This is a genomic window from Amycolatopsis sp. WAC 04197 (genome assembly GCF_003947475.1).
Classification (GTDB): domain Bacteria; phylum Actinomycetota; class Actinomycetes; order Mycobacteriales; family Pseudonocardiaceae; genus Amycolatopsis; species Amycolatopsis japonica.
The window spans coordinates 229385-285212 of record NZ_QHJK01000014.1; the positions used below are offsets into that span (position 1 = coordinate 229385).

Here is a 55828-nt window from a genome sequence, read left to right on the forward strand (position 1 = left end):
GACGCGGACGACCTGGCCTCGGCCCTCGCCGCCATTCTCCATCGCACTCCCTGAGCCACCGGACCGTATCCGGCGGATCATGTTCGTGATCCGCGAAGAAGCAAGGCAAAGGTGTCGAGGTCGCAACCCGCCTGCCCGGCTCCCGGGCGAGGCGCTCGGACCTCGACACCTCCACCTGCCTCTCACCGGGTTCTGGCGAGCAGAGCACGTAACTCGGGTTCCGGGTCCTGATCGCCGTCGGCGGACCGCCAGCCGACCACTCCGTCCGGCCGCACGAGCGCCGCGCCGCGCTCGGTGATGCCGTACCGGGCGAGAAACCGGCCGTCGGTGTCCGCCAGTCCCGCCCGCTGTCCGATGTGGACGACCCGGAGATCCACGCCGAGCCGCTCCGCCGCGGCACGGGTCGCGTTCGCGACCCGCTCGGCCCGCTCGCCGGCCAGCAAGGTGAACCGGCGGCCGAACAGGTCCATCGTCGACTTGACACCGGGGTCTCCGGCGACCGGGACGTGGGGCGCCCTGGTCCCAGGGCGGCCGCTGGGTTTCTCGTCGTAACCCTGGTCGGCTTCCGGCCTCTCCCGCACGGCGGACGACGCGTACTTGTACCCGAAGACCAGGCTGAAATTGCTCATCAGCGGAACTGACGGGCCTTGTCCGAGCCGGTTCCGGTACCGGGCCACCGCCTGGTTCACCGTGGTGTCCGCGACCGGCCGCCGTTCGGCCTCGTAACTGTCCAGTAAGTCCGGCCCGGCGCTTCCACGCAACACCTGGGCGAGCTTCCAGGACAGATTGAAGGCGTCCTGGATTCCCGTGTTCGCCCCGAACGCGCCCATCGTCGGCATGACATGCGCGGCGTCTCCCGCCAGCAGCACACGGCCTTGCCGGTAACGGTCGGCCACCCTGGCGGCGACCTCCCAGTACAAGGTGCTCAGCAGGCGGACCGGGAGTTCGGGCACCCCGAACGCGGAGCGAACCAGCTCGGTGCACCGGCCGTCGGAAAGCCGCGCCCCGGCCTCATCGTCCGGTTCGAAAACCGTGGCCAGTGCCCATTGATCGTGATAACGCGCGAGAAAGCCCTTGACCCGCGGACCGTCCAAAAAGCACACCGGCGGAATTCGCCTGCCCAGTTCGTCGTCCACGTCGGCCTGGAACAGGATGCTCACCCACGGCGAGATCGTGCCGAAACCGTGCATGCCGATACCCAGCCGATCCCGGACCGGGCTCCGTCCACCGTCCGCGGCGATCAGGTAGTCGGCGTGGATCACTCGTCGCAGGCCGGTGCTCTCGTCGCGCACCACGGCTCGCACCCCGTCCGGTTCTTCACTCCAGGAAACCATTCGGGTGCCGAACCGGACGTCCGCACCGAGTTCCGCCGCCCGGTCGAGAAGGATCGGTTCCAACCGGCTCTGCGCGATCAATACCTTACGTTCCCACAGATTCTCGAACAGGTCCTCGACCTGGTCACCCTCCTCCCGGCCCATGCCGATCTCGGCACCGGTGAGGCTGGTGAACCGCCGGGGCACCCCGCCGTCGACCGGGAGCTCCTCACGCCGGACCGCCGCACCGATCCCGGCGAGGCGGAAGATCTCGGTGGTGCGCGGGTTGTAGGACAGCGCCCTCGGATGGATCGAAGTGCCCGGGTGACGTTCGACCAGGATCGACGAAATTCCCTGCCACGAAAGCAACATCGAAGCGGCGAGACCGGTCAGCCCGCCACCGGCGATCAGCACTTGGGTCTGGTCATCGGATGTCATACCGAAATGCTGCCGGTGGCGGGACGAGCGGTGCTGGAACGCCGCTATGCCGTGGCGGGAGCCGCTTCCTCGACGGGAACCCGGAACGGGCCGGGAAGGCATACGGACGCGATCGCCGCCACCACACTGAAACCGACCACCAGCCAGTAGGTGTCACCGAAGGCGATCACCGAGGTCGTGCTGCCGCCGCGCTGCAGCAGCACGGCGGCGGCCGCGATACCGACCGCACCACCGAGCTGGTTCAGAATGAACAGGCCGCCGGTGGCCCGGGCAGCCGCCTCCGGGGCGACCGCCCGGTACATGAACGCCATGGTCGGCGGGATCGTCGCGCCGACCCCGAACCCGGCGAGCGCGATTCCGATCGCCAGCACCACCTGGTTGCTGTCCGAGCCGAGCTGTGTGTAGAGCAGCGTGCCGAGTGCCGCTATCAGCATGGCGATCGGCGAAGTCACCCTCGGCGTGTAGGTGGCCCCGAGGCGCACCGCGATCATCGTGCCGAGCGCGCTGAACGCCAGCGGGATGAGCAGCAGCCCGGCGTGCACGGCGCCGAATCCGCGAATCTGCTGGTAATAGAGCGGCGTCAGGAACAGCAGAATGTTCGCGACCGCACCGATCGGGAACATCACCGCGACCGCCATGGTGAAGCCGCGCCGGGCGAAGAGCCGGACATCGATCAACGGCGTGATCCTGCCGCGCAGCGCGTGTGCCAGGTAGGCCAACAGGAACACCGCGCCCAGAATCAGGGTCACGACCACCTTCGCCGAGCCGAAACCACCCTCGTGCGCCGCGGTGGACAACGCGTACACCAAGGCCGCGAATCCGGGCGAGAGCAACAGCAGGCCGAGCAGATCCAGCTTGTGGCCTGCCGAATCGCCGTCGGTGTCGGCGGGCACGGCCTTGATCGCGAACAACAGGGCGAAGACGCCGATCGGCAGGTTGATCAGGAACATCCACCGCCAGCTGACCTGATCCACCAGCAAACCACCGAGCAGCGGGCCGAGCACGGGCCCGACGGTGAGCGGGATCGAGATCAGCCCCATGGCCTTGGCGACCCGGTGCGGGCCGGCCGCGCGAGCCAGGACCGCCTGCACCACCGGGACGATCATGCCACCGCCGAGTCCTTGCACCACCCGGAACGCGATGAGGCTTTCCACGGACCAGGCCATCCCGCACAGCGCCGAACCGAGTACGAAGAGGCTGACCGAGACGAGCCACATCCGCTTGCCACCGAACCGGTCGACCGCCCAGCCGGAGAGCGGGATCGCCACCGAGACGGCGAGAAGATAGCCGGCGGTGACCCACTGAATGGTGGACAGCGGTGACGCGAACTCCGCGGTGAGGGTCTTGATACCGACGTTGACGATCGTCTCGTCCAGCAACGCCAGCAACATACCCAGCAGCAGAACGATGGCCATCCTGATGAATGAGGCATCCAGCCCGTCCGGCGGACCGGACTCGGTGGTGCCGATGTCGGTACTGATGTCGCTGTTCGTCATATCCAACCGCCAAGGAACGTCGGGAATCTACGGAACACGTCGGGGTCGAGCCCCCTCACCCGCACTCTACTGCATGCACATGCAGCTAGTTAAGCGCTGTGCAAACTCGGTGTCGAACGTATTTTCACCCATTTGCAAGAACAAGCCCGTCATCCGATCGCTCAGTAGATGCATGCGCATGGAGTTGAATCGAATGTAGCAGCCCTCGCCGTGCTCCACCGGGACTCCAGCGGGCCGGGTCAGGATGACCCTCGACGCTGCCGGACAAGGAGAGACGATGCGCCTGAACGCACATACCGGGGTGGAACCGCTGACACCCGCACCGCTGATGCAGATCGCCGACGGTTTCCGGATCGCCAAGGTGTTGGCCGTCGCGCTCGAATTGGAGATCTTCGCCAATCTGAGGGACGGCGGCACCACCACGGCCGAGGAGTTCTCCGAGCGCTACCGGATCCACCGGCGTCCGGCACGGATGTTGCTCGCCGCGTGCGCCTCGCTCGGCCTGCTCGACCGCGTCGACGGCCGGTATCGCAATTCCGCGATCTCCGAAGAGTTCCTGGTACCCGGTAAGCGCTATTACTTCGGCGACCTGGTGCGGTTCACCGATCGCCGGGAGTACGGCGCGTGGGATCGGCTGGAATGGGCGATCCGCAACAACCGGCCCACGACCTGGGACCCGGACTCGACCGAGGAGACCGATCTGTTCTCCGGAGACGGCGCCATGCTCGACATGTTCTGGAGCATGCTGTCCTCCGGCGCCATGTACACCGCCCGTTCGCTCGCCGCGTCATTCGACTTCCGCCCGTACGACCGGCTGCTCGACGTCGGCGGCGCGGCGGGCGCGTTCTGCATCGAACTGTGCTCTCACTACTCGCGGTTGGAGGCGACCGTCTACGACCTCGAGTTCGTCTGCGAGGGTGCGCGGAAGGCGATCTCCGAAGCCGGGCTCTCCGATCGAATCGACACCCACGCCGGCGACTTCTTCCAGCAGGAACTGCCGAGCGGATACGACCTCATGCTGCTGTCCAACGTGCTGCACGACTGGGGCGAGGGGGACAACCGGAAGCTGCTCGGAAAGTGCCACGCCGCGTTGGCGGACGGCGGCACCCTGCTCATCGCCGAGTCGTTCGTGAACGACGACGAAACCGGTCCGGTGGCGGGCGCGATCAGCAGTCTGAACATGCTGATCGAGACGACGGAGGGCCAGAACTACACTCGCGCCGAATACACCGCCTGGCTGACCGAAGCAGGCTTCATCGACGTCCGTACCGCCGGCTTGATCATCGACGCCCCCGGCGCGAACGGGTTGCTGGTCGCCCAAAAAGGTGGAAAGTGAGGGCACCGCGGCGACCTTGTCCTCGACCAGGCTTCGACGAAGAGATCGAGGTCATGGCGCCTTCTTTCCCCGCGAAGTAGTCCATCCGCGGCCGGGGTGACAGCGGGACTCGGTGTTCTCGCCCTGCTGGTCGCCCCGGTCCTCGGCATCGTCACGCCGACGAAGGCGAAAGCACCGGCACGGTCGATGCCGTACCCGCCGCACGGCTGACCTTCAGCCGCCGAGACCCCGCAGCGCCACGAGCACTTCGTCCGGCACGTCGAGCCGGGCTTCGGCCTCGGAGACCTTCGCGGCCACGCGCCGGTACGTCGCCCGGCCACGGGCGCTGAGGTGGACGAGCACGCGGCGCCTGTCGGCGGCGTCGACCTCGCGGTAGGCCTGCGCGGTGGTCACCAGTTTGTCCACCACCCTGGTCAACGTCGGGGCGGTGGCCAGCGTCCGGTCGGCGAGGTCGGCCATGGCGAGACCGCCCTTGCCGTTCAGCGCGTCCAGCACCAGCCACTGGTCCAAGGTGAGGCCTTCCTTGGCGAGCACCTGCTCGACCCTGGCGGCGACGGCCCGGGCGGCGCGGGTGAGTGAGCCGGTGAGCGACGTTCCGGCGGTCGTGACGCCGTGTGTCCCCATATCCCGTCCCCTTGCCAAAACCGGACACCCTCGCGATACTTCCAGGTGAAAGCACTTCGACCTTACCGGGCCACCGCACGGAGCGCCATGCCCCTACGCCTCGCCACCCGGCCCCGCGACGACACCTGGCGTGTGGCCATGGTGGTCCCGTTGCAGGGGCCCGCCGGGCTGTTCGGCCCCTCGTGCGAGGCGATCACGGAGCTGGCCGTCCACGAACTCAACGATTCCGGCGGCATCCTCGGCAGGCAGGTCGAGGCCGAGGTGGTCGACGGCGGCGGCAGTCCCGCGCGGGTAGCCGAGGACTTGCGGCGTCTCGTCGACAACGGACAGGTCGACGCGGTGAGCGGCTGGCACATCTCGTCGGTCCGGCACGCGCTCGCGCCGGTCGCGGCGGACAGGATCCCGTACGTGTACACCTCGCTCTACGAAGGCGGCGAACGCCGCTCGGGCATCTTCTGCACGGGCGAGACACCGCGGTGCCAGATCGAGCCGGCACTGCGGTGGCTGCGCGATCACCTCGGCACCCGGCGCTGGTTCGTCGTCGGCGACGACTACGTCTGGCCTCACCGGTCGACCCGCGCGATCCGGCAGTACGCCAAGGATCTCGACCTGCGTATCACCGGCGAGGCGTTCGTCGGGCTCGGCGCGGGCGATATGTCCACTGTGGTCCGCCGGATCGAACAGTCCACAAGCGACGGTGTGCTCATGTTGCTGGTCGGGCAGGACGCGGTGCGCTTCAACCGGGCCTTCGCCGCGCACGGGCTCAGCGACCGGCTCGTCCGGTTCAGCCCGTTGATGGAGGAGAACATGCTCCTGGCGAGCGGCGCGAACGCCACCGGCAACCTCTACGTCTCCGCCGCCTACTTCCGGTCCATGGTCACCGCCGACGCGATGGACCTGCTCGGCCGCTACGTCGACCGCAACGGACCTGGGGCCCCCGCACTGAACAACGCCGCCGAATCCTGTTACGAGGGACTGCACACGCTGGCAGAACTCGTCCGCCGGGCGGGGACTTCGGAACTTCCCGCGCTCAACGCGGCGATCGACGGCGTCGCCTACCACGGCCCTCGCGGCACGATCGAATTCCGTGGACAGCAGGCCGACCAGCACGTCCATCTCGCGATCGCCGACGGGTACGACTTCGAAGTCCTCACCAGGCTCTGAAATCCGCCCTCTTGACTCGCTCCGGCACACCACATACTTTCATTTGAAATTATTCCAAGTGACGCCGATTACGCGGAGGTGAGCGTGGGCAACGTGGGCCTGCTCTACGTCGGCGCCGCTCTGATGATCAACGGCCTGATGCTGCTCGGCCGGATACCGCCGCGGTCGGCGGCGGTGCTGAACCTGTTCGTCGGCGCGCTCCAATGCGTCACCCCGACCGTGTTGATCGTGCAGGCGGGCGGCGACCGGGACGCGATCCTGGCCGCGTCCGGCCTGTACCTGTTCGGTTTCACCTACCTGTACGTCGGCATCGCGAACCTCGCGGACCTCGCACCCGAGGGCATCGGCTGGTTCTCGCTCTTCGTGGCGGGTGCCGCCGTGGTGTACGCGGGAATCGCCTTCTGGCACGACGGCGATCCGGTGTTCGGGGTCATCTGGCTTTCCTGGGCGCTGTTGTGGACCTTGTTCTTCCTGGTTCTCGGCCTCGGAAAAGAACATCTGACGCGATTCACCGGCTGGACCGCCCTGCTGCTCAGCCAGCCGACGTGCACGGTGCCCGCCTTCCTCGGCCTCACCGGCGTTTACCCGTCCTGAAAAACCGTTCGGAGAAAAGGAGTCTTCATGCGACACGGTGACATTGCCGCCAGCCCGGACACGGTCGGCGTCGCGGTGGTCAACTACAAGATGCCGCGGCTGCACACCAAGGCCGAAGTCCTCGCCAACGCCCGCAAGATCGCCGAAATGGTGGTGGGCATGAAATCCGGCCTTCCCGGCATGGACCTCGTGGTGTTCCCCGAATACTCGACGCAGGGCATCATGTACGACCCGAAGGAAATGTACGAGACCGCCGCGACGATTCCCGGCGAGGAGACCGAGATCTTCGCCGCCGCGTGCCGTGAGGCCCAGACGTGGGGCGTCTTCTCCATCACCGGCGAGCGGCACGAAGACCACCCCAACAAGCCGCCGTACAACACGCTCGTGCTCATCAACGACCGCGGCGAGATCGTCCAGAAATACCGCAAGATCCTGCCGTGGTGCCCGATCGAAGGCTGGTACCCCGGCGAGGACACCTACGTCAGCGACGGCCCCAAGGGCATGAAGATCTCGCTGATCATCTGCGACGACGGGAACTACCCGGAGATCTGGCGCGACTGCGCGATGAAGGGCGCCGAACTGATCGTGCGCTGCCAGGGCTACATGTACCCGGCGAAGGAGCAGCAGATCCTGATCGCCAAGGCGATGGCGTGGGCCAACAACTGTTACGTGGCCGTGGCGAACGCCGCCGGTTTCGACGGCGTGTACTCGTACTTCGGCCATTCCGCGATCATCGGCTTCGACGGGCGCACGCTCGGCGAGACCGGCGAAGAGGAATACGGGATCCAGTACGCGCAGCTTTCGGTTTCGGCGATCCGTGACGCGCGGACTTACGACCAGTCGCAGAACCACATCTTCAAACTGCTGCACCGCGGGTACACCGGCGTGCAGGACGCGGACGAAGGCGACAAGGGCGTGGCGGACTGCCCGTTCGACTTCTACAAGCTCTGGGTCACCGACGCCAAGAAGGCGCAGGAAAAGGTGGAGTCGATCACCCGCGACACCATCACTCCTCGGTACCCATGATGAGGACGGTGAGCCGCAGGCCCCTTGACGTGTGGGCGAAACTCAGCGCCAGCGGGACGATCACCAGCGCGAAGTAGATCCACAAAGGCCAGTGGTACAGGTGGTTCAGATGCCACGTTTCCTTGAGGGCGATGAAGAAGGCGCCCCCGGTGACGATGAACCAGCCGCGGGCCTTGTTGGCGAAGGTGGCCATGGTGCGCCGCTGCTCGGCCGTGAACGACTTCGCGACCTCGCGGTGCACCTTGCGCCGCCGCCGGCGTTCCTTGGCGATGGCCACCGGGGGCAACAGCCACCACCAGCGCGAAACGGGCTCGCCGAAGTCCGGGCGCGGCATCTCCTTGAGCGCGCGCAGGTCGTGGAACCGCTCGCTCTCCTCGCGGAGTTCGAGCGCGCCCTGATACATCGGCCCGGCGACGAGAAGCCAGCCACCGAGGAAGGCGGACCAGGCGATGAAGTACTCGATGTGGATCACCCCTCCCCGGACTACCGCCGTCCGTGATCCGCGATGATCACCCTATCCGCCCTAGACTCGGCCCATGGACAGGATCGACAGCGGCAGCCGGACGATCGCCGCCCCGCCCGAGACCGTCTACCAGGCACTCCTCGACCGGGAGTCGCTCGAAGCCTGGCTGCCGCCCGAAGGGATGCGCGGCCGGATCGAGCACTGGGATCCGCGGCCCGGCGGCGGTTTCCGGATGACCCTCACCTACCTCGACGCGTCCGCCGCGCCCGGCAAATCGTCGGACGCGACGGACGTCGTCGAGGTCGGGTTCGCCGACCTGGTACCCGCGGAACGCGTGGTGCACAAGGCCGTCTTCGAATCCGAAGACCCGGCCTTCGCGGGCACCATGACGATGACCTGGGAGCTGGCCGCCGCGGGTGACGGCACCGAGGTGACCGTCACCGCGACGGACGTGCCGTCCGGGATCGACCAGGCCGATCACGAGGCCGGGATCGCCTCTTCGCTGGCCAACCTGGCTTCCTTCGCCGAGACGCGCTGACGGCCGGACGCGATGATGATCGCGGCGAGCACGGCCATCACCAGCGGCACGACCAGCGCCGCCCGGTATCCGCCGAGCGCCGCCTCGGGCGAACCACCCGCGCCGAGGGCGGCGACGTTGACGGCGGTCACCGCGGACAGCCCGAGCGCCGCGCCGAACTGGAACGCCGTGTACAGCAGACCACCCGCGAGCCCCTGTTCGTCCTCGGCGATCCCGTCGGTGGCGACGATCGTCAGCGGACCGTAGGCGAGCGCGAAGCCGAGCCCCAGGATGATCATCGACGGGAACATCGCCGCGTACGTCCAGTCCATGCCCAGCGGCAGGAAGAGCGCGTAGGACACGGCCGCGAGCACGAACCCGCCGAAGATCAGCCGCGTGTTGCCGAACCTCGCCACCAGCCGCGGGGTGAGCGTCGGCGCGAGGATCGCGTCGATCCCGACCGCGAGCAGCGCCAGGCTCGTTTCCAGCGTCGACCAGCCCCGGAGTTCCTGCAGGTACAGCGTGACCAGGAACTGGAACCCGAAGAACGAACCCGCGAACAGCAGGGCGCTGACGTTCGCCCGCACCAGCGGCCCCGACCTCAGGATGCCGAGGCGCACCAGCGGCGCGGGCGAGCGGCGTTCGACGGACACGAAGGCCATCAGCGCGGCCACTCCCCCGGCGAACGAGGCCACGGTCCAGCCCCAGCCCTGCCCCGGGTGTTCCAACCGGACCACGGCGTAGGCGATCAGCAGCATCGCCGTCGTGACGGTGACCGCTCCGGCGAAGTCCAGGCGACGCGGGCCGCGTTCGTCGCGAGCGGGTTCCTTGATCAGCCAGAGCGCGGCGAGCAGGATGATCGCGGACAGGATCACCGGCGTGAAGAACACCCAGCGCCAGTCGATCCTGGCCAGCAGGCCGCCGATGACGAGGCCGAGCGAGAAACCGCCCGCCCCGGTGCCGGCGTAGAACAACAGGGCCTTGTTGCGTTTCGGGCCCTCTTCGAAGCTCGTGGTGATGATGGACAGGCCCGCCGGGGTCATGAAGGCCGCGGCGACGCCGGTGACGAACCGGGCGAGCAGCAGCATCCAGCCTTCGGTGGCGAAACCGCCCAGCCCGGAGAAGACCAGGAACACCACCAGCCAGCCGACGAACATGCGGCGGCGGCCGTACAGGTCGGCGGCGCGCCCGCCCAGCAGCATGAATCCGCCGTAGCCGAGCACGTAGGCGCTCACCACGCCGCTCAGCGTGGCGGTCGACAGGCCGAGTTCGGCCCGGATGGACGGTAGCGCCACGTTCAGCATCGCGACGTCGATGCCCTCCAGGAAGATGGCGCCGCACAGCACCAGGAGCACGCCCCAGGCCCGCCCGCCCATCCGGTCGGCGCGCGGAAGCGTTTGCGAGTTGCTCAAGATCGGATCTCCCTCAGTGAACGGGAACCGACGGTTACTCATCGGCCGGTCGGTTCCCTCTTGTAACCAAGGGGATCTTCCGTCACTATCGATGACCATGGAAGAAGGCACTTTGAACTCACCTAGTCGTTGTGAACTCACCGAAGGGGACTACGAGGCCTTCCAGTGGGACACGCGTGAGGACTGCGAGGTCCGCCAGATCCTGGACCGGGTGGCGGACAAGTGGTCGCTACTGGTGATCGCGCTGCTGGACCGCAACACCCTGCGGTTCACCGAGCTCAAGTACAAGATCGACGGCATCAGCCAGCGCATGCTCACCACCACGCTGCGCCACCTGGAACGCGACGGGCTGGTGAACCGGACCGTCTATCCGGTGGTGCCGCCCCGGGTCGAGTACGCGCTGACGCCGCTGGGCATGACGCTGCACCAGACCATCCAGTCGCTGGTCACCTGGACCGAGGACCACCAGAGCGAAATCGCCCTCGCGCGCGCCCAGTACGACAAACGCGTCACCGCCTAGGGAGTCGCATGGCCAGGCTGTCCGGAGGGGATCCGTCACTGCTGCGGCGGCTCAACGCCATCGCCGTCCTGCGCGCGCTGTACGCGGCGGAGGAGCTCACCCTCTCGGAACTGGTCAAGGCGAGCGAGGTCTCCCGGCCGACCGTCGAGGAGATCGCCGCGGACCTCGGCGAACAGGGCCTGGTCGAGGAGGTCCCGCTCTCCCCCGGCGCGCCGCGGCCGCGGGGCAGACCCGCCAAGCGGTACCGGTTCCGCCAGGAGTCCGGGCACGTCGCCGGCCTCGAGATCGGCCCGCATCAGGCGTTGTGCCTGGTCGCCGACCTGCGGGGCGACGTCGTCGGACGGGCGAGGGCCGGGCTCACCCCGGAAACGGCCGCAGCGGACCGGCTCGGCGCCGCGCACCGGGTGCTCGGCACGGCCGTCGAGGGCCACGCCAACGTGCGGATGCTCGGCGTCGGCACCACCGGCGTGGTGTCCGGCGGCAAGGTCGTCCACAACTACCGGCTTCCCGGCTGGACCGGCGTCGACCTGCCCGCGGAGTTCGCCGGCGGCTGCCCGGTGCTGGCCGGGAACGACACCGACCTCGCGACCTTGGCCGAACACTGGCGCGGCGCCGCGCACGGCCTCGACGACGTCGTCTACGTGCGGGCCGGGGCCGCCGTCTCGCTGGGCCTGCTGCTCGGCGGGAAACCGCACGCGGGCCACCACGGCGCGGCGGGCGAGATCGGCGCCCTGCGGCAGGCCGACGGGTTCGTCGAGCTCGTCGCCGCCACGGTCCTCGCCGTCGACCCCGAGCTGGTGGTGATCGGCGGCTCGGACGCGGAGTTGGCGACACGGCTGCGCGCCGAACTCGCCCGGCTGGCGCTGTTCCCGGTGCGCGTCGCGACGTCGGCGCTCGGCGAAGACGCGGTCGCGCTCGGCGCGGTCCGGCTGGCGCTGAGCCGGGTGGAGCGCGAGTTGTTCAGCGTCGCGGACGTCGCCTGAGCAGGCTGATCGCCACGATCAGCACGGCCACCGCGCCACTGGTGAACAGCTGCGTCCGCGCGTCGGCGTCCGTCCACATGAGAACGAGGACGCCCGCCATGGCCAGCAGCGCGACCCAGCTGAGCCACGGGAAACCCCACATCCGCACCGGCAGGTCGGCGGCCGTGCCGTCGCGTTCCGCCGCCTTCCGCAGCCGCAGCTGGGAGACGGCGACGAAGATCCAGACCAGCAGGATGTTCGCCCCGATGGCGTTCAGCAGGAACGGAAGCACGTGTTCGGGGGCGAGGAAGTTCAGCAACACGGCCACGAAACCGAAGGCCACCGACGCGAGCACCGCCGTCCTCGGGACGCCCGCGCCGGACAGTTTCAGCATCGCGCGCGGCGCTTCACCGCGTTCGGCCAAGGAGAACACCATCCGCGAGGCGCCGTAAAGGTTCGCGTTGAGCGCCGAGAGCAACGACGTCAGCACGACGAAACTCATCAGCAGTGCCGCCGACGGCACCCCGACCTTGTCCAGGATGGTGACGAAGGGGCTGGTGTTGGCCGAAGCGGATTCCCACGGCAGCAACAGCACCATCAGCGCCACGGAACCGATGTAGAACAGGAGTAGCCGCACGATGACCGTGCGCGTGGTGCGGCGGATCGAACCGGCCGGATCGTCGGACTCCGCGGCCGCGATGGTCACCAGTTCCATACCGCCGAAGGAGAACGCGACCGCGAGCAGACCGGTCAGCACGCCTTGGAGGCCGTTGGGCAGGAAACCGCCGTGCCCGGTGAGATTGCTCAGCCCGACCGGCGTCGTCCCCGGCAGGACCCCGAACACCGCCAGCGTGCCGAGCACGAGGAAGGCGACCACAGCGGTCACCTTGATCGCGCCGAACCAGAACTCGAATTCCCCGAACGAGCGCACGGCGAACAGGTTCACCACGGTCAGCACCGCCATGAACAGCAGCACCCAGGTCCACTGGGGAACCCCGGGCAGCAACCCGTTCGCGATCCCGGCCGCCGCGGTCGCCTCGGCGGCGACCACGACCACCAGCAGCGACCAGTACAGCCAGCCGACGGTGAACCCGGCCCAGCGGCCGAGCGCCTTCTCCGCGTACACCGAGAACGAACCGCTGCTCGGCTCGGCGGCGGCCATCTCGCCCAGCATGCGCATCACGAGCACCATGAGCAGGCCCGCGACCACATAGGACAGCAGGATGCCGGGGCCCGCGGTCTTGATCCCCGCGCCGGTGCCGACGAACAGCCCGGCGCCGATCGCCCCGCTGATGGCCAGCATGGTGACGTGCCGCCGCCGGAACCCGGTGCCGAGCGATTTCGGCTCGATCGCGGTCACGGGTTCGGCGGGACCTGGTGCGGGCATGGTGGATCCATTCGTCTGCGGTACTGGCGAGCTCAACCGCGGGACAACTCTTCCAGCCGTTCGTGCAGCCGGTCGACGTGGTCCTCGCTTTCGGGCTTCATCAGCACGCTACGCAGGATCCTCGCGCCGTCCGCATCCGCGTCGACCCCGGTGTGACGCAGACCGAACTGCGCCTCGCCGATCCGCAGCGTGCTGAGGAACACCGGCTCCCTCGCCGCGGCCATACCGGTGCGCAGGATCCGCGCGCTCTCCTCGTCGATCCTCGACAGCGAACGCGGCTCCGTCCTGGGGAAGTAGGTGACGATGTCGAGTTCCGGTGGCTGGTACAGGTCGAACCGCTCGGAGTCCTCCAGCAGTTTCGCCCACCGCAACGCCGCGCGGCGCCCGGCCGCGAGCACCCGGCCCAGTCCGTCGGGGGTGGGCGGCAGGACGCGGAAGGTGAGCCACAGCGCCGCGGCGGCCGCCCCCGCCCGGGAGCATTCGAGGCTGATCTCGCCGAGATGCAGCTCTTCCGAGGTGAAGTAGGTGTACGGCGAATCGTGCAGGAAGAACCGGCCCACCCCGGGGTCGGAGAACAGCACCGCGCCGCAGCCGTAGGGCTGGAGGCCGTGCTTGTGCGGATCGATGACGATCGAGTCGGCCTCGGCGATGGCCAGCCACGGGGCTTCGGGCAGCCCTTCGGGACCGTCCAAACCGGACAGAAGCCGGAAGAATCCCCCGTAGGCGGCGTCGACGTGCACCCGGACGCCGTAGCGCTCGCGCAGCGCCAGCGCTTCGTGGATCGGCTCCACCGTGCCCAGCGCGGTCGTCCCGGCGGTGAGGACGACGGTGCCGATCTTCCCGGTGCGCAGCAGATCTTCGAGCGCGTCGAGGTCCATCGCGCCACGCCCGTCGACGGGAACCGTATGCCCCTCGACACCGAGGACGCCGCACATCCGTCCGTGCGTGTAGTGCGCCTCGGCGCTGTACGCGATCCCCTTGCCCGGATGCGTTTCCCGCGCGACGAACAGCGCCTCGAGGTTCGCGATCGTGCCACTGGTGGTCAGATGCCCCAGATGCTCCCGGTAGCCGAACATCGTGGCCAGTGCCTGGACGACCTCGCGTTCCATCTCGGCCGTCGCGGGACCGCCGTCGAGCGCGTGGTTGTTGGGGTTGACCAGCATCGCGGTCAGGTAGCCGACCACGGCGGCCGGATGCGGCGGTTTGAGCATCTGGCCGGCGTAGGACGGGTGGAAGAACGGATAGTTGTCCTTCAGCCGCTCGGTGAGCTCCTCGAACGCCGTTTCGAACCGCCCGTCGGAGATCTCCAGCGACGGATGCGGCCGGACGGGGGTGAACGTCTCCGCCCACGCCTCGTTCGACGTCAACGCCTGACCGAGCCAGTACCGGAAGTCCATCAAGGGCGCCCTTCGCTTCGTTCGGCTCCAAAAAACGTAGGAGTCGCCGGAGGTCCCGCGCAACCGTCTTCGGTAGGGGTCAGCTCCCCCGGGTCCGCCGCTCTTCGCCCTTCTCTTCCAGCTGCCGGACGATCTCCCGCAGCGAAGCGGCCAGCTCGGTGCACTTCTCGGAGCTGAGCCGTTCGGTGACGAACGCTTCCTCCTGGTTGAACTCCGGGAAGAGCTCCCGCATCAGCCGCTCCCCCTCCGGGGTCAGCGCGAGCAGCACCAGCCGCCCGTCGACGGGGTGTTTGCGCCGGGTGACCAGGCCGTGCGCCTCCAGGGTCTTCATGACCCCGGTCAGCGTCCCCTTGGTGATCCCGGACTCGGCGGCGACGTGCCTGGTCTCCTTCTCGCCGAAGATCCACACCACCCAGAGCACCACGAACGCGGTCCAGGTGAGGCCCGCGGTGCGCAGTACCGAGTTCTCGAAATGCAGCCGGACCGCGGTCGCGGCGCGGTGGAGGTTGGCCACCGCCTCCATCCGCTCCCACAGCAGCGGGATACCGCCCAGTTTGGCCCGGACGGCGTTCTCGGTCTCGGCCAGCGTGTGATACCCGGTCAACAGCCACATCCTCACCGGTCCCGGAGGCACCAGCCCGGTGGGCACGCACCCCCGCGCACCCGCTCCGCAGATCGTATGCGGAACGGGCGGGAGTCCACAGTGGTCTTTCCGGGTTGCTCTTCGCTAAGCGGCGGGCGCCAAGGGCTCCAGCAGATCCTGTCCTGTTTCGGACAATTCCGCGGGTACCCGGCTGCCGGGAACTCCACCGTCCGGCATCCGGATCAGGCCGGCGTGGGCCAGACGGTGGGCCGTGCTCTGGTCACTGCACGGCAGGCCGTCGACGTAGAGATCGGGCTCCAGGCTGATGGTGATCTCGGCCCTGCCCTGTGCCACGGCTCGCAGCATGGCCAGGGCTCGCGCTGACCAGCCTTCGGGGTCTTTGGTGTGTTCGGTCATTCGGGGTCACTCCTCTGACCTGAGGTTTTCCCGATGGCCACGGTTCAAACATGACTCCGGTCACCGTTGGGGCACGGCCGCGCGATGCTCGGCGATGTCGCCGAACAGGTCGCCCATCTCCTCGACGCGTTCGAGCACCTGCTCGGCGGTGAACAGCAGGTCGGCGGCCTTGCGGCAGGCTTCGACCTCCTCCCAGGTCACCGGCGTGGACACGGTCGGGACGGCCCGGCCGCGCAGCGAGTACGGCGCGATGGTGGTCTTGGCGGTGTTGTTCTGGCTCCAGTCGATGAACACACGGCCGGGGCGGATGGCCTTCGTCATCTTGGCGACGATGGTTTCCGGTGACCGGCGCGCGAGTTCCTCCGCGACGGCCTTGGCGTACTCGGAGGTGCGTTCGTCGGAGCGGGTGCGCACCGGGCAGTACAACTGCATTCCCTTGTTGCCGCTGGTCTTCGCGTACACCGTGAGACCGTCCCCGATGAGCAGGTCGCTGAGCGTCTCGGCCACTCGGCAGCAGTCGACGACGTCCGCGGGCGGTCCGGGATCGAGATCGAACACCAGCAGATCGGGTGATTTCCGGGCGCCACGGGGGCCGACCGTCCACTGTGGAACGTGCAGTTCCAGCGCGGCGAGATTGGCCGCCCACATCAGCGTCGGGAGGTCGCCGACCACCGGGTAGTCGAGCGTCTCGTCCCCGCCCCGGCGGCCGCGGTTGGTGAGCCGCGCGGTGCGCACCCAGTCGGGCGCGTGCCGGGAAACGTTCTTCTCGTAGAACGGTTCGCCGTCGACACCGTCGGGGAACCGGCGGAAGGTGGCGGCGCGGTCGCGCAGATGCGGGAGCATCACCGGGGCTATCCGGCGGTAGTAGTCGAGGACCTCGCGTTTGGTGAAACCGTGCGCGGGATAGAGCACCTTGTCCAGATTGGACAGCCCCAGCCGCCGACCCTCGACCTCGACCGTTATCCGCTCCTCAGGCACCCTTCGACGATAGATCACCGGCGGGGTTTCCGGGGTACCGTGAGGCATGAGCACCGTGCCGGACGCGATCGCCCCGATGCTGGCGACCGACGGCGACCTGCCCACCGGCGGGTGGGCCTACGAATACAAATGGGACGGCTACCGCTGCTGCCTGCGGGTCGCGCGCGACGGCGAAACGCGTCTGACCAGCCGCCGCGGGCTCGACGTCACGGCGACGTACCCGGATGTCACCGGCGAAGCGCTCGATGGCCGCGAAGCCGTCCTCGACGGCGAGATCGTCGTGCTCGACGAGCAGGGCAGGCCCAGCTTCCCGCTGTTGCAGACCCGGCACCTGCGCACGCCGGACGCGTCGCTGCTGGAACGCAGCCCGGTGCACTTCTTCGCCTTCGACGTGCTGTTTCTCGACGGCGACGTCCTGCTCGACGAGCCGTACGAGGCCCGGCGCGAGGTGCTGACCTCCTTGGGCGCCGGCGGCCGCATCGCCATCCCACCGGGGTACACCGACCAGGACATCTCACCCGACCAGCTGCTCGACGTCGTCCGGCAGCACGGGCTCGAAGGTTTGATCGCGAAGAAGCTCGACAGCCGCTACTACCCCGGCAAGCGGACACGGCAGTGGATCAAACGGGCGCTGTGGCACACCCAAGAGGTCGTGATCGGCGGCTGGCGTCCCGGCGACGGACGGCGCTCGGGAACGCTCGGCGCACTGCTGCTCGGCGCCCATGACGACGCCGGGGACCTGCGGTACATCGGCGACGTCGGGACCGGGTTCAGCGACAAGGTGCTCGAAGACCTGCATGCCCGGCTCACCCCGCTGGAGCGGAAGAAGCCGCCCTTCGCCTCGGAGGTCCCGCGCGATCGGGCGCGGCGGGTGCACTGGGTGGAGCCGGAACTCGTCGGCGAGGTCGTGCACCGGAACTGGACCCCGGACGGCCGTCTGCGGCATACGACGTGGCGGGGTTTGCGGGCGGACAAGACGCCTGAGGACGTCAAGCTTCCCTCCTCTGGATGAAGCGCAGCATGTTGCCGGAGGGGTCGAGGAAGGCGCAATCGCGTACTCCTCCTGGCCGGTCGATCGGTTCCTGCATCACTTCGGCGCCCGCGGCCTCGATGCGCTCGAAGGTGCCGTCGCAGTCGTCAGTCGTGAAGACGAGTCGGTTCAGCAAGGCTTTGGACATCAGGTCCTCGATCGCGGACCGGTCGGCCGGTGAGGCACCACGGTCCGCGTCGGGTGGTTCGAGGACGATCCGCACGTCCGGCTGCGAAGGCGGCCCGACGCTCACCGGCCCGTCACTCCACACGGTGAAACCGAGCACGTCACGATAGAAGCCGAGCGCGCCGCCGAGATCGTGGACGGCGAGCGTGCATGAGAAGAGCCGGATCATTTGGCGCTGAGGAAGGCGATTTCGAGACCGCGGAGGCGTTCCGGGTCGGTGTCGATGTCGATCCTGGTGATCTTCCCGTCGTGAACGCTGAACGTGAAGACGGCCTTCGCCTGGCCGCGATGCGACCAGACGGCCGACGGATCCCCGCCGACCAGGGCCAGCCGGGCCGCCTCCGCGCGTCCGGAGAAGAAGGCCGCGACCGCGTGGCCGCCGCGGACCTCGCCGACCACGGCGTCCGGGTCGAGCACTTCGAGCAGGGCTTCGAAATCACCGTTCCGGGCGGCTGCCAGGAAGGCGGCGATGACCTCCCGCTTCGGGGATCGCGCGGCGTCCGTCTCGTCGGAAGCGGTCTGCACCCGGCGTCTGGCCCGGCTCGCGAGCTGCCTTGCCGCCGCCGGCGAACGGCCGAGGACGGTGCCGATCTCGCCGAACGACACGGCGAACACGTCGTGCAGGACGAACGCGAGCCGCTCGGCGGGGTTCAGCTTGTCCAGCACCACCATCAGCGCGACACCGACCGAATCGGCCAGCAGCGCCTCGTCCTCCGGGTCTTCCTTGGCGATATCCGGCAGGCCGGGCTCGGACGGCATCGCCCCCGCGGCCTCCTCCCGTCTGGCGCGGCGGGATTCCAGCATGTTCAGGCAGACCCTGGCGACGACCGTGGTCAGCCAGCCCGCCGGATTCTCGATGTCGTCGGTGTCCGCGCGGCTGACCCGCAGCCACGCCTCCTGCACCGCGTCCTCGGCCTCCCCCGGCGAGCCGAGTATCCGGTAGGCCACCGCCCGCAAGCGACCTTGGTGCTCGGCGAACCGCTCGCTCACCCAATCCTGCTCGGCCATCTGTCACATTCCTCCGTCCGGGTCTGTCACAGCGAATGACCGGCGAACCCGTCCCGATGTGACATCGCCGGTCCGACCACCCGTATCGAATCCCCAGGAGACCATGATGAAAGCGCACGTCAGCTCGATCCTCCTCGGCGTCAAGGACCTGGCCACGTCCAAGGCGTTCTACACCGAGGGGCTCGGCTGAAAGATCAAGGACGACTACGGCGTCTCGGTGTTCTTCGAGCCGGACGGCGGCTCGCGGGTCGGCTTCTACGGCCGCGAAGGCCTCGCGGGCCAGGTGGGCACGAGCCCGGAAGGCAGTGGTTTCAGCGGGCTCGTCCTCACCTACGTCGTCCGCAGCGAGACACGCGTCGACGAGATCGTCGCGGAGGCCGAGAAGGCGGGTGCCACGATCCTGAAGCCCGCGGGTGCCCTGCCATGGGGCGGGTACGGCGGCACCTTCGCGGACCTGGACGGCTACATCTGGAGCATCGGCTACAGCGCAAAGGGCACGGATCAGCCGTACGCGGAGTGATCTCCCGGTGAGCCCCGGGCCCCTCGTGTTCTCGCGAGGGGCCCGGTGTCTTCGGCGTGTCAGCGCCGTGGCGGTCCGGTGTCAGGCGGGTCGGCGATCGTTGCTTTCACAACGAGAGATCACCACCACCAAGGAGTTCGAGATGTCCGTCTTCCCCACCCCGCAGCCGATCGCCGCCACGCTGACCGTCGCCGGCGCCCGGGTTCGCCTCACCGCGAGCGACCGCACCGACACGGTGGTGCTGGTCGAGCCGATCGACGCCACGAGCAAGTCGGACGTGAAGGTCGCCGAGAACACCAAGGTCGGCTTCGACGGCGGAAAGCTGTCGATCGAGACGAAGAAGGCCGGCGGCAAGAACGGCTCGGTCGCGATCACGATCGAGGTGCCCACCGGTTCCGGGCTGGTCCTGAACACGGCTTGGTCGGATGTCGAGGCCGACGGCCGGTTCGGTGACTGCGCGCTGGAGATGTCGTCGGGCCAGGCCCGGATCGAGCGCGTCGCGGCGGTGCGGGGCAACCTCGCGGCCGGCGACATCGCGATCGGGCACGTCGGCGGGACCGTGGACCTCGACGGCGGCTCGGCCGGCGTCCGGATCGGTGAGGTCGAAGGAACCGTGAAGTACTCGGGCGCGACCGGGAAGGTCTGGATCGGGCACGCCCGGTCCGACGTCGAACTTTCCGGCTCCAGCGGCAGTTTCGACATCGACCGCGCCGACGGCGACATCGTCGCGAAGGCGGCCAACTGCCCGATCCGCATCGGACGGCTGTCGCGCGGCGAGGCCGAACTGGTGAACGCGTCCGGCGGCATCGAGGTCGGCGTCGACGGGGACACCGCGTCGGTGGATGCCAAGAGCACCAAGGGATCCGTGCGTAACTCCGTCGCGGCCGGCAGCGAGGCGGGGGTCAAGGTTTACGCCCGGACGCGGCTGGACGACATCGTCATTCACCGCGCCGCGTGATCCCGGCGGCGGGTGGGATGGGGTGGCCGCAGTTAGTCGACTAATTGCGGCCACCTAAGACGAAGCGAACCGGTCCAGCGCCGCGAGCTTCCAAGCCCGCTTCACGTCACTCGAATGGTGTCCTGAATCGTCGTCGATCAACAACTCCGCGCCGGGCCAGGCGCGGGCGAGTTCCCAGGCCGTGTCCACCGGGCAGCTCAGGTCCCGGCGTCCGTGGATCAGCACGCCGGGAATGTCCCGCAACAGGCCCGCGTCGCGGATCAGCGCGCCGGGTTCGAGCCAGCCGGCGTGGGAGTAGTAGTGCGTGACGATGCGCGCGAACGCGAGTTCCCATTCACCGATTGGTCCATTATGGACGGTCGCACCGGGTTCCAGTGACAGCACCGTGTCCTCCCAGCGGCACCAGGAACGGGCGGCCTCGATCCGCACCCGTGGGTCGGGATCTTCCATGAGCCGAGCGTAGGCGGCGACCAGATCACCGGAGAGATCACCGCGGAATCGGGCCCATTCCTCGGGAAAGAACCGGCGGGCGCCGTGATACAGCCAGTCGATCTCGGACGGCCGTGTCGTGCTGATGGAGCTGACGACGATCTCGGTGACCCGCTCCGGGAATCGTTCGGCGTAGGCGAGCGCGAGTGTCGTGCCCCAGGAACCTCCGGTGACGAGCCAGCGTTCGACCCCCAGGTGTTCGCGCAGACGTTCCATGTCGGCGACGAGGTGGTCCGTCGTGTTGTGCCGCATATCGGTCGCCGGGTCGCTCGCGTGCGGGGTGCTGCGCCCGCAGCCGCGCTGATCGAACAGCACCGCGCGGTAGCGGGCCGGGTCGAACATCCGCCGCATGCCCGGCGTACAGCCCTGTCCGGGCCCGCCGTGCAGCATGACCGCGGGCTTCCCGGCGGGGTTCCCGCAGGTCTCCCAATAGAGGACATTGCCGTCACCTACATCGAGCAGTCCCTTGTCGTACGGCTCGGCGGGCGGGTACAGATCGATCATGAACCGAGACTAGACCGTCAGTGAGGCCACGAAACACTTTCGCCGCAACGAAGTTCAGCACACCGGCCCTTTCCTCGCCGCGCGGAAAGGGGCAGATTCGGAACTTCACCGGCGAAAACCCACGAACGGGGAACCATGGCCGTCGACGGCATGAACTACACCCTCGGGGTGGAAGAAGAGTTCGTCCTGCTCGACCCGATGGACGGCTCGGTCGCCTTGCGGGCGCCCGAGCTTCTCGAAAGCCTCGCCCCCGGGCCGGACGTCACCGGTGAGCTGATGCGGTTCCAGATCGAGACCGCGACGGGTGTCTGCCGCGGCCTGGACGAGGTGCGCTCGGAACTGACGCGACTGCGGCACCTCGTCGCGACGGCCGCGGAGGCCGACGGCTGCCTGATGGTGGCGGCGGGGATCCCGCCCGGTGACCTGCGGGGAGACACGCTCACACCCGAGCCGCGGTACCGGCGGATGGCGCAGGCGTTCCCGGAACTGATCGGCGAGGCCGGGACGTGCGCCTGTCATGTGCACGTCGGTCTGCCGTCACGGGATCTCGGCGCCCGCGTCCTCGCCGGGCTGCGGCCGTGGCTCGCCCCGTTGCTCGCCCTCAGCGCCAACTCGCCGGTGCAGAACGGCGCCGATTCCGGCTGGTCGAGCAGGCGGTTCCCGATCTGGGACCGCTGGCCCACGGCGAAACCGCCCGACGAGTGGACCGGCGCGGCCGCGTACGACCGGAGTATCAGGGAGGCTTTGCGTCGCGGCGCCGCCCTCGACGCGGCGGGCGTGTACTTCTACGCGCGTCTTTCCCCGCGGTATCCCACGGTCGAGGTGCGGATCGCCGACGTCTGCCTGGCCGTCGACGACGCGGTGCTCCTCGCGGCCCTGGTGCGCGGGCTGGTCGCGACCTGCGCCGGGACGGCGAGACCGCCGCGGGTCCGCGGTGCCCGGATCGACGCCGCCTTGACGGCCGCCGCGCGTCGCGGTCTCGACGGGCCGGGTATCGACGTCTTCACCGGCCGGGAGGCCGATCAGCGCGAGTTGCTCGGCGAACTCGTCGAGTTCATCCGGCCGGCGCTCGTGGCCGCCGGCGACGCGGACGACGTCGACCGGGGGCTGGACTCACTGTTCGAACACGGGACCGGCGCGGCCCGGCAACGCCGGTTGTTCGCGGAAGCGGCTTCTCCTGGCGAGTTCGCCGCGGATCTCGCCCACGCGACGATGAACGTCCCGGCCCGGTAGTCGAGCCGGCGTCAGAGCCAGCCGGACTCGCGGGCGATCCGCACGGCGTCGACCCGGTTGCGGGCGCTGAGCTTGGAAACGATCGTCGTCAGGTAGTTCCGCACGGTGCCGGCGGACAGGAACAACTCGGCGGCGATCTCGGTCGGGTCGGAGCCGACCGACGCCAGCCGGAGCACCTCGATCTCGCGGGCGGTGAGCGGGCATTCCTCGCTGTCCCAGGCGGCGAGCGCCAGGTCGCCGTCGACGACGCGCCGTCCGGCGGCGACCCCGCGGACCGCGTTGGCGAGCCGGTCGGCGGGCGCGTCCTTGCGCAGGAAACCGTTGACCTTCGCGGCCAGTGCCCGCCGCAGGGTGCCGGGGCTGCCGAGCGAGGTGAGGATCAGGGTGCGCACGGCGGGCAGCTGCTCGTGCAGTTCGGCGGCGGCGGTGAGGCCGTCCTTGCCCGGCAGGTCGATGTCGATCAGCGCGATGTCGGGGCGCGCGGATTGGGCGAGCGGGAGGATCTCGTCGCCACTGGCGCATTCGGCGACGACTTCGATGTCGGGTTCCAAACCGAGCAGCGCGACCAGGGCCCCCCGGACAATGTGCATGTCCTCGGCCACCAGGACCTTGATCATCGACCCCATCTGCCTTTCGCCTGCGTCTCGCCCCACGAGCCGACGATACTATCCTCACACACTCGTTCCGCGAAATGGAAACCGGCCCTTGACCGCCGCGGGGGACGCGGTCAAGGGCCGGTTCTGTGTTGCCGCGGGAATACGTTCTTCGGACCGCGCCAACACGGCCGGGGAGGTTCCGGCGTGAATGCGCTACCAGGAATTCTGCTGCCACCGGCCACCGGGATCCAGTGCGCGCACCACCGGCGGGGCATGGTTTTCGCATGCTCGCCCACCCCGTGAAATTTTCACGTCGGCGCACACATGAATCCATATCCGGCGGTGAATCAAGCACTTCAGGAGAAGCCGTGGCGAACACTACTGTCGGAAACCGCAAAGCATGCCAGAAATCCTCGAGCGAAAGGACGGCACAATGGATGAGACTGTCCGGCGAGCCGTGGAGCGAGCCATTGGGGCCATGAACGAGAAACTGGGCGAAGAGCTCACTATCGACGACATCGCCCGCGCCGCGACCTTCAGCAAATTCCATTTCACCCGGGTGTTCCAGCAGGCCACCGGGGTCTCGCCCGGCCGGTTCCTGTCCGCGCTGCGGCTCGACGAGGCCAAACGCCTGCTGCTGACCACCTCGATCACGGTCGCCGACATCAGCCACCGCGTGGGCTACAACAGCGTCGGCACCTTCAGCACGCGGTTCAGCAGCCGCGTCGGCCTGTCCCCGTCCGCGTACCGGCGGCAGGGCGGCTTCCAGCGCCGCCTGGCCGGCGAGCCCCGCCCCGGCCCGAAGCGGGCGATCGTCCGCGGTTTCGTGTCGGCGCCGCCGGAGATCTCGCCCGGCCTCGTCTTCGTCGGTCTCTTCCCGACGCGGATCCCCGAGGGCGCGCCCGTGCGCTACACGGTCATCGACGCCCCCGGCCCCTATCAGCTGACCGAGGTCCCGGAAGGCGACTGGCACCTCGTCGCGCACTGTGTGACCGGCCCGCTCACCCGCCGCGGCACCGGGTACACCGGGCACCACGGTCCGATCACCGTCGAGCCGGGTGTCACCGCGCGGCTCGCGGACCTGCGGATGCGGCCCAAGCGCCTGTTCGACCCGCCGGTCCTGCTGGCACTGCCCGACCTGCGGCACCGGCCGGAGCCGTTCCAGCGCGCGGCCTGACCCTCACCCCGGATGTCAGGAAAGGGTCGTTCAGGACGGAAAACGTCTTGAACGACCCTTTCCTGACATCTGCGGGACCTCAGGCGGACAGCCGGCCCGCCGACGGGGCCAGCCCCTCCCGGATGTTCCGCCGCCACAGCTCGTACGCGGGCGTCCCGTCCGCGGCGTCCTCGGTGACCTCGGTCGAGTCGGCCAGCTCGACGGCCTCCTCGATGCTCAGCCCGGCGAGCGCGCGGGCGGCGCGGCGGGTGTGCGGCGGCACGAACGAGGAGAACGTCCTCGCCTTCACCGCGAAGACGACGCCGAGCCCGAGCTGGTCCTGGTGCTCCCCCGCCGCCTCGCGGAGCCTCACCAGCCCTGCCCGGTCGCAGCCGCCCGCGAAGGTCGAGGCCAGCCCGACCCCGCTCCACAGGTCCGGGCGGCGTCTGGCCGGGAAGCGGTTCACCGCCGCGACGACCTTCACCGGATCCCCGCCGTTGATGAACCACAGTGCCCGCCCGATGCCCTGATCGCAGGCGCGCGGGAAGTACTCGGGGGCGCCCGCCCACGGGTACGGCTGGGGGACGAACTGCTCGCCGACCCACTTGCGGGTGTCGAAGTAGGCGCGGTCGAAGGCGTACCCGTCGACGGCCAGCCAGCTCATCGTCGGATGGAACGGCACGCCGTCCAGATCCGGCAGCACCTTCTTCCACAGCGGCCGGGGCAGCCGGGCCATCGCGAACCCGATGCCGATGTAGGTCAGGAACACGTGCGGGAGTCCGGGGCCGCTCATCAGTTCGGCCGTGCGGTCCTTCCGGCCGCCGGGCATGACGTCGAGGATGGTGAACGCCATCGCCGCGCCCTCGTAGGCGAACCCGCGCATCTCCGGCTCGACCATGTCCAGCCGCCGTTCGGCCTCCCACAGCGCGGGGGCGTCGATCCCCCACTCGAAGCCGCACACCACCGCCTGCGGGATCGACTCCAGCCGCGCGGTCGACGGCGTCCTCGGCACACCGAAGCCGCGCCCCTCGAAGCCGACCGAAGCCAGCGAAGGCGCGAACATGACCTTGCGCAGGGCACCCAGCAATGAGCTCATCATACGTCCTTTGTGGATAGTGGCGGCTTCGCGCGAACCGGCTCCTGCCGAGGAGACCATGCCGCGATCGACGTCCGATCGAGGTCGGCGCCGGTACCGCCGAACAGTCCATCGCCACCTCGGGAAAGGCGGGAATTCACCCGTTCGCCGGACTGATTCACCGGAATGGAACGTACTCGGCGAAGAAAGAAAACCACTCGAGGTAGCAATTTTACCTTCTTCTGACCTGACGGTCGGTAATCGATCGCTCGCAGTTTCAGTACCCTCGAAGCCGAAGCATCGCCGCAGCTCACCGGCACATTGATCATGTCAGGCAGGTCGCGCGGAATAGCGCAACCTTGGATCGTGCGATTCCGATTCACTCTTCCGGGTTTGCTATGTACACTGAGAGTTAGCGCGTTTCTGGGGAAGAGGAGGTCGGAGTGATCCGAGTCCTATTGGCCGAGGATATGCACATGGTCCGTGGCGCCTTGGTCGCCCTGCTGAACCTCGAACAGGACATCGAGGTCGTCGCCGAGGTCTGCTCCGGCGACAAGATCCTTCCGATGGCCGCGGAGTATCTCCCGGACGTCGCGATCATCGACATCGATCTGCCGGCCAAGGACGGGCTCGCGGCCGCTTCCGAGCTCTGCCAGCAACTTCCGAGCGTCCGCACGCTGATCCTCACCTCGCTCGGCCGCCCGGGCACCGTGCGCCGCGCGCTCGACGCGAAGGTCAACGGCTTCCTGCTCAAGGACGCGCCGGCCGACAAGCTCGCCAACGCGGTCCGTTCGGTCGCCATCGGCCGCCGGGTGATCGACAGCGAACTCGCCTTGTCCGCCTGGGAAACGGAAGACTGCCCGCTGACACCGAGGGAAGCGGAGATCCTCCGGCTCGCCGCGAACGGGCGCACGGTCGCCGACATCGCGGCGGAGCTGTTCCTGTCGCCGGGGACCGTGCGGAACTATCTCGCCACCGTGGTCACGAAACTCAACGCCCGCAACAGGGTGGACGCCATCCGCATCGCCACCGATTCCGACTGGCTCTGACCCGTTCGGCGTCTTCTCTTTTGCCACAACCGGTTCTTCGCGCCAGGTCGTGACGATCGCATACCGCGCAACGAAGAAATCACGGCCGGCCGGGTGTTTCCGGCACTGTTCCGAAGGTTCCGCCTCTGTCACCGTCATCGAGGGGGACTCCGCCGGAGGGGCAGGGATGCACGCGATGACCATCGGACCGGGTGACACGGCCAGGGTACTGGGGCCGGTCGAGCTGCACATCGGCGGCGCCGACCGCGCGCCGAGCACGCCGAAACTCCTGCAACTGCTCGCGATGCTGCTCATCCGTCCCGGCAAGACGGTCCACGTCGACTCCCTCGTCCACGAGCTGTGGAACGACGCGCCCCCGCGCAGTGTCCGCCGGACCCTGCACACCTACGTCCACCACCTCCGCCGTCACCTCGACCCCGGCGGCACCGGCGGCCTGCTGGTCACCAGCTCACCCGGCTACCGGCTCGAGATCGACGCGGGCGTGGTCGACGTGTCGGAGTTCCAGCGGCTCCACCGGCTCGGCCGCGACCTCTTGGCCGCGGGCGACAACGCGGCGGCCGCGCACGCGTTCCGTACCGCGCTGGACCTGTGGTCCGGTCCCCCGCTGGCGAACATCCACTGTGGACCGACCTTGGCCGCCTACACCGTCTATCTGCTGGAGCATCGGCGCAACGCCCGCGACCTGTGGATCGAGGCCGAGATCCGGGCGGGCAGGCACCGGGAGATGCTCGGCGTGCTGCGGTCGCTGACCACCGCCGACCCGTTCGACGAAACCCTGCACGGCCACCTGATCCGCGCGCTGGGGCTCAGCGGACGGCGCAGCGACGCGCTGGCGTCCTACGAGTGGCTGCGATCCAGGCTCGAGGACGAACTGGGGGTGACACCCTGCGCCGAACTGCGAGAGCTGCATCGCGAACTGCTCTCCGAGGGACATCCGATCCGCTGAAGCACCACCCGCCACCACCAGATCAAGGAAACTGAGGAGTCAAGCATGACCGCTCGCACCTATGGCCAGTTCTGCGGCCTCGCCCGCGCGCTCGAGATCATCGGGGAACGCTGGTCCCTGCTCGTGATCCGCGACCTCGTGCTCGGACCGAAGCGTTTCGACGAGCTCCAGCACGGCCTGCCGAAGATCCCGACGAGCATCCTGTCGACCCGGCTCAACGAACTCGAACGGCACGGGGTCGTGCAGCGCCGGGTGCTCTCCCAGCTCGACGCCGGGGTGGTCTACGAGCTGACCGAATACGGCAACGACCTCGACCAGATCCTGCTGCAGCTGGGCCTGTGGGGCGCCCGGTCGCTCACCGACCCGGCCGCCGACGACCTGTTCACCCTCGACGCGGCCATCCTGTCGCTGTACACGACGTTCCAGCCCGACGCGGCCCGCGGCATCGACTGCGCGTTCGAACTGCACTACGGCGATCAGATGATCGTGCACGCGGTGGTCGAGGACGGCGCCATGACGGCCGGGGAGGGCCCGCACCCGAACCCCGACCTCGTCATCGAGCCACGCGGTCCGGTCGTGCTGAAGCTGCTGAACGGCGAGATGGCCGCCGCGAGCGCGCTCACCTGCGGCGCCGTGGCCATCAAGGGCGAGCCGGCGATGCTGGAGCTGTTCACGCGGCTGTTCCACATCCCCTCGGCGCCGTCGAAGGCCGAAGGGCTCGTCACGCACTGAACCGCGGGCGCGTGGGACCGGGACGCCGGTCCCACGCGTCATTCGAAGCGCGAGGTGTCGCCCGCGCCCCGGCGCACGATCTCCGGCTCGCCCGACGAGAAATCGATGACCGTGGTGGGCTCGACCCCGCAGTCGCCGGAATCGATCACCGCGTCCACCACGTGCTCCAGATGTTCCTTGATGTCCCAGCCCTGGGTCATCGGCTCCTCCTGGTCGGGCAGCAGCAGCGTGCTCGACAGCAGCGGCTCGCCGAGTTCGCCGAGCAGGGCCTGGGTGACCACGTGGTCGGGGATGCGCACGCCGACCGTCTTCTTCTTGGCGTGCAGCAGACGGCGCGGAACCTCCTTGGTGGCCGGGAGGATGAACGTGTAACTGCCCGGTGTGGACGCCTTGACCGCGCGGAAGACCGCGTTGTCCACGTGCACGAACTGGCCCAGCTGGGCGAAGTCCTGGCACACCAGGGTGAAATGGTGGCGGTCGTCGAGTTTGCGGATGCTCCGGATGCGGTCGATGCCCTGTTTGTTCCCCAGCTGGCAGCCGAGGGCGAAACAGGAGTCCGTCGGGTACGCGATGAGCCCGTCCTCGCGCAGGATGTCGACGACCTGTCCGATCGCGCGTCGTTGCGGATTCTCCGGGTGTACGTCGAAATACCTGGCCATGCGCAGAGCTTAGGGCCACCGGTGCCCGCCCGCCCCGCGTGGCGTACAAAGTGGAACCCACGTCTTCCATCGTGGCGAGTTCCGCGATCCCCCGGTGTGGTCCGAACGTCCCACACCCGCGCGGGTGACCATGGGGATTTTCCCTGTCCCGGGACGGAAAACGCCTCCTTGATCATCCTCCCCGCGGCCGCGGAAGCGGGAACCGGGGTAACGAAGATGGGTTAGGATCCGAATCACACCGCGATGGAGGTCGTGCGACGGCCTCGGCCGTCGCAAGGGGGCAGCACGACAAGGATCAGTACGTCTTCTGTTACCACAGGGGTGCCCGTGCCGGAACAGCTCGCCGTGACCGCCGAACCTCTGGGTACCGCCGGGGTCGACCGGCGCCCGCGGCGGGCACTGTTCCTCGCCGGGCTGATCATCACCGTCGTCTTCGTCAACTCCTGCCTGTTCGGGCTCCTCGCGGTCCTGTTCCGGCCGGGGGTGGACTTCTGGCAGGGCCTGCTGGCCGTGCTGTACGTCGGGCCCGTGCTGGCGATCCAGCTGCTGTACTTCAGCCGTCCCGCGGTCCGGCTCGACACCAAGCTCGCGAAGGCCATGCTGGGGGTGCAGGCGTGCCTGGCGTTCCTGCCGACCTTGCACTTCGACGCCGCGCTGAGCTCGCTGACCACCCTCGCGGCGGGCAGCGCGCTGCTGCTGTTCCGGCCGCGGACGGGCTGGACGGTGTTCACCGTGTTCATGGCGGGCACGATCTGGATCCTGTGGACCTACGACGAGACCTGGCTCGGCGCGGTGTTCGACAGCGTCACCGCGGTCTTCTACGCCCTGGTCGTGTACCTGCTGACCTGGCTCGCGCGGCTGGTCACCGAACTGCACCAGGCCAGGACCGAGCTGGCGAGGCGGGCCGTGGCCGAACAGCGGCTGGCCTTCGCGAGGGACCTGCACGACCTGCTCGGCCTCAGCCTGTCCGCGATCGCGCTCAAGGGCGAACTGGTGCACCGCCTGCTGCGGAAGTCGCTGGCCAGGGCCCGTGAGGAGCTCGCCGAGATCACCGGGATCGCGCAGCGGACGCTGTCCGACGTGCGGTCGGTGGCCAGGGGTTACCGGGAGCTGTCGCTCGACAAGGAGTCACGGACCGCGGTGTCGCTGCTCTCGGCGTCGAACGTCGCGGTGCGGGTCGACCTCGAGCAGGTCGAACTCCCGGTGAAGCTGCGCACCCTGCTGGCGAAGGTGCTCCGCGAGGGTGTCACGAACGTGCTCCGCTACACCGGCGTCGAGCACTGCGAGATCACCGTGCGCGAGAACGGCGGCCGGGTGGCGCTGGAGATCGTCCACGACGGGACGGCGCACGAGGACGTCCCCGAGGAGACGGCCGAGAGCCTGCGCGAGGTGACCGAGGAGGTCGCCGGGCACGGCGGGAAGCTGAGCGCGGGTCCCGACGCGGCGGGCCGGTGGCGGCTGCACGCCGAACTCCCGGTGCCCGAACAGGCCGAGCCCACCGAGACGGCGCTGGCCGAGGGGTCCGGGCACTGGTCCCGGATCGACGCCCGGAACGTCCAGTGGACGATGACGGTGGTCTTCATCGTCTTCAGCCTCTCCGCGATGGCCCGCGCGTTCATGCTGACCGACGACGGCTGGTCCCTCGCGCTCATCGCCGGCTACCTCACCGCGCTGACCACGCTGCAGCTGTCCTACTTCGCCCGCCCGAACGTCCGGCTGCGCTCGCGGCAGAGCTACGCGCTGCTGTTCGTGCAGGCGTGCCTGATCTTCCTGCCGCTCATCCCGCTCGGGAGCGCGTGGGTGAGCCTGCCGAGCCTGTTCGCCGGCACCGCGCTGCTGGTGCTGCCGCCGCTGGCCGGGTGGACGGCGTTCGCCGTGACCGCCGCCGGGGTGGTGCTGATCCGGATCTCCTACGGCACCGACTTCCTCGGCGGCTTCTACACCTTCGCGTCCATCCTGAACACCGGGTTGATGGTGTTCGGTCTGATCTGGCTGATCCGGCTGGTGACCGAACTGGGCGAGACCAGGAAACGCCTCGCCGAGGTCGCGGTCGCGGAGGAGCGGCTGCGGTTCGCCCGCGACCTGCACGACCTGCTGGGGATGAGCCTGTCGGCGATCGCGCTGAAGAGCGAGCTGACCAGCCGGATCATGGACATCGACACCGATCGCGCCTCCGACGAACTGCTGGAGATCCTCGGGCTGACCCGGCAGGCGCTGAGCGACGTGCGGTCGGTGGCGAGCGGCTACCGCGAACTGTCGCTGGATCAGGAGTCGCGGTCGGCGCAGGCGGTCCTGGTGGCCGCCGACGTCCAGGTGCGGCTGGAGATCGAGCACGAGGACCTGCCGACGACGGTGCGCACCGTACTGGCCGTGGTGCTGCGCGAGGGCGTGACGAACGTGTTGCGGCACAGCAAGGTCGAACGCTGCGAGATCGCCGTGCGGCGGACCGGCGACGGCGTCGCGCTCGACATCGTCAACGACGGCGTAGTGAACGGACGGCCGCCGAAGCCGGAGCAGCCGGTGCGGGTGGAGGCCCCGGGCAGTGGCATCACGAACATGTCCGACCGGGTCGCCGGGCTGGGCGGGGAGCTGACCGCCGGCGTCGAGCCCGACGGGCGGTTCCGGCTGCGTGCCGTGGTGCCCGTTTAGATCCAGCCGGATTCCTTGGCGATGCGGATCGCGTCGACCCGGTTGCGCGCGTTGAGCTTCGACACGATCGTGGTCAGGTAGTTGCGGACGGTTCCGGTGGAGAGAAAGGCTTTCGCCGCCACCTCCAGGGTGTCGCGGCCTTCGGCGGTCAGCCGCAGGACGTCGATCTCCCGCGGGGTCAGCGGGCATTCCACGGTGTCCCAGGCGGCGAGGGCCAGATCGCCGTCGACCATCCGCCGTCCGGCGGCCACCCCGCGCACGGCGTTGGCGAGTTTCTCCGCGGGGGCGTCCTTCAGCAGGAACCCGCTCACTTTGGCCGCCAGCGCCCGGCGGAGCGTGCCGGGCCTGCCGAGACTGGTCAGGATCAGGGTCCGGACCTCGGGGAGCTGCTCGTGGAGTTCGGTGGCCGCGGTGAGCCCGTCCTTGCCGGGGAGGTCGATGTCGATGATCGCGACCTGGGTGCGGGAAACCCGTGCGGCGGGAAGGATCTCGTCACCCGACGCCACTTCGGAAACCACTTCGATATCCGGTTCCAGCCGCAGGAGCGCCACGAGCGCTCCCCTGACGATGTGCATGTCTTCGGCCACGAGAACCCTGATCACCATGGCGCCGTCCCCTCACGCACACCCCCATGGCCCCAACATAAACACGCCCGCACGGAACGCGTTCCACCGTTCGGGTGGTGAGTCGGCCGGGCCCGGCGCGGGGGCGGCGAGGCGAAAGAGTCACCCCTCGACGGAATCCGCAGTCGGTCGGCTACTTTCCGTCGACGTGGCGGCAGGTGGCCCGCACACGAAACCGGCCGCCACTCGCCTTCGGGGTGCGAGTGACGGCCGGAGGGGTGTTCCTCAGCTCGCTTCGGCCAGCGGCGGGGCGGTGCAACAGGCGCCGGTGAAACAGCTGAATGCTTCACCGCGGTGCTGGTTGGTCCAATGGTCGAAGCGGTCGATCACGAGCTCGACCTGGTCCCCGGCGAACCCGGTGTCGATCCCCCGGACGGCGAAGAGCGAGCGGACGTTGTCGGTCGCGGTGTTCATCATCGATGGCTCCCAGGCTGTTCGGTGGTGTTCCTTCGATGAGGAAATCGTGCTGCTCAGGGTGGGTACGCGGCCAGTGCCATGCATCATCGCGGGCATGTGCTTTTCACCTACGCCGGAAGACGCCTTTCGTCTGCTCCGTTTCCGCGATCATGGGCACCGAACGGCGTAATCGGCACCGTTCCCGACGACGGAAAGTGGCGGGCCGATCTCAGCGCGGCAGGGTGACCGCTCGTGGTCATCACACGCTTACCCGCACTCGAATGGAGCAGTCAGCGGGAAGCCTCTTCGAGCAGCCTCGCGAGGCCGGCGTAGCCGCCTTCCTTCAACCGCACGCCCGAGATCTTCGCGTAGGCGGCGTCGGCGCGGATGCCGAGCCCCTCGACCATCCGGTTCATGAAGTTGAACAAAGCGCAGACGAGGACGGCGTCGTGCAGCGCGGTCTCGTCCCAGCCCGCCGCGTACACCGCTTCGGCGTCCGCGTCGGTCATCCGCGACGGAGTGCGCGTCAGCTTGCCCACGTAGGCCAGCACGGGCTTCATCCGGTCGTCCACGGGCGAGGAGTCGAGATCGGCCAGCGCGGCCGTCAGAAGTCCTTCCGGCACACCGAAAGCCTCCGCGGTGACGGTGTGGACCCCGTGGCAGTACCCGCAGTCGTTGACACCGGAGACGTAGGCCGCGATCAGCTCCCGCTCCCCCGCGCCGAACGCCGACGGCGCCCGCATGAGCAGTTCGTGGAGGTCCAGCAGTTTCGCCGCGGGTGCGGGGAACTTCTGGAAGACCTGCAGCAGTGTGGTGTCAGTCGGCAAAGACCCGAGATAGGACATCCTGTGTATCGCTCCCGTTTTCCGGCGCCCGCCGGTGCTCGGCGAACACGTCGACGTCGTCGCGACGCAGCCAGCAGGCCGCGAGGCACGCCACCGATGCCGGCCCCAGCCCGGTCACCGTGGCGGTGACCCGCGCGGTGGCGTGTTCCCATTCTCGGCGCAGGGAGCCCGCCGCCGTCGTCTCCGGACCTGCTTCGATCAACGGGCGGACCGCGCGCCAGCGAAGGATTCCCGCCTCGACGAGCGCGCCGAGGCCGAGGTCGAGCGCCTCGTGCCGGGCCTGGTCCACGGCGAGGGCCACCAGCGCGGGTTCGTCGGCGAGCCGGGCCAGCCCGACCCCGGCGAGCAGGCGTTCGGCGTCCAGGCCCAGCAGGATCACCCCGGACTCGGTCGAGGGCGCGTCGTCGATCGACGGCAGGGTGAACCGGGAGTCGTAGGGTTCAGACACGGGCGACGTCCTTTGTGGCCATCCTCAGCGGGGTGTCCCGGCGCAGGTTCCCGGAGACCGCCGCCGCGACCCGGGCGGTGGCGACCCGATGGCCGTCGATGTTGCGGGCGGCCGGGCCCAGCGCCATCCCCGCGGCCGCGCCGACGGCGAAGACCCGGGGCGCGCCGGTGTAGGCGAAAGTGCGTTCGTCCAGCCTCGGCCAGCCGCCGCGATCGAGCACGGCCTCGTCGGGCATCAGGCCGTCGCCGATCGACGGCGTGGTCCCGAGCGCCAGTACGGCGTGGTCCACGGAAACCCGCGAACCGTCTTCGAGGTGGAGCCCGACGCCCGGCGTCACCTTCGTGATCGCCTTGCCGCGATGCACGATCAGCCGCCCTTCGGCTTCGGCCGCCTCGAGCATCGGCCGGAACTCGAACATGATCGACGCGCGCCGGAACCGGCCCATCAGTTCGAGTCTTTCGGACCAGCCCACTCCGTCGAAGCGGGCACGGCCTTCAGGGCGGAAGAACGACGAGTTGACGTCGGCGCACTGATAGCGTTCGCCCGCTTCGCGGACCACCCAGTGCACCTCGCGCCCTTGGGCGAGGCCGTTGGAGATCAGATGTGCGGCGGTGAGTCCGGCGCCGACGACGGCGAGCCGTTTCCCGCCGCTGGGAACGGGTTCGTCCCAATAGGTCACGCCGCGCGGCGGATGGCCGCCGCCCCACCAGGTGTCCGGGGCGGACCGCCGCTCCTCGCCGAGGCAGAGCACGACGTGGCGCGCGGTGACGGAGAACCGGTCCGCGCGCACGGTGACCGCGTCGGAGGTCGGCAGCACCTCGCGCACCGAGCCGCGCCAGGTCCGTTCGGTGACGTGATGGCTCGCGGCCAGGTGACGGCAATAGGCCTCGAAGACGTCGACCGGGACGACCGAGCGATGTCCGGCCTGCGCCATGCGGATCTCCCGGCGCTCCACCGGGGTCAGCACCGACCAGTGCAACCGCGCGAAGTCCAGCAGTTCGCAGTCGCGGTAGCCCTCGACGCCGGGGTGGTGCTCGTACGGCGACCGCAGCACGCGCTGGCCGAGCAGGTCGACGCGGTCGAAGAACCGGCCGCAGGGACGGCCGTCGCGGTCGACGAGGACGAGGTCGCGGACGCCGTGATGCCACAGGGCGGAAGCGACGGCGAGCCCGGCCGGACCCGCCCCGACGATCACGACGTCGGCGGCGGACGGCGGCTCGGGGGTGATCGCCGCACGGGAACCGGGGACGACCGGCCACTCCCGCCCGCGCGGCGATTCGAGCAGATGCGGTTCCGGGACGAAGGTGATCACCGGCGTGCTCAGCCGATCACGGTCACCGGGACGATCAGCTCGATCACGGGGCGCTGCTTCATCCCGTTGCTGATCAGTTCGTCCAGTGTCTGCTGCGACTGCTCGGCGGTGTCGGTGGCGATCGGGCTGTAGCGGGAATAGGAGTAGGTCGGCTTCCGTCCGCCGGCGTCGAGCGAGTACACCTTCAGCACGGCTTCGCCGGGCCGGACCTCACCATCGTAGAAGGTGAGACGGCGCTGATCCGGTGTCATGAAGGATTTCGAGAACTGGCGGGAAAGCACGAGGGTGTCGGCGTCGTTGACGAAGGTCGAGTCCTCGTCGGTGACGACCTGCATCGCGACCCAGGTCTTGTCGGTCAGATTGGTCTCGGATTTGATCACCTGCCAGCGGCCGGGTTCGGGGAGATTGACGCTGACCGAGATGTCGTGCTCGGTGGTGTCGATGGCGCCGGAGATCATCAGCACCCTCCGGCGGACGTCGGCGACCCCGGCCATCTGGATGTCACGTGCGCGCACCCGTGTGGAAACATCCAATCCAGGGAATTCAGGAGATGACATCTTTCATGCCTCCAGACCTCGACGACCGCAATTCCAGACCGGCAGAATTTCCCCATCCGCAAACACTCGCAGAATTTCACGCCGAACTGGACGATGTCAAGGTGAGGAACACATGATCCACTGGTACGAAAGGCTGCCGGTACCGAGGCGCGGACTGGGCCGTTCAGCGGTACCGGCTCAGGAGCCGTCGACGTCGTCGGCCCATGCCGCGGCGGGTGTCCCGTGCTCCAGCGCGCCGATGTAGACGATCTCGAACGAGGAATCGGTCCGTTTGAGTCCTATCCTGATGACGAGGTCGTGTTTCACCAGAATGATGAACTGATGCGGATCGCGGCCATCTCCGAAAATGTCGTAAATGAGAAACGCGGATCCGTCGGCCACCGCGAAAAGCGCTTCGTAGATGACATTGCGGTCAGCCTGCGGAGCATTGATCGCCCATTCTTCCAGCACCTGCAAACCCGACGTGAGCTGGAGGCGCATAGCCATCCGAAGGCCTCCTCGTGGTCTGGCCGGTTCGCGGGCGATCTTCATTCTCGCGCGCGCGATACCCGGCGGTCTTCTTCGTCCGTGCCGTCGTACGGGGGTGGGCTAGTTGTAGCCGAGGACGATGTGCTCGGCCGGGAAATCGTTTTCGGCGGCCTGCCTCGGCTCCGGGACGAACGCCGTCGCGTCGGCCTCGACGGCCCCGCGCGGGTCGAGATCATCGGTCACGACCCAAATTCGCACCTGTGCCGTCATGGCGTTCCTCCCGGCCTTCGATGAACGACTCACTTGACAACCAAGGATGACCCCGTCCGATCGGGAGCCGGTCGTGACACGATCGAGGATGCCGGGCGCGCGCGATGCGCAAAGGAAAAGTCGCCGGTGACCGGGTGCCGGTAGTGCCCTTGTGGTACCCCGAAACCCAAGGAGCACGCCATGACCGAACGTCTCGACCCGTATGAGATCTATGCCGAGGACGAGCTCGACGTCGACCTGCTCGGCCTGTCGTGGCCCGACCCCTCGGTCCCCGAGCAGCGGGACCGGCAATGAGCGCGGCGGAGCGGCAACGGACCTGCGCGGCCTGCGGGGGCGCGTTCGAGCCCTGGCAGCGAACGGAGCTGGAGACGGTGGTCGACGGCGGAATCCTTTACGTCGCCGTGCACACCGGGCACAGTACGTATCCGCCGCGGCGGGAGACCGAGGCCGCGCGCCGGCTCGCGTGAGGACACGTCGCGAAAGCCACTTTCGGGACGTCTGACGTCTCGAAAGTGGCTTTCGCGACGTCGGGCGACGCGGCGGCAGGCGAGGGGTCGGTGCGGGTGGTCGTGAGTGTTTCGGGTCGTTCTAACGACACTTGCCACTCACGACCACAAAACGCGCAGCGCGGTCGTTTTCGCGCGCGGCTCAGCGCAGCGCGGAGGTACGCCAGGTCGGCGCGACGAGCGGCGACCAGGCCGACCGGGCCGGCGCCGCGGGCGGGGGCGCGGCCGAAGCCGTCGCGGTGAAGACGGCGACGAGCGCCGCGAGTTCGGCGTCTTCCGGGTCCCCCCGCAGGACCCGGAAGACCGGCGCACTGTCCATTCCGGACGGTGACATGGTTCCCCCGTTCAGATCGGGTGGTTGCCGTGCTTGCGCTGAGGCGCCGCCTTTCGCTTGTCCTGCAGCATGTCCAGCGCTCTGGCGACCGCGGACCGGGTGTCCGCCGGGTCGATGATGTCGTCGACCAGGCCGCGTTCCGCCGAATACTGCGGGTTCATGAACTCCTCGGTGTACTCGGCGACCAGGTGCGCGCGCAACGCGTCGGGATCGGGTGCGACGGCGAGATCCTTGCGGAACAACACGTTCACCGCGCCCTCGGCGCCCATCACGGCGATCTGGTTGGTCGGCCACGCCAGTGAGAGGTCGGTCCCGATGGACCGCGAGTCCATCACGATGTACGCGCCGCCGTACGCCTTGCGCAGGATCACCTGCACACGCGGCACGGTCGCTTCACAGTAGGCGTGCAGCAGTTGCGCGCCGTGCCGGATGATCCCGGAATGCTCCTGTTCGACGCCCGGCAGGAAGCCCGGAACGTCCACAAGGGTCACCAGCGGGATGCTGAACGCGTCGCAGAACCGCACGAATCGCGCCGCCTTCTGCGATGCCGGGCCGTCGAGCACGCCGGCGAACACCACCGGCTGGTTGCCGACCAGGCCGACCACGCGCCCGTCGATCCGCGCGAGCGCGCACAGCACGTTCTGCGCCCATCGCTCGTGCAGCTCGAAGAATTCGCCGTCGTCGGCCAGTTCCGAGAACACGTCACGCATGTCGTAGGGCTTGTTCGGCTCCACCGGGACGAGTTCGGCGAACCGCGGCCGCCGGTCCTTGCCCGCGTCCTGCGACGGCTCGCGGGGCGCGGGGTCCAGGTAGTTCGACGGAAGCAGCGACACCAGGTACCGGACGTCGGCGAGGCAGCTCTCCTCGTCGTCGTGCACCACGGTCGCCACCCCGGACGACGCGCCGTGCACGTCCGCGCCGCCCAGTTCGTCGTGGCTGACCCGTTCCCCGGTCACGGTTTCGACGACGTCCGGCCCGGTCAGGTACATGCGGGCGGTGTCGCGCACCATGAAGACGAAATCCGCGAGCGCGGGCGAATACGCCGCCCCGCCCGCGCACGGCCCCAGCACCACACTGATCTGCGGGATGACGCCGGACGCCTCGACCTGGCGGCGGAAGATGCCGCCGTAGCCGTTGAGCGCCATGACCCCTTCCTGGATCCGCGCTCCCCCGCTGTCGTTGAGCCCGATCAGCGGCGAGCCGGTGGCGATCGCCAGATCCATCACCTTCTGGATCTTGGCCGCGTGCGCCTCGCCGAGCGAACCACCGAAAACGGTGAAGTCCTGCGCGTAGACGAACACGCGCCGTCCGTCGATGGTGCCCGAGCCGGCGATCACGCCGTCGGTGTACGGCCGGTTCTCCGCCAGCCCGAGCCCGCTCGCCTGATGCCGCCGGTACAGCTCGACCTCGGTGAAGGAATCGGGGTCCAGCAACAGGTCCAGCCGTTCGCGCGCGGTGTGCTTGCCGAGCGAGTGCTGACGGCGGACGCCGTCGAGCCGTCCGTCGACGATGTGCTCGCGCAGTTCGTCGCGCTGGGTGCGCAGCAACGGCATCGTCGGTTCCGGTGGATGCACCGGCTCGGCACCGCGGGCGAGCGGGATCACCCGCCCGTCGGTCGGCCTCGGGATCCGGGAGCGCCGCAGCCGGTCTTCCGGCAGCGGCACCACCTCGGAGTCCTCCGTGCGCTGGGCGCCCGGATCGCCCTGCAGGGTCACGCCGCCTCCCTCATACGGGCCTCACGCTCGAGCTCGTCGAGTTCGATCTCGCGCACGATGTCGCGCCAGCACACCCCCCGTCCGAGGCGGGGCATCGTGGTCACCACCGGCGGCCGTTCGGCGATGGGCGCCGGAGCGGGCGTGGCGGATTCGTTGGTGGTCATGGCATTTCCTCTCCTGTCAGGCCGATGCCCGGATGCGGCCGTCGATCTGGTGGTAGCCGCCGCTGTAGAAGACGAGCGAGTCCTGCGCGGTGCCGCGGCTGGAGGCGACCACCTTGCCGAGGAAGATCGAGTGGTCACCGCCTTCGTAAACCTCCGCCAGCTCGCATTCCAGCCACGCCAGCGCGCCGTCGAGCAGCGGGGCGCCGGTCTGCGGCCCGGCCGTCCAGTCCACCGAGTCGAACTGGGCGATCCCGGCCGGGCGGCGCCAGTCCGCGAAGTACTTCGCCAGGTCCTTCTGGTCCGACGCCAGCACCGTGACCGCGTACGAGCCCGCCGTCACGATCGCCTCGTGCATCCGGGCCGCGCGGGAGACGCAGCACAGCACCATCGGCGGCTCCAGCGAGACGGAGGTGACGGCGTTGGCGGTCATCCCGTGTGCCCGTTCGCCGCCGGCGGTCAGCACGGTGACCCCGGTGGCGAACTGGCCCATCACCTCCCGCAGGCCCGCCTGCGCGGACAACCGGCGCCGGGCGACGGGCGTCGGCAGCCGTTTCAGCACCGGCCGCGACGGTTCCTCCAGCGTGCCCACGTCATTCCCCCTTGCCGTCGACCGTGTACGGGGCCAGCGCCTCACGCAGCTGTTCGGGCACCCGGCTGGGCACCGTGGCCGTGTTCGGGCCGCGCATGCACGCGATCCGCTGCCGTCCGCGCGCCACCAGCCGCTCACCTTCCGCGGTGAGGTGGACGTAGTCGAAGGTGAACTGGATCTGGGTCTGGGTCAGCTCTTCCAGCCGCAGCCGGATGGACAGCTCGTCGAACGCGGTGATCTCCGCGTAGAACTCGCAGTCCACCTTGAGCGTGAACAGCTTGAGGTCGTGGCGGACCTCTTCGAGTACCGCGGGCGCCTTCTCCTTCAGGAACATCTCGCGGCACCGGCCCTGCCAGCGCACGTAGTTCACGTAGTAGACGTTGCCCACCAGGTTGGTCTCTTCGAATCCGACCGTGTGGAGGATCTCGTAGTAGTCGGCCATGTCAGCTCTCCTCTCCCTGGAGCACCGCGAAGACCACGGGATCGGTCCGGTCGTTGACGGTCGTCACCCAGGTGGCGATACGGGCGGCGCCGTGGGAAAGCACCGCCCAGCCGTCCGGATCGACCCGGTGCACGGTGAGCGCCTGCGTCATGTCCCCGGTCTTGCGCACGCATTCGAGCGCGCTCCAGACCCTGGTGTGCGCCACCGAAAGCGGCTCGCGGGCGTCCGCGGCCAGCAGTTCGCCCACCGCGAGCAGATCCTCGCCGAGCAGGCCCGCCCAGTCCTCCGGCGTGCGTTCGATCGCCGTTTCGACGTCGCACGCGATCCGGCCGCCTCCCGCGATCGCCAGGGTGAGCTCGGCGCTGTGCGACGCGCTCACCTCGACCCCGTCGGCCTCCGGTTTCCCGTCCGGGCGGTAGCGGATCTCCAGCGGCGCGTCGACGGCGCGGCCGGCGGCCAGTGCCGTCTGCGCCCGGCGTTCCGGCGTGGTCTCCACCGAAACGCCCACCGGGTCCGGTTCGACGACGATCGCGCGGGACGAGCCGAGCAGTCGTTCGACGGAACGCTCCAAATAGGACCCGAGCATCGACGGGACCCAAGGCCCCGCACCGTCGCGTTTGCGCACCGCGCGCAGCTTCAGCCCTTCCCACCGCTCGACCAGCTTCCCGTCGGGGTTGCGGACGTCGAGGTCGTAGACGTAGCTGTCACCGTCCTGCGCACGCTCGCGGGCGTCGAGGAGCACGTACTCCGGGTGCTGCTCGCCGGGTTCGGCGAGGTACAGCCGCTCGATCCCTTGCGGCAGCAGGGTCGCGTCCGGGACACAGCACTGGATCGCGTGCATCATCGCGTCGCGGGTGCCGGGGTCGGCCAGGAGCTGTTCCTGCGGGAGGAACGGCGCGAACCAGTCGACCTCGGCGCCGGTCGCGATCTCCGCGACCGCGTGCCGCGCGCTGGCCCGCCGGTAGCCGGTGACCCGCTGGAATCGCTTGCCCTGGAACAGGACCGTGCCGTAGAGCTCGGTCGTCGGGTCCACCGGCACCGGCGGCAGCGCGACGTCGCGGGCGACGGTGTCACCGAGCGGATCCGGCCGGGAGAAGCTCAGCCGGGCCCGGAAGTGGTCGGCGCTGAAGCCGGTCTCCCCGCTGCGCAGCACCACGTCCACCGTTTCGGCGTCCCTGGCCAGCGCGGCGAGCCGGATCGTGGTCGATCCGCCCGGCGAGACGATGATCGGGCGCAGGAACTCGACGTCGGAGAACACCGGCGCCGGCAGGGTTTCCGCGGCCAGTGCGGCCTTGGCGACCTGGGTCATCGCCTCCATGCCGATCACCGCCGGGAACAGCAGCTGGCCGTCGAGCAGGTGGTCGGCAAGGTACGGGTCGCTGCCTGCGGACAGGTCGGCCTCGGTGATCAGCTCGACCCCCGGGTAGTGCACGACGGCGCGGTCGACGAAGCGGGTCAGCGGCAGCTCGCGCTTCTCCACCGGCAGGGTGGCCAGCCCGGCGGTGCGGCCGCAGACGACCAGTACCGACGGGGCGGCCGGGTCGCCGACGACCTGACGGAGGATCTCGATGCCCTCCTCGGTCGGGATGGGGGTGATGCCGTCGCGCATCAACGCGCTGACCACCCCGAGCTTTTCGCCCATCCCGGTCCCGGACCAGACCGACCATTCGAGCGCGATCGCCCTCGCCTGAGGATGTTCCTGGCCGAACCGCACGGTCAGTTCGGTCATCCAGTCGTTGGCCGTGGCGTAGTGCGCCTCACCGCGCAGGCCCGCCCGGCCGATGATGCTGCCGAAGGTCACCAGCAGCTTGATCTTGTCCTTGTCGACCGCGTCGAGGACGGCGTCGAGACCGCCGATCTTCGGGGCGAGGGTCTTGCGGAAGCTCTCCTCGGTCAAGGAGAACAGCGCGGCGGGCTCGTTGCGGCCCGCGCCGTGCAGTACCGCGGTGACCGGGCCGAATTCGGCCTGCACCCGGCCGATCGCGTCGGCCACCTGCCGTGCGTCGGTGACGTCGGCGCGCTCGTAGCGGTAGGTGATTCCCGCCGCCGCCATGCGGCCGAGGTTCTCCGAGAGTTCGGCGTCGTCGGCCGGGTCGCTCCGGCCGAGCAGCGCCAGTTTCGCGCCGGAATCCTTGGCCAGCGCCAACGCGCTCTCGGCGGTGATGCCCTTCCCGCCGCCCGTGACGAGCAGGACGTCGCCGGTGTCCAGCGGGGTGCCCTCGGCCTCGGCCGGGGTCAGCGCCGCGAGCTTCGGCACCGTGCGGACCCCGGCGGTGTCGTAGCGGACTTCGCTGAAGTCGGTCGTCGCCGCCACTTCGGTGACCACAGTGGACACCGCGGCGTCGAGGGCTTCGGGGTCGACCGGGCTGAGGTCGGCGAGGTCGACGATCGTGGTGCGGGCCGACGGGTCCTCCAGCCGGAGCGTCTTCGCCAGACCGGAGGCGCCGAGACCGTGCTGCACCACGACGAACCGCGTGCCGTTGGGCGCGGCCAGCACCGCGCGGCCCGCGTCCAGGAACAGGCCGACGTCGCCGGAACCGCTGTCGGCGTTCAGGCAGAGGAGGACGCCGACGCCGACGCCCGCCGTGGCCAGTGCCGCGCGCAGCGGCTCCGCCAGCGGATGACCGGCCGGGGCGAACGCCGTCCACTCCGCGGTGGAGATGCCGGTGGCGAGATCGGGCGACGGCTTCGGCGCGACGACGTACTCCACCGCGAACGGCCGCACCCACGGCCCGACGCCGGCGACCTCGGCCTGGTTGCCGTCGGCGGGTTTGGCGGTCTGCGCGAGTTCGTCGATCATCTCGGCGAGTTCGCCGAGGCACACGGTCGCGAAGTTCGGCATGCCCTCCAGCGCCGGGCGGCCGAGCGCCCTGGTCACGTCGTTGACCAGCTGGCCGACCGTGATCGAGGAAAGGTGCAGATCGTCGAGGGGATGCGTGTCGGCGGTGACGGCTTCGAGCGGAAGTTCGACGCGTTCGGACGCGAGCTTGCGCAACAGGTCGAGGGTGCTGCTGCCGCCGCTTTCCGAAGCCGTTCCGGCGGCCGCCTCGGCGGGCTCGGCGACGCGGTCGCGGGTCAGGACTTCGCCGATCGACGGCGCGGCCTCGCACGGGCTGGCGAGGAACGAGAATTCGCCGTCCACGGGCAGGGGCCGCACGACGCGACCGGCGAACAGCGCCGACGTCTCCAGCGGCGCGCCGAACGCGAACGCGGCACCGGCGACCTTGAGCACCGGGGCGAGCGTCAGGCTGTCGGTGTCGATCGAAAGCACCGGGGTGCCGGGCGCGATCGTGCCCAGCAGACCGGTGAGCACGCGGCCGGGGCCGACCTCGATCACCAGGTCGCTGCGCTCGGCGACCTTCGCGGCCGCCTCGCGGAAGCGGACCGGCAGGACCACCTGGTCGCGCAGCAGATCGCGCAGGTCCTCGGCGGCGTGCAGGACGTCACCGGTCACCGTGGAGACCACGGGCCGGTCGAGCCGCGCGAAATCGATCGCGGCGAGTTCCCCGGTCATCGCCTCGGCGGCCGGGACGACGGCGGGCGAGTGGAAGGCGTGCGAGACGTTGATGCGGGCGGCGGTGACCCCTTCCGCACGGGCACGGGCGACCACGCGGTCGATCGCCTCCGCCGGTCCGGAAAGGACGGTCTGCTCGGGCGCGTTGTAGCCCGCGATGACGACCTCTTCGCCCTCGGCGAGCCCTTCGGCGACACTCGGTGTGGCCGCGATCGCCGCCATGGCACCGTTCCCGTCGCTGGCGGTCGCCATCACCCTGCCGCGGATCTTGGCCAGTTTGAGCACTTCGCGTTCGGTGAGCGCGCCGCCCCAGTGCAGGGCGGTGAGCTCGCCGAGGCTGTGGCCCGCGACCGTGCCCGCCTCGATGCCGAGGCTCTTCAGGACCCGCAGCCCGGCGAGCGAACCGGTGACGATGCGCGGCTGCGCGACATCGGTGGCGACCTGGTCGGCGCCGGTGGACAGGTTCGCGGCGCGGTAGATGTCGTCGGCGTGCGCGAAGCGTTTGCGCAGCGCGCCGACCCTGCCCTGCCCGGAACCCTGGCCGGGGAACAGGAAACCGATTTTCGGGGACTGGGAGCGGGAGCCGGCGAAGATGCCTTCCTTGGCGGAGAAGACTTCGGGCTCCCCTTCGCCGAGAAGGTCGAGGAGTTTGGCCAGTTTGCGCTCGGCGTCGTCCGGACCGGCCGCGACGATCGCCGCCCGGACCGGCTTTCCGGACAGCTCGGCCGAAAGCGTGCCCGCGAGGTCCGCGAGTTCGGCGAAGGAAAGCTTCGGCACGATCTCCAGCAGACCGGTCACCCGGCCGCGCAGCGACGCGGCGTCGTCGGCGTCGAGGAGCAGGAGTTCGCTGTCCTGCCGTCCGGCGACCAGCGACCTGGTCCGCTCGTCGAGCTCCTTGCGACGGGCGGCGCCCGGCGCTTCGGTGACGGTGACGTGCGAGTTGATGCCGCCGAACCCCATCGCGGAGACACCGGCGCGGACCGGCTGGTCCGAAGGCCACAGCCCGGCTTCGGCGGGGACGTACATCCGCGCGGAGTCGCCGACCAGCGACTCGTGCGGGTCGAAATGGCCGGTCGCGGGCGGGATGACCTGGTGGTACACCGCCAAGGTCGCCTTGATCAGCCCGGCGACCCCGGCCGCGGCCTTGGTGTGGCCGATGTTGCCCTTGATCGTGCTCAGCGCGGCCCGCTCGGCGAGCGGATCGGCGTCGCGGCGGGCGGTGGAGAGCGCCTCGATCTCGGTGGCGTCGCCCAGCGCGGTCCCGGTGCCGTGGCCCTCGAAGTAGGAAACGGTCTCGACGCCGTACCCCGCCTTGTCGTACGCCCGCTTGAGCGCGAGGCGGTGACCCGAAGCCTCGGGGCGGGTGATGCCGCCCTTGCCGTCGGACGAGACACCCCAGCCGCCGATGGTGGCGTAGATCCGCTTGCCCTGCGCGATCGCGTCCTCTTCGCGCATCAGCACGAGCATTCCGGAACCCTCGCCGGGCCAGAACCCGTTGGAATCGGCGTCGTAGACCTTCATCTCGCGTTTGGCGAGCGCGCCGGTCTTGGCGAACCCGATCACCTCGAACGGGTCGATCGACAAGTCGACACCACCGGCGATGGCGACGTCGAGGTCGCCTTCCGAAAGCGCGTTCGCCGCCGTGACCACGGAAAGCAGCGACGACGAGCAGGCACCGTCCACAGTGAACCCGCCGCCGCCGAAGTCGAAGAAGTTGCAGACCCGGCCGGCGATCGTGTTCGCCAGCCCGCCCGCGAGCGTGTCCTCGTCGATCTCGGGGAAGGGTGCCTTGTACTGCGCCTCGAGATCGTGGAGGAATTCTGCGGTGTCGCCGTCGGCCCAGCCGCGCTCGGCGAGCGCCGCCGCGACCGTGCGGCGCACGTACGGCCAGCGCAGCCGCATGATGTTGGCACGGGAGAACTCGCCGGTGAGACTGTTGCCGATGACCACGCCGGTGGCGGATTTCGGCAGCCCCTCGCCCTCGGGGAAGCCCGCGTCGGCCAGCGCCTGCGCGGCGACGTCCAGGGCCAGCCAGTGTGTGGTGTCGGTCGAGCGGAACGTGCTGCCCGCGACCTTGTACTTGATCCGGTCGAATTCGTAGTCGCGGAGGACCGCGGCCTTCTGGGCGTAGAAGCGGTCCGGCGCCTTGGGGTCGGGCGAGTAGTAGTCCTCGCGGTTCATCCGCTCGTCGGGCAGCCTCCGGAACGCCCGGCGGCCGGCGAGGACGTTCTCCCACAGCTCTTCCGGGGAACCGGCGTCCGGGTATCGGAGACCGATACCGACAATCGAAATCCGCTCAACGCTCATGCCACCGCACTCCCCTAGCTCTCAACCACTCAAGTCACGGAATCCGGTCCCGGCGCCGGGCTCTGTCCCCAGATACGCGGCCGCCGTCCGTTCGCGCAGTCCGGTCAAGCATGAACCGGGGGCGGACGCGGAGTCTTCTCTCAAGTTGTTGACCGGGATCGGTCATCTGGCCGAGTGATCCGGGCCGATCGGCCAGTGCCGGGCACTGTCCACTGTGGCTAGCGTGGGCGGATGAGCACCCGCAAGACCACGATCGCACTGGCCGCCGTCGCGCTCGTCCTCTCCACCGCGGCCCCGGCGACGGCGGCGTCCTCCGCGCTCGCCTGGGCCCCGTGCGCGGACCACGAAACCGCCCAGTGCGCGACCCTGCCCCTGCCCGTCGACCGCGCCGATCCGGGCAAGGGCACCTTCGGGATGGCGGTCGCGCGGATTCCCGCGACCGATCCGGGGCGCCGGATCGGTGCGCTGGTCGTGAATCCGGGCGGGCCGGGGGCGTCCGGCGTCGACTTCGCGTTCAAGAGCGAAGCGCTGTTCCCGGAGGAGATCCGCGCGCGCTTCGACATCGTCGGATTCGATCCTCGGGGTATCGGGGCCAGTCAGCCCATCCAGTGCGCGAGCGGACTCGTGCGAGGACTCGCCGCCGCGACACCCCGGACCCAGGCCGAATTCGACCGGCTCGTGGCGGACAACCGTGCCCTTCGCGACGACTGCCGCGCCCGCAGCGGCCCGCTGTTCGACCACGTCGACACCGGGGCGGTGGCCGACGATCTGGACGATCTCCGCATCGCCCTCGACGAACCGGTGATCAGCTATTTCGGTGTCTCGTACGGCTCCCTCATCGGGCAGCAGTACGCGCGGCAGCACGGCGACCGTCTGCGTGCCGCGGTCCTGGACGGCAACATGGACCACAGTCTCGGTTTGACGGACTTCGCCGCCACCGCGGCCGGAGCGGCGGAGGACGCGCTCGCCGAGTTCGCCTCCTGGTGCTCGGTTTCGACGGAGTGCGCGCTGCACGGCGAGGACGTGCTCGCCCGCTGGCGGGAACTGCTCGCCGCGGCCGACGAAGGCAAGCTGTACGAGGGTGAACCCACCAACCCGAGTTCCCCTTGGTACGTCCTCCAGACCGCGTACGGAAATCTCAGCCGGGCCGACCTGGTGGGCCTCGGCCGGTTCCTGGCCAGCCTCCACATCGGGACTCCCGAGGCACAGCCGGACTCCGCGGTCACCACGGCCTCCGGCGACACCGTCTCGAATGGACGGTTGCCCGTGCTGTGCCAGGACTGGGACATGCGCGTTGCCGACCAGGGACAGCTCGACCGGCTCGTCGCCGCGGAACGGGCGGCGGCCCCGAACATGCGCTACTCCACCGAGTTGCGCGAAGCCTGGCTCGGTTGCGCGGGCTGGCCGTCCGAGGTCAACAACCCGCCGGCGACCGCCCGCGTCGACCCGCGCACGCCGACCATCCTCCTGACGAACCCGAAGCATGATCCGGCGACCGGCCACGCGTGGGCGGCGAACGTACACCGTCAGCTGCCCACCAAGACCGCGCTGCTCACCTACGACGGGATCGGGCACACCGCCTACCCGTGGAGCGGGTGCGTCCGGGGCCTGGCGAACGCCTACCTGCTCGACGGGTCGCTTCCCGCTCCGGGCACCGTCTGCCCGGCCGGCTGAGCGCGGCGGGAAAGCAAAGGTGGCTGGGTTGCGAAAGCCGCTTTCGCAACGGTGAAGGTTGCGAAAGTGGCTTTCGCAACGCGCCGGCCGGCCAAGTCGGCCGTGCTCTCCGCCTCGCCCTCAACAGCCCCGCACGCTCGAGAGCGAAACGGCGCGGGCCGCGGCCGTGAAACTCGCCCACCCCACCAACTCGACCAGCTCCCGATCACCCAGCCCCGCGGCCGCCACCAAAGCGTCGTCCACCTGATAAGGCGCCTTCGCGACCACCAAGGCCAAGCGCACCGCGGGATCGTCGTAGGCGTCCACCCAGGACCGGCTCAACCCGGGTGGGACACCGTCCCAAGTGGACAGTTCCCGCTCCACGACGTCCCGCACGGACGAAGGCACCGGCAACGCGGCGAACGCCGCCGAAGCACGCGAGAACGCGTCCTCGACCACAGGATTGCCCGCGGCCCAGCCGAAATCCCGGGAGCCCACCGGCAGCAGGTCCAGCGACTCCCCCGGCGGAGCCCCTTTCACCGGCCGAAGGAACCGCCCCAAGACGGCCTTCGCCCTCGCCCGCGCCGAATCCGGCACGGTCGGCGGCAACGGTGACGGCCCGAGGAAAACGCTCACCACCCGGTTCAGGTAGTGGAACGCGAACGCGACCGCGGTCAGCTCCGACCGGGCCCCCGCCGAAAGGGTCCCCGTACGAGGATCCGCCACGGGACGGCCCGAAGCGATCGCCGCGGCCTCGGAGGAACGCCCGAGCGACTCCAGCGCCATCCCGTGGACCTCGACACAGTACGGGCACGAGTTCGCCCGCGACACCAGTGTCGCGACGATCTCCCGGTCCGCCCGGCTCGTCTCCCCCGCCGCCACCAGCGATTCCCGCAGCATCACCCAGCTCGCCGCGAGCACCGGCGGTGACGGCGAATGCACCGCCACCGGCGGGGCCAGCATCCCGAAATCGCGTTCCAGCCGTCCGTAGACGTCGCGTACGAGCCCGGTCGCCCGGCCGAAGGGAACCGGCCGGACGTACCGGGCTTCACGCACCGCGCGCCGCAGCGCGAGCCTCACCAGCACGGGTGCCACGCTCAGCTCCCGGCCACCAGCGACAGCTTGCCGACCGCCCGCCGCCCGGTGATGGAACCGTCCGGAGCGGGGGCGCCGTAGGTGACGTCGACACCGCGAGCCTGCAACGCCCGCACGATCCCCGGCACCGAACGCTCGGCCAGCGCCGCGATCGTCATCGCCGGGTTCACCGTCAGCGCGCCCGGCACGGAAGCGCTGTCGGTCACGAAGATCCCGGGGTGATCACGGAGTTCGTGGTTCGGGTGCAGCGCCGAGGTCGCCGGGTCGTCACCGATCCGGCACGACGCCAGCGGGTGCACGGTGTACGCGCCGACGACGTCGTTGGTCCACGGCGCCACCTTCGCCAAGCCGTCCTTCTCGAGGATCTCCTTGCACTCCGCGTCGGCGAGCGCCCAGCCATGCCGGGTGTTCGGCGTCGGGTCGTACTTCAGCGGGCCGCGGCCGAGCATCTGCTGCGAGATGCGGTAGGCGTTGCCGGTGGGCGGCGGCGCGCCGAAGACACCCTCGTTGTCGTCCTCGGTCATCAGGAAGATGGTCAGCCAGGAGGCCCACTTCTTGAGGATCTCCTTCTTCTGCACCCCGAACCAGCGTGGTTCGTCGCCGTCCGGCACCTGCGCGAGAATCGTGCCGAGCCCGGGCGGGAAGTACAGCTGCTCCAGCGAATACCGCTCGTACTCCGGCAACGAACCGTCGAGCTTGTCCCAGTTCGCGACGGTCGGGCCCTTGCCGATGTGGTTGGCCTCGTAGACCTTCCCGTCCTCACGGGACAGCCCGAGCACCTCGCGGACGCGCTCTTCGTTGATGATCGCGGTGTTGAGCCGCTCCCCGTTGCCCGAGAAGTACCGGCCGACCGCGTGCGGCATGGTGCCCAGTGCCGCCTCCGAACGCTGCAGGATCACCGGCGTCGCGCCGGCACCCGCGGCGATGATGACGACCTTCGCGTCGATCGTCCCGCTGCCGGACTGGAGCCGGTAATCCTCGTCGTCGACGATGTTGAAATGCACGCGGTAATCGCCGTCGTCGATCCGCTCGATCCGCTGGACCTCGTGCAGCGGCCGGATCTTCGCGCCGTGCGCGAGCGCCGCGGGCAGGTAGTTGGTCAGCAGCGAGCGTTTCGCGTCGAACCGGCACCCCGCCATCATGAAGTTGCAGTTCACGCAGCGGTCGTTGTCCACCGCGACCGGGGCGGGGTTGGCGGTCCGGCCGGAGTGGTTGCAGAACGCGGCCCACAGCCCACCCGCGTAGGAGACGTCGTTCCAGTCCTGTGTGGACACCGGGAGCGACTCCGAAACCCGGTCGTACCAGGGCTCCAGCGTGTCGCGCGTCAACGCCGAAGGCCACATGCGACGGCCGATGCTGCCATGGCGTTCGAACACGAACTTCGGCGCGCGGGGCATCGCGGCGAAGTACACCACGCTGCCGCCGCCGACACAGTTCCCGCCGAGCACGCTCATCCCGTCGCCGACGACGAAATCGAAGGCCCGGGTGTAGGACGAGCCGAGCAGATAGTCGTGCTCGAACTCCTTCGCCTCCAGCCACGGCCCGCGTTCCAGCACGGTGACCTTCGCCCCGCCCGCGGCCAAGTGGTAGGCGGGGATGGAGCCACCGAACCCGCTGCCGACGATGACGACGTCGGTCTTGTCGTAGGCGGTCATGCGGGACTCCCGGAAGGCGTGGTGTCGGGGTGGACTCGGGCCAGCTCGCGGCGGTAGGAGAACTTGGGGAACCGCCACAGACCGTCCTCGTCCGGCGCGGTGTACCCCATCGCCAGCAGGCCGGGGTGGCCCTCGGCGATGGCTTCGGCGGTGTGCTTGTGCGCCGCGCTGTCGAAGGACATGTTGCAGAACAAGGCGAGGCTGACCCAGCCGTCCTTCTCCGGATGTCCTGGCGCGGTCAGCGACCGCACGAGCGCCGTCCTGTCCGCGAAGGACAGCGCGACGAACGGCGGTAGCGACTCGTCGAGCGTGACGTCGTGTTCCTTGGCGTAGACCTTCGCGTGGTCGTTGAGGGACTGCGCCAGATAGGGCAGCCCGACGGTCACCCCGGTCGCCTCGGTGTGCAGCAGTTCGAGCGCGCCCGCGACGACCGCGCCCGGTCCCGGCGACGCGCCGGCGATGGCGTGGTCGCCGGGGAAGCGCTTCTCCCCCGGCACGATCGTGTCCGCGTAGGCCTCCAAAGTGGACACCTCGACCTGTTCGTCCGAATCCACGGAACCTACCTCCTGTTCCTGGTGTGCACGGTCATCGGCAGCCCGCCGCGCACCCGGAGCGACAGCATCGCCTCGGGAACCACGTCGTAGCCCGGGAGCTTTCTGAGTTCGAGGTCGCGCAGGACCATCGTCAGCACGAAAACGGCCTCCATCACGCCGAGGCTGTTGCCGATGCAGAACCGCGGCCCGGCGCCGAACGGGATGTAGGCGTAGCGCGGCCGCCCGCTGGGCCGGTCCGGGTCGAACCGGTCCGGGTCGAACTTCTCCGGCTCCGGCCAGAAATCCGGATGCCGGTGCAGGGTGAAGGGCACGACGACGACGTCGGATCCGGCGGGGATGTGATAACCGCCGATCTCGTCGTCGGCCTGCGCCACCCGCGGCAGCAGCCACACCGGCGGGTACAGGCGCATGACCTCTTCGACGACCCTCGCCGTGTACGGCAACCGGTGCAGGTCCTCGTGCGTCGGCGACTGGTCGCCCAGCACCGCGTCGGCCTCGGCACGCAGTTTCGCCGCGATCTCCGGATGCTCGTCGAGCAGATGGAACGCCCAGCCGAGCGTGCTCGCCGTGGTCTCGTGCCCGGCCAGCAGCAGCGTGATCAGCTCGTCCCGCATCTGCTCGCGGGTCCCGTCGGTGGCGATGAGCCGCGAAAGCACGTCCTCGCCGTTCTCGACCGGGTTGGCCAGCCGCTGCTCGACGAGTTCGTCGGCGATGCGGCGGAGGTCGTCCCGCGATTCCCGGAACCGCACCTGTTTCTTCAGCGGCGCCCATTGCGGGACCATGCTCAGCGTCACCGCTTCGAACATCGCCTGGTCCTGCACGGCCTCGAACGAGTGCCCCAGCGAGGTGAACCCGCCGAGATCCGCGTCGAGCAGCGTCTTGCCGAGCACACCGAGGGTCAGCCCGGTCATCTCGTGCAGGATCTCCACCGGTCCTTCGGTGTCCCGCAAGCGTTTCACGAGTCCTTCGACCTCGTTCGCGACGACCGAGGCCTGCCGTGCGATCCGCTTGGGCTGGAACACCGGCTGGATGGTCCGGCGCTGCTTCTTCCAGACGTCGCCGTCGCTGGTGAGCAACCCGTCGCCGAGCGCCCGCCTGGCCTCCTGGAGGCCGATTCCCTTGTGGTAGTTGGCCGCGTTGTCCGCGAGCACGTGTTTCGCCAGTTCGGGGTGGTTCACCAGGTACATCGTCTTGGGACCGATCGCGATCCGGACGACGTCCCCGTGTGCCTCGGCCGAATCCGACATGAGCGCCAGCCGGTCGGTGAAGAGCTTCTTCAGCAGACCGAAGGTCGCCCGGCGCGGCGGCCCGGGGGGCGCGAGACGCGCCCCCCGGGTGGTTTCCGCACCGGTGGTCATGCCGCCACGGCCCCGGTTTCCGTCTCCGGCTTCCCGGCCGGCTTCGGCAGGGAGGTGATCTCGGCCGACTTCGCCTGCTCGGCCTCCCACTTCTCGGTCGCCTTCTTGGAGAAGTGCAGGCCCCACAGGAACATCCCGCGGATGAGGCAGACCAGCGCGGTGGCGAGGAACAGGCCGTAGGCCACGTGCACGATCATGAAGAACCCGTACGCCAGCGCCACCCCCGAGCCGAACAGGATCTGCGACGCGGGCTTGGACGGGGTCGTCCCCGGGTCGGTCACCATGTAGTTCGTGTAGAGCACGAAGGCAACACCGGTCATCATCCCGAGCGCGCCGGGGATCGCGGTGTCGAACACCAGACCACGGATGATCGCCTGCAGCGCGAAGGTGATCAGCCAGGCGCCGATGAGCCACATGCGCTGGGTCAGCATCGCGTTGAGCACGGTGCCCGACACCATGATGATGCCGACGATCAGCCAGCCGACCCACGAGTCGACCTGCTCGGTGAAGTGGTACGGCGGCGCGATGCTCGCCCAGGGGAACACCAGCAGGATGATCGTGATGCCGAAGTTCGACGGGTTCATGTAGTGGCGCAGCCTGCCACGCACCGGGGCCTGCAGCACCCATTTGGCGCCGACGGCGACCACGACGCCGAACATCATGACCAGCACCTGATCGTTGACGTAGGTGAGCATGTTCAGCGCGAGACCGGTGATATGCGCGGGGAACAGGAATTCCACCAGTCCCTTGAACCCGTTGCCCCGGAAGCGGACGTCGCGTCCCTGGACGCGGGCCCCGATGATCTCCAGCAGGATTTCCGTGGTGTACGCCGTGGCCAGCGCGATGAACGGATAGGTGTAGGGCTGCTCGAAACCGAGCACGGTGTAGCCGATGATGTTGAAGATGGTGATCGAGATCGCGAACCGGCGAAGGGCCGTGATCGTCTTGTTGCTCTTCGGTGCCGTGAGTGTCTGCTCAGCCATGACGGTCATTTCTCCTTAGCCTGAGCGCCGAGCTGGAACGTGTGGTCGCCCGGGGTCAGCTGGACTTCCTGCGTGCGGATCTGCCCGGTCAGGTCGCGCCACTGCAGGCAGACCTTCACCGGCCCGGTGACCTTGCCCAGCCCGATCTGGATCTCGTGGCTGCGCTTGCCGGAGTGGCCGCTGCCGCCGTCGACGCGGTCCATGTACTTCTTGCCGTCGGGGGTGACGACGGTGACCTGCGCGCCGATCGCCGCGGTACCCGCCACCTTGAGCGGGCCGTCCGCCGAAGCCTTGTCGTGCACCAGCTTCAGGTTCAGGTACGACCCCGTGTCGGGGCTGACGTTGTGGTAGAAGATCGGCTGCTCCCACTGGCGGGCCACGGCGAAGTCGAGCTTGCCGTCGCCGTCGGCGTCACCGGTGGCGATACCGCGGGTGGGCACCGGGACCGCCAGACCGAGGCGCGGGGCCAGGTCGGTGTAGCGGCCGTCGGAGCTCTTGGCCCAGAAGTGCAGCGTGTGGTCGCCACCGACGTCGTCACCGGCGACCATGTTCGGCCAGAAGTACGGGTGCTTCAGCAGTTCGTCGTTGGAGGTCGCCAGCTCCTGCAGCTGCGGCCAGCGGTTGACGTCGCCCTTGACGAAACCGGTCGCCTGGGTGATCACCGATTCGCCACTGTTGTTGTAGTCGGCGATCTTGACGTCCCAGCCCCAGCCGGACCAGGCGGTGCCCGCCTGCGCGCTGCGGTCCACCCACGGCGCCTCGCCGCCCTGAAGACGGCCACGCAGATCCGCGGTGTCCTTGGCGGTGTTCATGAACTGGAAGTGGCTTTCCTCGATACCCCAGGACGTCGTGATGTTGCTGACGTACAGGTCGTAGAGACCGTCGTGGTCGAGGTCGGCGAAGTCGACACCCATGCCCTTGAAGGAGTCGTTGCCGATCACCTTGGACTTCGGCTCGTTGGGCCCGCGGATGCCCTTCACCTCGGCGAATTCGACGTGGCCGGGGCGGGACTTGTTGTACAGCAGGCGGTCGTGGCCGAAGTCGTTGCCGATGTAGAGCTCCGGCAGGTTGTCCCCGTCGACGTCGGTGGCGCTGGCCGCCAGCGACCAGCCGCCCTGGGCGTCGGCCGGGATGGCCTTGTCGTCGAGGGCGAACGTCGCGCTCGGCTTCGCGCCCTGCGTGGCGCCGGTGAACCGCAGGATGTACTTGCCGCCTGCGTTGTCGGCGTGCGACATCGACTTGTTCATCTCGACCCCGCCGGAGACGCGGTCGTCCAGCACCGCGCTGTCGGGGAAGTAGTTGCCGATGAAGATGTCCTGGTGGCCGTCGCCGTCGAAGTCACCGACCGAGGCGGCATTGGTGTTCCACAATGGACCGGAGTATTCGCCGTTCTTGGAGTTGTTGCCCGGCACCAGTTCCACCGGCTCGTAGGCCTTCGGCTCCAGCTTCGTGGCGCCCGGCTTCGCGAGGAACAGGATCGGCGTGCGGCCCCAGTAGTAGGCCAGCAGGTCGACCCGGCCGTCCTCGTTGTAGTCCGCGGGGACGCAGCCCATCGGCGCGATGTACTTGCCCATCGGCAGGGGCGCCGCGTCGAGCGCGAACGGCGCGTAGCGGTCGCCGCCCTTGCCCGGTGTCGGGGTGATCACCACCTGGTCGCTGCGCGGGTCCACGAAGCACAGGTCGTTCGCGAGCTTGTCGCCGTCGAGGTCGTTGACCGCGATCGCGGCGCCGACCGAGGAGATCCAGGCGCGGATGTGCTCGTACTCCTTGTTCACCGTCCGGATCGACTGGCTCTTCGCCGCCTCCGGCAAGGCGATCGTCAGCGGCTCGAACGCGTACTTCGAAGCCATGGTGTCGGCTTCGGCGGTCGAGACGGTGGGCAGCTGCGCCACCACGAACAGTCCCGCCATCAGCACCAGCGCCACGATGCCCGCAAGCTGCTTGCGGAGCCAGCCCAAGGTCGCGGTCATTTCCCTGCACCTCCAGAGTTGAGAACCTCAGCGGCGATGCGCTGTCGCCAGGTTTCGAATGCCGGGAGTTCGCCGTCGACCACGGTCGCCGGGCGCACCTCCTGGGTGATGGCCGCGGCCCGCTCGGCCGGCAGCCCGCAGATCGCCCGCGTGGCGACCTCGGTCTCGGGGATCAGCAGCCCCGCGCGGACGCGGGCTTCGGCGGCGAAAGCGCTGCCCTGGGCGAGGTTCCCGCGGTGCTCGCCGGCGAACTCGGCCAGCTTCAGCAGTTCGTCGCCGGTGACACCGCACGCGTAGGTCGAGGCGAGCCCGATGCCGGCGTAGAGGTCTCCGTGCCGATGCTCGGGGAATCGCGCGACCGTGTCGGCGACCAGGTCGACGTCGGTACCGCAGATGAACCACAGCGCCCGCCCGATGCCCTGGTCGATCGCCCGCAGCGCGTAGCCGTCGTTTCCGGGCGGCCACGAGAAGTCCGGGTCCTGGAACTGCCCGTCGACGTACTTCGCCGTCTTGAAGTAGGCCTGGTGGAAGCCGTAGCCGTCGAGCACCAGCCAGCGCAGCAACGGGTCGAAGTCCTCGGCGGACGGCCAGCGGAAGCGCGGCAGGCGGGCCATCGCCCAGCCGACGCCGACGTAGATGATGTAGTCGTGCTT

The 55828-nt window shown here is 69.1% G+C and carries 56 protein-coding genes (2 of these 56 cut by a window edge); 19 read left to right on the forward strand and 37 right to left on the reverse strand.

Annotated features, from left to right (window positions below):
- Positions 1-54: the 3' portion of an FAD-dependent monooxygenase gene (locus DMC64_RS38405; protein WP_125737506.1), read on the forward strand. The gene continues 1563 nt to the left of window position 1, outside the view; 54 of the gene's 1617 nt are visible here — the last part of the coding sequence; its start codon lies beyond the left edge, outside the window; its stop codon occupies positions 52-54.
- 128 nt (positions 55-182) lie between these two features.
- Here the strand turns inward: DMC64_RS38405 and DMC64_RS38410 are convergent, their stop codons facing one another.
- Both DMC64_RS38410 and DMC64_RS38415 read right to left on the reverse strand, forming a co-directional pair.
- The gene (locus tag DMC64_RS38410) at positions 183-1751 is read right to left on the reverse strand and encodes an FAD-dependent monooxygenase (RefSeq protein WP_158634313.1); all 1569 of its coding nucleotides are present in this window, start codon (positions 1749-1751) and stop codon (positions 183-185) included.
- Positions 1752-1795: 44 nt separating this feature from the next.
- Positions 1796-3247, reverse strand: a complete 1452-nt coding sequence (locus DMC64_RS38415; RefSeq protein ID WP_037347717.1) for a DHA2 family efflux MFS transporter permease subunit — start codon at positions 3245-3247, stop codon at positions 1796-1798.
- 277 nt (positions 3248-3524) lie between these two features.
- Between DMC64_RS38415 and DMC64_RS38420 the strand changes: the two genes are divergently transcribed.
- Positions 3525-4583 (forward strand): methyltransferase, encoded by a 1059-nt coding sequence (locus tag DMC64_RS38420; protein WP_052121286.1) that lies wholly within the window; start codon positions 3525-3527, stop codon positions 4581-4583.
- Positions 4584-4796: 213 nt separating this feature from the next.
- Here the strand turns inward: DMC64_RS38420 and DMC64_RS38430 are convergent, their stop codons facing one another.
- Positions 4797-5207 (reverse strand): MarR family transcriptional regulator, encoded by a 411-nt coding sequence (locus DMC64_RS38430; protein ID WP_037347720.1) that lies wholly within the window; start codon positions 5205-5207, stop codon positions 4797-4799.
- An 87-nt stretch (positions 5208-5294) separates the two neighbouring features.
- On the opposite strand from DMC64_RS38430, the gene DMC64_RS38435 reads away from it, so the two are divergent.
- The 3 genes from DMC64_RS38435 (at position 5295) to DMC64_RS38445 (ending at position 7991) form a co-directional block, all read left to right on the forward strand.
- Positions 5295-6371 carry a substrate-binding domain-containing protein gene (locus DMC64_RS38435; protein WP_255432919.1) on the forward strand — a complete coding sequence of 359 codons (1077 nt, stop codon included), beginning with the start codon at positions 5295-5297 and terminating at the stop codon, positions 6369-6371.
- An 84-nt stretch (positions 6372-6455) separates the two neighbouring features.
- Complete coding sequence (locus DMC64_RS38440) at positions 6456-6965, forward strand: AmiS/UreI family transporter (RefSeq protein WP_370325632.1); 510 nt, start codon at positions 6456-6458, stop codon at positions 6963-6965.
- A 27-nt stretch (positions 6966-6992) separates the two neighbouring features.
- Positions 6993-7991 (forward strand): aliphatic amidase, encoded by a 999-nt coding sequence (locus DMC64_RS38445; RefSeq protein ID WP_125737508.1) that lies wholly within the window; start codon positions 6993-6995, stop codon positions 7989-7991.
- Here the strand turns inward: DMC64_RS38445 and DMC64_RS38450 are convergent.
- Positions 7972-8463 (reverse strand): hypothetical protein, encoded by a 492-nt coding sequence (locus DMC64_RS38450; protein ID WP_125737509.1) that lies wholly within the window; start codon positions 8461-8463, stop codon positions 7972-7974. The two genes, DMC64_RS38445 and DMC64_RS38450, sit on opposite strands and share 20 nt — an antisense overlap.
- Before the next feature lie 64 nt (positions 8464-8527).
- Between DMC64_RS38450 and DMC64_RS38455 the strand changes: the two genes are divergently transcribed.
- Positions 8528-8992, forward strand: a complete 465-nt coding sequence (locus DMC64_RS38455; protein ID WP_125737510.1) for an SRPBCC family protein — start codon at positions 8528-8530, stop codon at positions 8990-8992.
- Here the strand turns inward: DMC64_RS38455 and DMC64_RS38460 are convergent.
- Entirely contained in the window at positions 8932-10347 is a 1416-nt protein-coding gene (locus DMC64_RS38460) for an MFS transporter (RefSeq protein WP_125737563.1), read from the reverse strand. The two genes, DMC64_RS38455 and DMC64_RS38460, sit on opposite strands and share 61 nt — an antisense overlap.
- Before the next feature lie 127 nt (positions 10348-10474).
- On the opposite strand from DMC64_RS38460, the gene DMC64_RS38465 reads away from it, so the two are divergent.
- Both DMC64_RS38465 and DMC64_RS38470 read left to right on the forward strand, forming a co-directional pair.
- Positions 10475-10903 carry a helix-turn-helix domain-containing protein gene (locus tag DMC64_RS38465; RefSeq protein ID WP_125737511.1) on the forward strand — a complete coding sequence of 143 codons (429 nt, stop codon included), beginning with the start codon at positions 10475-10477 and terminating at the stop codon, positions 10901-10903.
- Positions 10904-10911: 8 nt separating this feature from the next.
- On the forward strand, positions 10912-11886 hold the full coding sequence (locus DMC64_RS38470) for an ROK family transcriptional regulator (protein WP_125737512.1): 975 nt from the start codon (positions 10912-10914) through the stop codon (positions 11884-11886).
- Here DMC64_RS38470 and DMC64_RS38475 read toward each other — a convergent pair.
- The 5 genes from DMC64_RS38475 to ligD (DMC64_RS38495) all read right to left on the reverse strand — a co-directional run bounded on the left by DMC64_RS38475 (position 11864) and on the right by ligD (DMC64_RS38495) (position 16627).
- Positions 11864-13252, reverse strand: a complete 1389-nt coding sequence (locus tag DMC64_RS38475; RefSeq protein WP_125737513.1) for an amino acid permease — start codon at positions 13250-13252, stop codon at positions 11864-11866. The genes DMC64_RS38470 and DMC64_RS38475 overlap by 23 nt on opposite strands.
- A gap of 32 nt (positions 13253-13284) precedes the next feature.
- Complete coding sequence (locus DMC64_RS38480) at positions 13285-14649, reverse strand: aminotransferase class V-fold PLP-dependent enzyme (RefSeq protein WP_125737514.1); 1365 nt, start codon at positions 14647-14649, stop codon at positions 13285-13287.
- Between the two features lie 79 nt (positions 14650-14728).
- A complete protein-coding gene (locus DMC64_RS38485; protein WP_123798827.1) occupies positions 14729-15262 on the reverse strand; it encodes a MarR family winged helix-turn-helix transcriptional regulator in 534 nt (177 codons plus the stop codon).
- Positions 15263-15376: 114 nt separating this feature from the next.
- Positions 15377-15649, reverse strand: a complete 273-nt coding sequence (locus tag DMC64_RS38490) for a hypothetical protein (RefSeq protein ID WP_125737515.1) — start codon at positions 15647-15649, stop codon at positions 15377-15379.
- Between the two features lie 60 nt (positions 15650-15709).
- Complete coding sequence (gene ligD, locus DMC64_RS38495; RefSeq protein WP_125737516.1) at positions 15710-16627, reverse strand: non-homologous end-joining DNA ligase; 918 nt, start codon at positions 16625-16627, stop codon at positions 15710-15712.
- A 46-nt stretch (positions 16628-16673) separates the two neighbouring features.
- Between ligD (DMC64_RS38495) and ligD (DMC64_RS38500) the strand changes: the two genes are divergently transcribed.
- Positions 16674-17639: a non-homologous end-joining DNA ligase gene (gene ligD / locus DMC64_RS38500; protein WP_125737517.1), complete on the forward strand. Its 966-nt coding sequence runs from the start codon at positions 16674-16676 to the stop codon at positions 17637-17639.
- Here ligD (DMC64_RS38500) and DMC64_RS38505 read toward each other — a convergent pair.
- The gene (locus tag DMC64_RS38505) at positions 17617-18012 is read right to left on the reverse strand and encodes a VOC family protein (RefSeq protein ID WP_125737518.1); all 396 of its coding nucleotides are present in this window, start codon (positions 18010-18012) and stop codon (positions 17617-17619) included. The two genes, ligD (DMC64_RS38500) and DMC64_RS38505, sit on opposite strands and share 23 nt — an antisense overlap.
- Positions 18009-18851, reverse strand: coding sequence for a sigma-70 family RNA polymerase sigma factor (locus DMC64_RS38510; RefSeq protein WP_125737519.1), 843 nt, complete (start codon positions 18849-18851; stop codon positions 18009-18011). Before DMC64_RS38510 ends, DMC64_RS38505 begins: the two co-directional genes overlap by 4 nt.
- A gap of 217 nt (positions 18852-19068) precedes the next feature.
- Between DMC64_RS38510 and DMC64_RS38515 the strand changes: the two genes are divergently transcribed.
- Both DMC64_RS38515 and DMC64_RS38520 read left to right on the forward strand, forming a co-directional pair.
- Entirely contained in the window at positions 19069-19371 is a 303-nt protein-coding gene (locus DMC64_RS38515) for a glyoxalase (protein WP_233629971.1), read from the forward strand.
- 142 nt (positions 19372-19513) lie between these two features.
- The gene (locus DMC64_RS38520) at positions 19514-20329 is read left to right on the forward strand and encodes a DUF4097 family beta strand repeat-containing protein (protein ID WP_125737520.1); all 816 of its coding nucleotides are present in this window, start codon (positions 19514-19516) and stop codon (positions 20327-20329) included.
- A 54-nt stretch (positions 20330-20383) separates the two neighbouring features.
- Here DMC64_RS38520 and pip read toward each other — a convergent pair whose 3' ends face one another.
- Positions 20384-21322 (reverse strand): prolyl aminopeptidase, encoded by a 939-nt coding sequence (gene pip, locus DMC64_RS38525; RefSeq protein WP_125737521.1) that lies wholly within the window; start codon positions 21320-21322, stop codon positions 20384-20386.
- Positions 21323-21457: 135 nt separating this feature from the next.
- Here pip and DMC64_RS38530 point away from each other — a divergent pair, with 135 nt between their 5' ends.
- Entirely contained in the window at positions 21458-22555 is a 1098-nt protein-coding gene (locus tag DMC64_RS38530; protein WP_125737522.1) for a glutamate--cysteine ligase, read from the forward strand.
- Between the two features lie 11 nt (positions 22556-22566).
- On the opposite strand, the gene DMC64_RS38535 is transcribed toward DMC64_RS38530, so the two are convergent.
- Positions 22567-23172, reverse strand: coding sequence for a DNA-binding response regulator (locus DMC64_RS38535; RefSeq protein ID WP_037347878.1), 606 nt, complete (start codon positions 23170-23172; stop codon positions 22567-22569).
- A gap of 457 nt (positions 23173-23629) precedes the next feature.
- Here DMC64_RS38535 and DMC64_RS38540 point away from each other — a divergent pair, with 457 nt between their 5' ends.
- Entirely contained in the window at positions 23630-24328 is a 699-nt protein-coding gene (locus DMC64_RS38540; RefSeq protein ID WP_016332248.1) for an AraC family transcriptional regulator, read from the forward strand.
- 79 nt (positions 24329-24407) lie between these two features.
- On the opposite strand, the gene DMC64_RS38545 is transcribed toward DMC64_RS38540, so the two are convergent.
- A complete protein-coding gene (locus DMC64_RS38545; RefSeq protein ID WP_233629972.1) occupies positions 24408-25403 on the reverse strand; it encodes a DUF1702 family protein in 996 nt (331 codons plus the stop codon).
- A 422-nt stretch (positions 25404-25825) separates the two neighbouring features.
- Between DMC64_RS38545 and DMC64_RS38550 the strand changes: the two genes are divergently transcribed.
- The 3 genes from DMC64_RS38550 (at position 25826) to DMC64_RS38560 (ending at position 28109) form a co-directional block, all read left to right on the forward strand.
- The gene (locus DMC64_RS38550; protein ID WP_037347757.1) at positions 25826-26431 is read left to right on the forward strand and encodes a DNA-binding response regulator; all 606 of its coding nucleotides are present in this window, start codon (positions 25826-25828) and stop codon (positions 26429-26431) included.
- A 166-nt stretch (positions 26432-26597) separates the two neighbouring features.
- Positions 26598-27377 (forward strand): AfsR/SARP family transcriptional regulator, encoded by a 780-nt coding sequence (locus DMC64_RS38555; protein ID WP_125737524.1) that lies wholly within the window; start codon positions 26598-26600, stop codon positions 27375-27377.
- Between the two features lie 45 nt (positions 27378-27422).
- Complete coding sequence (locus DMC64_RS38560) at positions 27423-28109, forward strand: helix-turn-helix domain-containing protein (protein ID WP_063273470.1); 687 nt, start codon at positions 27423-27425, stop codon at positions 28107-28109.
- Positions 28110-28147: 38 nt separating this feature from the next.
- Here DMC64_RS38560 and DMC64_RS38565 read toward each other — a convergent pair whose 3' ends face one another.
- Positions 28148-28768: an L-threonylcarbamoyladenylate synthase gene (locus DMC64_RS38565; RefSeq protein ID WP_005154159.1), complete on the reverse strand. Its 621-nt coding sequence runs from the start codon at positions 28766-28768 to the stop codon at positions 28148-28150.
- Between the two features lie 327 nt (positions 28769-29095).
- Between DMC64_RS38565 and DMC64_RS38570 the strand changes: the two genes are divergently transcribed.
- Positions 29096-31417 carry a sensor histidine kinase gene (locus DMC64_RS38570; protein ID WP_125737525.1) on the forward strand — a complete coding sequence of 774 codons (2322 nt, stop codon included), beginning with the start codon at positions 29096-29098 and terminating at the stop codon, positions 31415-31417.
- Here DMC64_RS38570 and DMC64_RS38575 read toward each other — a convergent pair.
- From DMC64_RS38575 to DMC64_RS43080, 8 genes are all read right to left on the reverse strand, one after another.
- Positions 31414-32022, reverse strand: coding sequence for a DNA-binding response regulator (locus DMC64_RS38575; protein ID WP_081976077.1), 609 nt, complete (start codon positions 32020-32022; stop codon positions 31414-31416). The two genes, DMC64_RS38570 and DMC64_RS38575, sit on opposite strands and share 4 nt — an antisense overlap.
- 243 nt (positions 32023-32265) lie before the next feature.
- Complete coding sequence (locus DMC64_RS38580) at positions 32266-32457, reverse strand: hypothetical protein (RefSeq protein ID WP_037347770.1); 192 nt, start codon at positions 32455-32457, stop codon at positions 32266-32268.
- 269 nt (positions 32458-32726) lie between these two features.
- Positions 32727-33281 (reverse strand): carboxymuconolactone decarboxylase family protein, encoded by a 555-nt coding sequence (locus tag DMC64_RS38585; RefSeq protein ID WP_125737526.1) that lies wholly within the window; start codon positions 33279-33281, stop codon positions 32727-32729.
- The gene (locus DMC64_RS38590; RefSeq protein WP_125737527.1) at positions 33253-33729 is read right to left on the reverse strand and encodes a DUF6187 family protein; all 477 of its coding nucleotides are present in this window, start codon (positions 33727-33729) and stop codon (positions 33253-33255) included. Before DMC64_RS38590 ends, DMC64_RS38585 begins: the two co-directional genes overlap by 29 nt.
- Complete coding sequence (locus DMC64_RS38595) at positions 33722-35041, reverse strand: FAD-dependent oxidoreductase (RefSeq protein ID WP_125737528.1); 1320 nt, start codon at positions 35039-35041, stop codon at positions 33722-33724. Before DMC64_RS38595 ends, DMC64_RS38590 begins: the two co-directional genes overlap by 8 nt.
- An 8-nt stretch (positions 35042-35049) precedes the next feature.
- Positions 35050-35535, reverse strand: a complete 486-nt coding sequence (locus DMC64_RS38600; protein ID WP_016332237.1) for a DUF6423 family protein — start codon at positions 35533-35535, stop codon at positions 35050-35052.
- 240 nt (positions 35536-35775) lie between these two features.
- Complete coding sequence (locus tag DMC64_RS38605) at positions 35776-36084, reverse strand: DUF6235 family protein (protein ID WP_016332236.1); 309 nt, start codon at positions 36082-36084, stop codon at positions 35776-35778.
- A 102-nt stretch (positions 36085-36186) separates the two neighbouring features.
- Positions 36187-36336, reverse strand: a complete 150-nt coding sequence (locus DMC64_RS43080; protein ID WP_162836918.1) for a hypothetical protein — start codon at positions 36334-36336, stop codon at positions 36187-36189.
- A gap of 290 nt (positions 36337-36626) precedes the next feature.
- Here DMC64_RS43080 and DMC64_RS43085 point away from each other — a divergent pair, with 290 nt between their 5' ends.
- Positions 36627-36803 carry a hypothetical protein gene (locus tag DMC64_RS43085; protein WP_199755228.1) on the forward strand — a complete coding sequence of 59 codons (177 nt, stop codon included), beginning with the start codon at positions 36627-36629 and terminating at the stop codon, positions 36801-36803.
- Positions 36804-36984: 181 nt separating this feature from the next.
- Here the strand turns inward: DMC64_RS43085 and DMC64_RS38610 are convergent, their stop codons facing one another.
- The 6 genes from DMC64_RS38610 to DMC64_RS38630 all read right to left on the reverse strand — a co-directional run bounded on the left by DMC64_RS38610 (position 36985) and on the right by DMC64_RS38630 (position 45907).
- On the reverse strand, positions 36985-37176 hold the full coding sequence (locus tag DMC64_RS38610; RefSeq protein WP_125737529.1) for an acyl-CoA carboxylase subunit epsilon: 192 nt from the start codon (positions 37174-37176) through the stop codon (positions 36985-36987).
- 11 nt (positions 37177-37187) lie between these two features.
- Positions 37188-38729: an acyl-CoA carboxylase subunit beta gene (locus DMC64_RS38615; protein WP_370325657.1), complete on the reverse strand. Its 1542-nt coding sequence runs from the start codon at positions 38727-38729 to the stop codon at positions 37188-37190.
- Between the two features lie 158 nt (positions 38730-38887).
- Positions 38888-39055 (reverse strand): DUF6222 family protein, encoded by a 168-nt coding sequence (locus DMC64_RS43090; protein ID WP_199755229.1) that lies wholly within the window; start codon positions 39053-39055, stop codon positions 38888-38890.
- 16 nt (positions 39056-39071) lie between these two features.
- Positions 39072-39644, reverse strand: a complete 573-nt coding sequence (locus DMC64_RS38620) for a flavin reductase family protein (RefSeq protein ID WP_037347782.1) — start codon at positions 39642-39644, stop codon at positions 39072-39074.
- 1 nt (position 39645) lies between these two features.
- Positions 39646-40086 carry a thioesterase family protein gene (locus DMC64_RS38625; protein ID WP_037347784.1) on the reverse strand — a complete coding sequence of 147 codons (441 nt, stop codon included), beginning with the start codon at positions 40084-40086 and terminating at the stop codon, positions 39646-39648.
- Between the two features lies 1 nt (position 40087).
- Entirely contained in the window at positions 40088-45907 is a 5820-nt protein-coding gene (locus DMC64_RS38630; protein ID WP_125737531.1) for a type I polyketide synthase, read from the reverse strand.
- Between the two features lie 231 nt (positions 45908-46138).
- Here DMC64_RS38630 and DMC64_RS38635 point away from each other — a divergent pair, with 231 nt between their 5' ends.
- Positions 46139-47581, forward strand: a complete 1443-nt coding sequence (locus tag DMC64_RS38635; RefSeq protein WP_125737532.1) for an alpha/beta hydrolase — start codon at positions 46139-46141, stop codon at positions 47579-47581.
- A 120-nt stretch (positions 47582-47701) separates the two neighbouring features.
- On the opposite strand, the gene DMC64_RS38640 is transcribed toward DMC64_RS38635, so the two are convergent.
- The 7 genes in view from DMC64_RS38640 to DMC64_RS38670 are tightly spaced (at most 5 nt apart) and all read right to left on the reverse strand, a layout consistent with a single transcriptional unit that may run on beyond the window.
- Positions 47702-48655 carry a carboxymuconolactone decarboxylase family protein gene (locus tag DMC64_RS38640; RefSeq protein WP_125737533.1) on the reverse strand — a complete coding sequence of 318 codons (954 nt, stop codon included), beginning with the start codon at positions 48653-48655 and terminating at the stop codon, positions 47702-47704.
- Positions 48656-48657: 2 nt separating this feature from the next.
- On the reverse strand, positions 48658-50310 hold the full coding sequence (locus DMC64_RS38645; protein WP_125737534.1) for a GMC family oxidoreductase N-terminal domain-containing protein: 1653 nt from the start codon (positions 50308-50310) through the stop codon (positions 48658-48660).
- Positions 50307-50864, reverse strand: a complete 558-nt coding sequence (locus tag DMC64_RS38650; RefSeq protein WP_037347793.1) for a DUF5987 family protein — start codon at positions 50862-50864, stop codon at positions 50307-50309. Before DMC64_RS38650 ends, DMC64_RS38645 begins: the two co-directional genes overlap by 4 nt.
- A gap of 5 nt (positions 50865-50869) precedes the next feature.
- Complete coding sequence (locus tag DMC64_RS38655) at positions 50870-52222, reverse strand: cytochrome P450 (RefSeq protein WP_125737535.1); 1353 nt, start codon at positions 52220-52222, stop codon at positions 50870-50872.
- Positions 52219-53214: an enediyne biosynthesis protein gene (locus DMC64_RS38660; RefSeq protein ID WP_199755230.1), complete on the reverse strand. Its 996-nt coding sequence runs from the start codon at positions 53212-53214 to the stop codon at positions 52219-52221. Before DMC64_RS38660 ends, DMC64_RS38655 begins: the two co-directional genes overlap by 4 nt.
- Positions 53211-55175, reverse strand: coding sequence for a CRTAC1 family protein (locus DMC64_RS38665; RefSeq protein ID WP_125737536.1), 1965 nt, complete (start codon positions 55173-55175; stop codon positions 53211-53213). Before DMC64_RS38665 ends, DMC64_RS38660 begins: the two co-directional genes overlap by 4 nt.
- On the reverse strand, positions 55172-55828 hold the 3' portion of the coding sequence (locus tag DMC64_RS38670) for a DUF1702 family protein (protein WP_255355420.1). Its footprint extends 300 nt past the window's final position; the window shows 657 of its 957 coding nt (coding positions 301-957); its start codon lies off the right edge, out of view — the gene reads right to left on this strand; its stop codon occupies positions 55172-55174. Before DMC64_RS38670 ends, DMC64_RS38665 begins: the two co-directional genes overlap by 4 nt.

Excerpts from the sequence above, each read along its gene's own strand:
- DMC64_RS38410 (WP_158634313.1), bottom strand. The coding sequence starts at position 1,751 with ATGACATCCGATGACCAGACCCAAGTGCTGATCGCCGGTGGCGGGCTG.
- DMC64_RS38415 (WP_037347717.1), bottom strand. The coding sequence starts at position 3,247 with ATGACGAACAGCGACATCAGTACCGACATCGGCACCACCGAGTCCGGT.
- DMC64_RS38420 (WP_052121286.1), top strand. The coding sequence starts at position 3,525 with ATGCGCCTGAACGCACATACCGGGGTGGAACCGCTGACACCCGCACCG.
- DMC64_RS38430 (WP_037347720.1), bottom strand. The coding sequence starts at position 5,207 with ATGGGGACACACGGCGTCACGACCGCCGGAACGTCGCTCACCGGCTCA.
- DMC64_RS38435 (WP_255432919.1), top strand. The coding sequence starts at position 5,295 with ATGCCCCTACGCCTCGCCACCCGGCCCCGCGACGACACCTGGCGTGTG.
- DMC64_RS38445 (WP_125737508.1), top strand. The coding sequence starts at position 6,993 with ATGCGACACGGTGACATTGCCGCCAGCCCGGACACGGTCGGCGTCGCG.
- DMC64_RS38455 (WP_125737510.1), top strand. The coding sequence starts at position 8,528 with ATGGACAGGATCGACAGCGGCAGCCGGACGATCGCCGCCCCGCCCGAG.
- DMC64_RS38460 (WP_125737563.1), bottom strand. The coding sequence starts at position 10,347 with ATGGGCGGGCGGGCCTGGGGCGTGCTCCTGGTGCTGTGCGGCGCCATC.
- DMC64_RS38465 (WP_125737511.1), top strand. The coding sequence starts at position 10,475 with ATGACCATGGAAGAAGGCACTTTGAACTCACCTAGTCGTTGTGAACTC.
- DMC64_RS38470 (WP_125737512.1), top strand. The coding sequence starts at position 10,912 with ATGGCCAGGCTGTCCGGAGGGGATCCGTCACTGCTGCGGCGGCTCAAC.
- DMC64_RS38475 (WP_125737513.1), bottom strand. The coding sequence starts at position 13,252 with ATGCCCGCACCAGGTCCCGCCGAACCCGTGACCGCGATCGAGCCGAAA.
- DMC64_RS38480 (WP_125737514.1), bottom strand. The coding sequence starts at position 14,649 with ATGGACTTCCGGTACTGGCTCGGTCAGGCGTTGACGTCGAACGAGGCG.
- DMC64_RS38485 (WP_123798827.1), bottom strand. The coding sequence starts at position 15,262 with ATGTGGCTGTTGACCGGGTATCACACGCTGGCCGAGACCGAGAACGCC.
- DMC64_RS38490 (WP_125737515.1), bottom strand. The coding sequence starts at position 15,649 with ATGACCGAACACACCAAAGACCCCGAAGGCTGGTCAGCGCGAGCCCTG.
- ligD (WP_125737517.1), top strand. The coding sequence starts at position 16,674 with ATGAGCACCGTGCCGGACGCGATCGCCCCGATGCTGGCGACCGACGGC.
- DMC64_RS38505 (WP_125737518.1), bottom strand. The coding sequence starts at position 18,012 with ATGATCCGGCTCTTCTCATGCACGCTCGCCGTCCACGATCTCGGCGGC.
- DMC64_RS38510 (WP_125737519.1), bottom strand. The coding sequence starts at position 18,851 with ATGGCCGAGCAGGATTGGGTGAGCGAGCGGTTCGCCGAGCACCAAGGT.
- DMC64_RS38520 (WP_125737520.1), top strand. The coding sequence starts at position 19,514 with ATGTCCGTCTTCCCCACCCCGCAGCCGATCGCCGCCACGCTGACCGTC.
- pip (WP_125737521.1), bottom strand. The coding sequence starts at position 21,322 with ATGATCGATCTGTACCCGCCCGCCGAGCCGTACGACAAGGGACTGCTC.
- DMC64_RS38530 (WP_125737522.1), top strand. The coding sequence starts at position 21,458 with ATGGCCGTCGACGGCATGAACTACACCCTCGGGGTGGAAGAAGAGTTC.
- DMC64_RS38535 (WP_037347878.1), bottom strand. The coding sequence starts at position 23,172 with ATGATCAAGGTCCTGGTGGCCGAGGACATGCACATTGTCCGGGGGGCC.
- DMC64_RS38540 (WP_016332248.1), top strand. The coding sequence starts at position 23,630 with ATGAACGAGAAACTGGGCGAAGAGCTCACTATCGACGACATCGCCCGC.
- DMC64_RS38545 (WP_233629972.1), bottom strand. The coding sequence starts at position 25,403 with ATGAGCTCATTGCTGGGTGCCCTGCGCAAGGTCATGTTCGCGCCTTCG.
- DMC64_RS38555 (WP_125737524.1), top strand. The coding sequence starts at position 26,598 with ATGCACGCGATGACCATCGGACCGGGTGACACGGCCAGGGTACTGGGG.
- DMC64_RS38560 (WP_063273470.1), top strand. The coding sequence starts at position 27,423 with ATGACCGCTCGCACCTATGGCCAGTTCTGCGGCCTCGCCCGCGCGCTC.
- DMC64_RS38565 (WP_005154159.1), bottom strand. The coding sequence starts at position 28,768 with ATGGCCAGGTATTTCGACGTACACCCGGAGAATCCGCAACGACGCGCG.
- DMC64_RS38575 (WP_081976077.1), bottom strand. The coding sequence starts at position 32,022 with ATGGTGATCAGGGTTCTCGTGGCCGAAGACATGCACATCGTCAGGGGA.
- DMC64_RS38580 (WP_037347770.1), bottom strand. The coding sequence starts at position 32,457 with ATGATGAACACCGCGACCGACAACGTCCGCTCGCTCTTCGCCGTCCGG.
- DMC64_RS38585 (WP_125737526.1), bottom strand. The coding sequence starts at position 33,281 with ATGTCCTATCTCGGGTCTTTGCCGACTGACACCACACTGCTGCAGGTC.
- DMC64_RS38600 (WP_016332237.1), bottom strand. The coding sequence starts at position 35,535 with ATGGCCGGGGTCGCCGACGTCCGCCGGAGGGTGCTGATGATCTCCGGC.
- DMC64_RS38605 (WP_016332236.1), bottom strand. The coding sequence starts at position 36,084 with ATGGCTATGCGCCTCCAGCTCACGTCGGGTTTGCAGGTGCTGGAAGAA.
- DMC64_RS43080 (WP_162836918.1), bottom strand. The coding sequence starts at position 36,336 with ATGACGGCACAGGTGCGAATTTGGGTCGTGACCGATGATCTCGACCCG.
- DMC64_RS43085 (WP_199755228.1), top strand. The coding sequence starts at position 36,627 with ATGAGCGCGGCGGAGCGGCAACGGACCTGCGCGGCCTGCGGGGGCGCG.
- DMC64_RS38610 (WP_125737529.1), bottom strand. The coding sequence starts at position 37,176 with ATGTCACCGTCCGGAATGGACAGTGCGCCGGTCTTCCGGGTCCTGCGG.
- DMC64_RS38615 (WP_370325657.1), bottom strand. The coding sequence starts at position 38,729 with ATGCCGTTGCTGCGCACCCAGCGCGACGAACTGCGCGAGCACATCGTC.
- DMC64_RS43090 (WP_199755229.1), bottom strand. The coding sequence starts at position 39,055 with ATGACCACCAACGAATCCGCCACGCCCGCTCCGGCGCCCATCGCCGAA.
- DMC64_RS38625 (WP_037347784.1), bottom strand. The coding sequence starts at position 40,086 with ATGGCCGACTACTACGAGATCCTCCACACGGTCGGATTCGAAGAGACC.
- DMC64_RS38630 (WP_125737531.1), bottom strand. The coding sequence starts at position 45,907 with ATGAGCGTTGAGCGGATTTCGATTGTCGGTATCGGTCTCCGATACCCG.
- DMC64_RS38635 (WP_125737532.1), top strand. The coding sequence starts at position 46,139 with ATGAGCACCCGCAAGACCACGATCGCACTGGCCGCCGTCGCGCTCGTC.
- DMC64_RS38645 (WP_125737534.1), bottom strand. The coding sequence starts at position 50,310 with ATGACCGCCTACGACAAGACCGACGTCGTCATCGTCGGCAGCGGGTTC.
- DMC64_RS38655 (WP_125737535.1), bottom strand. The coding sequence starts at position 52,222 with ATGACCACCGGTGCGGAAACCACCCGGGGGGCGCGTCTCGCGCCCCCC.
- DMC64_RS38660 (WP_199755230.1), bottom strand. The coding sequence starts at position 53,214 with ATGACCGTCATGGCTGAGCAGACACTCACGGCACCGAAGAGCAACAAG.
- DMC64_RS38665 (WP_125737536.1), bottom strand. The coding sequence starts at position 55,175 with ATGACCGCGACCTTGGGCTGGCTCCGCAAGCAGCTTGCGGGCATCGTG.